We start from the raw sequence: 57,040 nt of genomic DNA, 5'->3' as shown, positions 1-57,040 counted from the left end.
GCTGCAGGCAGCCGGAGTGCCGACCTTCTGCCTGACCGAGTTTTCCCTGAGCGAATACTGAGTTGCTGGCTTGGGGCCGCTGTGCAGCCCCAGCCAATTACAGCGAGATCGGCTTGCGCCCGGCAAAGGCATGGGCCAGGGTGCCGCCATCGACCAGCTCCAGCTCGCCGCCCAGCGGCACGCCATGGGCAATCCGCGACGCCACCAGCCCTTTCTCGTTCAGCAACTGGGCGATGTAATGCGCCGTCGCCTCACCTTCCACAGTCGGGTTGGTCGCCAGGATCACCTCGGTGAAGCTGCCCTGCTCCTCGATCCGTGCCATCAGCTGCGGCACACCGATCGCCTCAGGCCCCAGGCCATCGAGCGGCGACAAGTGCCCCTTGAGCACGAAGTAACGCCCGCGATAGCCGGTCTGCTCCACCGCATACACATCCATCGGCCCTTCCACCACGCACAGCTGCGTGTCGTCACGGCGCGGGTCGCTGCACTGCGGGCACAGTTCCTGTTCGGTCAGGGTCCGGCACTGGCGGCAATGCCCTACCCCTTCCATGGCCTGGCTCAACGCCTGGGCCAGGCGCAGGCCGCCGCTGCGGTCACGCTCGAGCAGCTGCAGCGCCATGCGCTGGGCGGTTTTCTGGCCGACGCCCGGGAGGGTGCGCAGGGCGTCGATCAGTTGGCGGATCAGGGGGCTGAAGCTCATGGGTAAGGCCTGACAAATCAATAAGAGCCGGTTTATACCCACCAGTGCCTGTTGCGTCAAATCAACGCGGGATTGCCAGGCTTTTCACCCTTGCCCGAACGCACGGCCAGCACCGCCACCAGTGAGATGGCCACCGTCGCCAGCAGGTACAACGCCACCGGTTGCCAGCTGCCGTTGTAGCGGCTGAGCAGGAAGGTGGCAATCAACGGCGCGGTACCGCCGGCCAGGGCAGCGCCCAGCTGATAGCCCAGGGTGATGCCGGTGTAGCGCACCCGGGTGGAGAAGATTTCCGAACTCATGGTGCCAAGCACCGCGGTAACCGGCGCCCACAGCACGCCGAAGGCGATCACCGTCGCCAGCATCAGGCCCCAGGTGGTACGAGTGTCGAGCAATTTGAAGTACGGCACGATGAACGCGGCGATCAGCAGGATGCCGGCAATGTACACCGCCTTGCGCCCGACCTTGTCCGACAGCCAGCCCATGGCCGGGATCATCAGCGAGGCAACCGCCGCGCCGACCATCACTGCGTTGAGGGTGCTGACCTTGTCGTAGCCCAGCGTGGTGACCGCGTAGCTGACCACGAAGGTCGAGAAAATATAGAACGGCGCCGTTTCCACCACTTTCAGGCCAGCGGCAATCAGCACTTCGCGCCAGTGGTCACGCAAGGTTTCGACCAGTGGCATTTTCGCCACGTTGCCGGAAGCCTTGGCTTCTTTGAACTCCGGCGTTTCGTCCAGACCATGGCGGATCCACAAGCCCAGGAACACCAGCCCGGCGCTGAGCACGAACGGCACGCGCCAGCCCCAGCTCATGAACTGCTCGTCCGGCAGCATGGCCATCAGGCTCACGGCCATGGTCGCCAGCAGCATGCCGACGGTCACGCCGACCTGCGGCACGCTACCGAACAGGCCTTTACGATTGGCCGGCGCATATTCATAGGCCAGCAGCAGCGCACCACCCCATTCACCCCCGATACCCAGGCCCTGGATCACGCGCAGGGTGATCAGCAGCACCGGCGCCCACACACCGATGTGTTCATAGGTGGGCAGGCAGCCGATCAGCACGGTTGCGCCCCCCATCAGCGACAAGGTGATGACCAGGGTCTTCTTGCGCCCGATGCGGTCGCCGATGTGGGCAAACAGCACACCACCGATGGGCCGCACAAAGAAGGTCAGGGAAAACGACAGGTAAGCCAGCAGCAGCCCGACTACCGGGTCGAAGCTGGGGAAGAACAGCTTGTTGAATACCAGGGCGGCGGCGGTGCCGTAGAGGAAATAGTCGAACCATTCGATGGAGCTGCCGGTAAGGCTGGCGACCAAGGCTCGGCCACGCCCCTGGGTTGCAGAGGGGGTTGCACTGGAAGGCGTCATTCGAGTCTCCGTTTTTTTGATGTTATGTCGGCGAGCACCGTGTGAATTGGCGCAAAAGAGCAACCGGGTTGCACCGTTGCGAGCGAATCTTATTCAAACTTTCAAAAAAGGTGCAACCGTGATTAAACGATTAATCTTTAAAGATTTAGAAATTAATACGAAAATGCCCTGTTTTGATTCAATAAAACCACAGAAATACCCTAAATCACCAAAAGGGTGCATTGATGACTCATTAGTCACAGAGTCGCTTGTCGGCACACGCCACTTCGTGGTGTTTTTCAAGTTGCACCCGGTTGCACCTTTATCGAAAAAGCCCTTACTCTAAAAAACGAGAAAACAACAAACACAACGCGAGGCATTCAATGAACGTGCTTTTCATCGGTTATGGGCGCATGGGCGGCGCGCTGGGCGATGCCTGGCTCAAGGGCGGGCTGGTCGAACGGGTAAGCATCGTCGACCCTGGGCTGAGCGCCGACGCCGCAGCAGGCCGCTACGCCCGACTGCAGGATGTACCCACCGACCAGGCATTCGAACTGATCGTGCTCGCGGTCAAGCCCGCTTACGCCAGCAGCGCGCTGGCCGGACTAAGTGATCGACAGTGCAGCCAGGCGACCGTGGTTTCGGTGGCTGCGGGCGTCACCCAGGCCAGCCTGAGCGACGCCGTCGGCCAGCGCTGCCCGGTGGTGCGGGCCATGCCTAATACTCCGGTACTGCTGGGAGCCGGTTGCACCGGGCTGTATGCAGGTGCGCAGCTCGATGCCGCACGCAAGGCGGTGATTGGCCGCCTGTTCGAGGCAGTTGGCGCGGCATACTGGGTGGATGAGGAACAGCAACTGGATGCGGTCACAGCCATCAGCGGCAGCGGCCCGGCGTATTACCACCTGTTCAGCGAGGCACTTGCCGAGGCAGGTGTGAAGTTGGGGCTGAACCCTGAACTGGCACGCAACCTGGCGGCGCAAACTGCGTTCGGCGCAGCAACTTTGCAACATCAGGCACATGCCGATTTCATCGAACTGCGCGTCGCGGTAACTTCACCCAATGGCACTACCGCTGCGGCCATTGAAGTATTTGAAAGCCAGCGCAAGCTGCGGGAATTGCTGGAGCAGGCAACTTCTGCCGCGCATCGACGCTCGGTGGAACTGTCAAAAGGCGCTTGAGAGAGCAACTTTTAATTATTCAATCATTCAAATAAAAAAGCCGCCGCTGGATACCCAGCGGCGGCCTCTTGAAGGTGCCGATACCTTAGAACGGCATCTTGAAGCCCGGTGGCAATTGCATGCCAGCGGTCATGTTGCCCATCTTGTCCTGGCTATTCTGCTCGATCTTGCGTACGGCATCGTTCAGCGCAGCGGCGATCAGGTCTTCCAGCACTTCCTTGTCGTCTTCGTCGGTCGACATCAGGCTCTGGTCGATGCTGACACGCTTGACGTCGTGACGACCGGTCATCACCACGCTCACCAGGCCGCCACCAGACTGGCCGGTGACTTCGGCGTTGGCCAGCTCTTCCTGCATCTTCTGCATCTTTTCCTGCATTTGCTGGGCCTGCTTCATCAGGCCAGCCATGCCACCTTTCATCATGGGGTATACCTCGATTGGGTCATGTGATGCGGCCCGGCGAGGGGCCGGCCGCATGGTTATCGATTACTGGCCCTGGCTGACCAGGGCGTCTACAGGCTCAATAGTATCCTGTCGCACCGTGGCACCGAACTGCTTGATCATCTGCTGGATCAACGGATCCTGCTCGATCGACAGTACGGCGCCCTGCTGGCGCTCGGCACGCTTGCGCGACGCTGCCTGGGCCGGGGTTTCCTGCTCGGGGCGAATCAGCTCGATCCGCAGGTTCAAGGTGCGCCCCAGGTGCTGGTTGAGCGCCTCGTTCAGCCGGCGCTGCTGGGTGGAGTTGAACAGCGCGCCCTGGCCTGGGTCCAGGTGCAGCAGCCAGTCATCACCATCAGCGGCCATCAACGTACAGTTTGCAGCGATGTTGCCCGTCATGCCGGACACAGGCAACTGTGGGAATAATTCCAGCCATTGCAGGGCAAGGCCGGTCGCCGGCTGGGCAGCTGGCAGCGGCTCGGGCGCGGCGACAGGGGTTTCTTCCTGAACGTGTTCGGCCAGCTCGTCAAGATAACTGAAGCCTACCGGGTCGCTTTCGCCACCATAATAGTCCTCATCCATTGGCGGCTCGTCATCGCGATCCATACCAGCCGAAGCGTAGGCGGACGGGTCGAAGGGTGGCTCGTCGTAGACGGGCTGGGCGCTTTGCGCGGCAGCTACCGGGGCTGGTGCCGGCGCAGTTACAGGCTCGGGCGCGCGCGGCGCGGCTGGCTCCTCCCAGGGCAGGTCGATGACCTCCTCCACCGCCACCGGCTCAGGCGCGACAACTTCGGGCTCTGGCTCTGGCTCTGGTTCAGGCTCTGGCTCAGGAGCCGGTGCCATAACCGGCGCGACCTCGGCCTGCGGGGCCGGTGCCACGGGTGCAGGTTGCGCCGGCGCAGCGGCAGGCGCAGCGGCAGCAACGGCTGGTGCTGCCACCGGGGTTGCCGGATCAGCTGTGGCCTGGCTGATCCCCACTGGCTTTAGCACCGGCTTCGGCGCATCGTCGGTATCTGCCGGGCGGAACGCCAACATGCGCAGCAGGACCATTTCGAAACCGCCCCGCGGGTCCGGCGCCAACGGCAGGTCGCGGCGGCCGATCAAGCCCATCTGGTAGTAGAACTGCACATCTTCGGCCGGCAACGCCGAGGCCAGCGCCAGCACCCGGTCGCGATCGCCCTGGCCGTTGTCCACCGCCTCGGGCAGTGCCTGGGCGATGGCCACGCGGTGCAGGACGTTGAGCATTTCGGCCAGCACACCGCTCCAGTCCGGCCCCTGTTCGGCAAGGTTGCGCACCGCTTCGAGCAGCGCCCGCGCGTCCCCTTCGAGCAGCGCCTGCAGCACGCCATAGACCTGGCCATGATCGAGGCTGCCGAGCATGGCGCGCACATCGGCCGCCAATACCTTGCCCTCGCCGAAGGCGATGGCCTGGTCAGTCAGGCTCATGGCATCACGCATCGAACCGTCGGCAGCACGGCCGAGCAGCCACAGGGCATCCGGCTCGAACGGCACATTTTCGGCCTGCAGCACGTGGCTCAGGTGCTCGACCACCCGCTCCGGGCTCATGTTCTTCAGCGAGAACTGCAGGCAGCGCGACAGGATGGTGGCCGGCAGCTTCTGCGGGTCGGTGGTGGCAAGGATGAACTTGACGTAGGGCGGCGGCTCTTCCAGCGTCTTGAGCAAGGCGTTGAACGAGTGAGTAGAGAGCATGTGCACTTCGTCGATCAGGTAGACCTTGAAGCGCCCACGGCTCGGTGCGTACTGCACGTTATCGAGCAGCTCACGGGTATCTTCGACCTTGGTGCGGCTCGCGGCGTCGATCTCGATCAGGTCGACGAAGCGGCCCTCATCGATCTCCCGGCATACCGAGCAAGTGCCACAAGGCGTGGACGTAATGCCGGTCTCGCAGTTGAGGCATTTGGCGATGATTCGCGCAATGGTAGTCTTACCCACACCCCGGGTACCGGTGAACAGGTAGGCGTGGTGCAGGCGCTGGTTGTCCAAGGCATTGATCAAGGCCTTGAGCACATGGGCCTGGCCGACCATTTCGCGGAACGAGCGCGGACGCCATTTACGTGCAAGAACCTGATAACTCATCGAAAAACCATCGCAGCCTGATCGAGCGGAAGATCGCTAATGCTAGCGGAGCGGGGGCAAAATTGCACCCTGCGCGGTTCGTCTAAGCTAAGCAACTGGCGCGCTGTTCAAGGAGGATGTGCATTGCGACGACTGCTGGCCCTGCTCTTGCTCTGGAGCACTCACAGCTTGGCGGACCTGCCGGTGCTGCGCTTTTCCGTGGCCGAGAGCTGGAGCATGCCGCTGGTGCGGATCGAAGGCGGCCAGCCGGTGGAGGGCCTGGTGTTCGACCTTATCCAGGCATTGGCCCGGGAGGCCGGCGTGCGCCCCGAGTACCACGTGATGGCACGGCTGCGTCTACAACAGGCGATGGACGCTGGGGATATCGATGTGCGCTGCTATGTGAGTAGCCAGTGGTTCAATGATCGGCCGGGGAATTTCGTCTGGAGTGTTCCGCTGATTCATCAACGCGATGTCTTGGTCGGGCGCCCGGGCGACGCCGCCCTTGTCCGCCCCGAACAGCTGCCACCCCAGGCGATCGGCACGGTGCTGGGCTATGCCTACGGCACACTGGAGCCATTGTTCGCCCAAGGGCGCCTGCAGCGAGAGGACAGCCGCAGCCAGCAACTGGCGCTGCAGAAGCTACAGGTTGGCCGGTATCAACATGCGGTGAGCAATGAGCTGTCGGTGGCATGGTTCAACCAGGGCTTACCGGCCGGGCAGCGGCTGCAGGTGCAGACGGTGCTAGAGGAACAGGCGCTAGGGTGCATGGTGAGGAATGATCCGGCGATACCGACCCAGGGGATTTTGCGGGCGTTGGTGCGGATGAGACAGTCCGGGGAAATTGAGCGGATTGTGCAGCGGTACGGGGCGGTGGGGTATTCAGGGGAGGTTTTGGGGGTTCGGCCTTGAGTTTAGTCCGGACCGCTGGGCGCCTGCCTGAATACAGCATGTGGGCCTCTAGGTGCCTGCCACAACAGTTTCATCGCCTGTGAGATCGAGCGCCGCCCGCGCGGCGCATCGCGAGCAAGCTCGCTCCTACATTTGTTGCAACGTGACCATGCCTGTCAGGCCATGGTTGTCAGCCTTGTTGGCATGACGGGATTTTGAGGTGGGCATTGATGCCGCCACACATGTCTTGAGGCATGCACCAAGGCGGGCAACCATGGCCTGTCAGGTTCGGCACGTTGCAACAAATGTAGGAGCGAGCTTGCTCGCGATGCGCCGTGCGGGCGGCGCTCGATCTCACAGGCGCTGAAGCTGTTGCGGCAGGCACATGGCGGCCCTGACGCGAAAGCCCGCCAAGCACCTGCCAGCCCTCACACAATCACTTCTGCTCCATAGCCGCCACCAACGCATCCGCCTGGCCACAGGCAATCTGCATCGCCCGCAAGCCATGCTGAAGCAATTGCCTCGCCTCTTCATCCTCGATGCGCTCCAGCGCCCGCCGACTGTCGCTGTAGGCGAACATCAGATAATGGGAGACGTTCATCAGCACGTATTCCATTGGGACAATGCCCTCGCTGATGGCGCGAGACAGGACCTTGCCTGGCTGAGGATCGAGGTTGTGGGGTGGATCTGGAACAATCTTTTTCATAGGTCACCGTACCGAGTTGGTGCCCCCCTTTTCGCTTCCACGCGATAGGGTGACAGTTGTACGCGAGGTGGAAGACCAGGGTACGGCGAGCCCGGCAGGCTTGAGAGCCTCCCGCGCACAACTGTCATAACGACATACGCCACACCGCTGGGCTTCCACACCCGATCGCTGAACCGACAGCGACCACAAAATGCTAAAGGGCAGGCTTCCAAGGGACAATCAGACGGGTGGCGACAGGTTGCGTAGGATAATTCTTCAGCAAATGAATGCGTGTAGGAGATTTCTCTTTTTAACCAAGGAGAATTCCAGGCACACGCTGCAGCCCTTGAAATATCGGAAAATCAAAGCCCCCGAGACTACAACCACATCCGAAGCGAACGATTTCCCCAAGAAAGGAAACAGAACAAAATAGCTGCACAGGCGCGCTCGCTATCGAACAAGGAAGCCTCATGCGTCAGGACGACCGTGACAATCTTGAACTCGACAGGCTTCTGATCGAGAACCACAAACTCAGAGCCGAAGCCAGTAAATTTCTGGCTGAAGCGAGCAAACTCAAACGGGAGACATTCTGGTATCCGTACGTAGTCGGCTCCGCCGCACTGGGGGCGATAGGCACAATCATCAGCCTCCTGACCAGATAACTACCCGCTAACCAGCTACAAGAGGAAGCTCATGCATCGGTCGATCCAGGAAATTCGCGAGCAATTCCACCATGATCTCGAGGCAATGGAAGAGGACATGCGCAGAGCCAGGAACGTATCCATATGGCAAGAGGTGCTGCCTTTCTGCCTGGGCGCAGGATTCACTTTGACCTTGATAGTTGTCGGCACATTGATCATGCGACACCTGTAGCCAAGTGATACAGAGGGGAATGAAACTGAAAGCAGGGCCGAATGAAGTTTTCCGACCCCGGAAATGGAGGCGGCCCCACCAGCCACACCCCGGCACTCGATGTTCCCGCTATGGCTGCTCCCTTCCGGGCCTGACCAGGTTAACGGGTAATCAATGCGGGGGGACCGATGGGGCCACCACTACGCGGCTCGCCAAGCAGCGAGCCGCGCCATTGTACCGGTCTGGGGCGAAGATACAACCTCTACGCACGAAAAAGTCATCATTTCTCAATGACTTGTCCGGGTTGCACGGCGACCTTCACCTTTAGACAGTGATGCCATGCCCCGCCAGGAAGGCAACGAAGGCCTCCTCGTCCAGCACCTTCACGCCCAACTCACTGGCTTTGGCCAGTTTGGAGCCAGCACCAGGGCCGGCGACCACGCAGTGGGTCTTGCCAGACACCGAGCCGGCCACCTTGGCGCCCAATCCCTCCAGCTTCTCTTTGGCGATGTCGCGACTGAAACGCTCCAGGGACCCCGTCAGCACCCAGGTCTGGCCGGCGAGCGGCAGGCCTTCAGCCACCTTCTTCTCGCTGCTCCAGTGCATGCCGAAAGCCAACAACTGGGCCTCGATATCACGGGCCAGCTTCTGGTTGGCCTCATCCTTGAAGAATTCGCGCACCGCGTCGGCCTGCTTCGCCGCCAGCGCCTGACGCAGGTCGATGCCGTCAGCGGCGATGATCTTGTCCAGGCTATCGAGCTTGGCTGCCAGCTTCTCGGCGCCGGTCGGGCCGACCGAAGCGATGTCCAGCTTGGCGATCATGCCGGCAAGGGTCGTGCTGGCGGCGAACTCGGCGGCCAGCTCACCTTCGTCCTGCAACTGCATGCCGCTGGCCAGCAACTGCTCGATGACCTTACGGTTGTGCTCATCCTCGAAGAAGTTGTGGATCTCGTAGGCGACCTCCAGGCCGATGTCCGGCAAGTAGGTCAGCACCTGTGGCAGCGCCTGCTGCACGCGGGCCAGGCTGCCCAGCGAACGGGCCAGGACCTTGGCGGTCTCCTCGCCGACATCGGGAATGCCCAAGGCATAGATGAAACGCGCCAGGCTCGGGCGCTTGCTGGCTTCGATGGCGTCCAGCAGCTTCTTGCTGGAAACCTCGGCAAAGCCCTCCAGGCCGACGATCTGCTCGAACTCCAGCTTGTACAAGTCGGCGGGCGAGCTGATCAGCCCTTCATCCACCAGCTGCTCGACGCTTTTCTCGCCCAGGCCATCGATGTCCATGGCGCGGCGAGACACATAGTGAATGATTGCCTGCTTGAGCTGGGCAGCGCAGGCCAGGCGGCCGACGCAGCGGTACACCGCACCTTCACTGGTAGTTTCCTTGCCCTTGCTGCGCTTGACCAGCTGGGTACGTTCGACCTGGGAGCCACAGACCGGGCATTCGCTCGGCACGTGTACCGGACGGGCACCTTCGGGGCGGCGCTCGAGCACCACTTGCATGACCTGCGGGATCACGTCACCGGCACGGCGGATGATCACCGTATCACCGATGCGCAGCCCCAGCCGGGCGATTTCGTCCATGTTGTGCAGGGTAGCGTTGGACACCGTCACGCCCGCCACCTTGACCGGTTTCAGGCGCGCCACCGGCGTGACCGCGCCGGTACGGCCGACCTGGAATTCCACGTCCAGCACCTCGGTGAGCTCTTCCATGGCCGGGAACTTATGGGCAATGGCCCACCGCGGTTCACGGGCGCGGAAGCCCAGCTCGCGCTGGGCCGCCAGGCTATTGACCTTGAATACCACGCCGTCGATCTCGTACGGCAGGCTGTTGCGCCGTTCGCCGATGTCGCGGTAATAGGCCAGGCACTCTTCGATACCGGCCGCATGCCTGAGCTCGCGACTGATCGGCAGGCCCCACTGCTTGAGCTGCTCAAGGATGCCAATGTGGCTTTCGCCGATGCTCGCGGAGACCTGCCCGACGCCGTAGCAGCAGAATTCCAGCGGGCGGCTGGCGGTGATCTTCGAATCCAGCTGGCGCAGGCTGCCGGCAGCGGCGTTGCGCGGGTTGGCAAAAGTCTTGCCACCGGCTTCAGCCTGGGCGGCATTGAGGCGGTCGAAGCCGGCCTTGCTCATGTACACCTCACCACGCACTTCGAGCACGGCGGGCCAACCTTCACCGTGCAGCTTCAGCGGGATGTTGCGCACGGTACGCACGTTGGCGCTGATGTCCTCGCCGGTGGTGCCGTCGCCCCGAGTGGCGCCCTGCACCAGCTGGCCGTTACGATAGAGCAGGCTCACCGCCAGGCCATCGAGCTTCGGCTCGCAACTGAAGTCCACCGTGCCGGGCTGGTCGAGCCCATCGACCACGCGGCGGCCGAACTCACGCAGGTCGGCCTCCTCGAAGGCGTTGCCCAGGCTGAGCATCGGCACTTCGTGGCGAACCTGGCTGAAGGCCGCCAGGGCAGCACCACCGACACGCTGGGTAGGCGAGTCAGGGGTCACCAGGTGCGGGTGCTCGGCTTCGAGCGCCTTGAGCTCATTGAACAGGCGGTCGTACTCGGCATCGGGCACGCTCGGCTCGTCGAGCACGTAGTAGCGGTAGTTGTGCTGATCAAGCTCGGCGCGCAGTTCGTGGATTCGGGTTTCGGCGGTCATTCTTCAGGTTCTCTTGCAAAGCAAAAGAGCAGCCCAGGGCTGCTCTTGCGCTTGAAACAGGGTGGGCGAGACCGAGGCCAGGTCCGCCCACTTGGGCAAATCAGCGCTTCTGGGTCAGCGCACGGCGCTCGAATTCGACGATGCGCTGGCGGTAGTGCTCGATGGTCTGGGCGGTCAGCACGCTGCGCTGGTCGTCCTTCAGTTCGCCATTGAGCTCGTGGGCCAGCTTGCGCGCTGCCGCCACCATCACGTCGAAGGCCTGCTTCGGATGACGCGGGCCTGGCAGGCCAAGGAAGAAGCTCACCGCACGGGTGCTGAAGTGGTCGATGTCGTCCAGGTCGAAGATGCCAGGCTTGACCGCGTTGGCCATGGAGAACAGCACTTCACCGTGACCGGCCATGCTTTCGTGGCGGTGGAAGATATCCATCTCGCCAAAACGCAGGCCGCTTTCGAGAATGTTCTGCAGCAGGGCCGGGCCCTTGAAGCCACCTTCGTCGCGGGAAATCACGCTGATCACCAGCACTTCCTCGACCGGTGGCAACTCCTTGGCTGCATTGCCAGTGGCCGCAAAGCCGCTGCTGCGGGTGTTGTCGGCAGTGAAATCTTCGTCGCCATCGGCGAACAGGTCGGGCTCGCGCGGCTCGGCGGCCAGGTTCAGGTCGCCCTGCTGCTGCGCTTCGGCCACACGCTTGCCGCGCTTGCTGGCCTTGGCCGGCTTCGGCTCGCGCTCACGTTCGCGCTCACGCGCTGGTGCACTGACCGAGGGCAGGTCGGTCTCGTCCAGTTCAGGCTCCTTCTGGGCATCCAGCACCCGCGACGGGCCAAGCACTTCAGCACTCCCCTCCTCGTCCGGCAGGTTGGAATAACTGCGATCCAGACGGAATTTCAGCTTGCCTTTCCCGCCGCGCATGCGGCGCCAGCCGTCGAAAAGAATACCGGCGATGACTATGACGCCGATGACGATCAGCCACTCGCGCAGACCGATTTCCATGTAATCCCGTGCCTCTATAAAAATATGCTTGAAAACAAAGGGTTCAAAGCCCTTTAACACGTGGCGCCAACTCTATGTTCTGACAGGCGTTTTACCCACGCAAAAAACGAGTGACATTAAGCTAGCACGACCAAAGACAACTTTACACCGTCTGTCGCACATGACAGGGGCATTTGCCTACGCTTTTCGCCCTATCTTCGCTCATCAGGCGTCCACCATGGCCAGGGCCTCCTCCACATCAACTGCAACAAGACGTGAACAACCGGGCTCATGCATGGTCACCCCCATCAATTGATCCGCCATCTCCATGGCAATCTTGTTATGGGTGATGTAGATGAACTGCACGCTTTCACTCATTTCCTTGACCAGCCGGGCGTACCGCCCGACGTTGGCATCGTCCAGCGGCGCATCGACTTCGTCGAGCATGCAGAACGGTGCGGGGTTCAACTTGAAGATGGCAAACACCAGCGCCAATGCAGTCAGTGCCTTCTCGCCGCCGGACAGCAGATGGATGGTGCTGTTCTTCTTGCCCGGCGGACGCGCCATGATCGTCACCCCTGTATCGAGTAGATCTTCGCCCGTCAGTTCCAGATAAGCGCTGCCACCACCGAAAACTTTTGGAAAAAGTGCCTGTAATCCGGCATTTATCTGATCAAAGGTATCCTTGAAGCGGTTGCGGGTTTCCTTGTCGATCTTGCGGATGACGTTTTCCAGGGTGTCCAGGGCCTCGACCAGGTCGGCGTCCTGGGCGTCCAGGTAACGCTTGCGCTCGGACTGCTGCTCGTACTCCTCGATGGCCGCCAGGTTGATCGCACCCAGGCGCTGGATGCGGCCTTCGATCTGCTCCAGCTCCTGCTCGGTGCCCTGCTCGCTGGCATCGGCCTCGACGGTGGCGAGCACGCCCTGCAAATCGTAGCCGTCGGCCAGCAATTGTTCCTGTAGGGTTTTTCGACGGATATCCAGGCCCTGGTTTTCCAGGCGCATCTGCTCCAGCTGGCCACGCAGCAGCTGGGCTTGCTGCTCGGCCTGGGTGCGGCGCTTTTCGGCATCGCGCAGTGCGCGGTCGGCTTCATCCATGTGCAGGCGCGCCAGGCGCATTTCTTCGTCGACGCTCATGCGCCGCTCCAGCAACTCTTCGAGCTTCAGGCGCAGTTCTTCGAGCGGAGCCTCACCTTCTTCCAGGTTCAGGCTCAACTGCTCCTGGCGCTCGCTCAGGCGCACGGCCTGCTGCTCCAGGCGCTCCAGAGCCTGACGGGTGGAGTCGTGCTGCGCACGCAGCGAGCCCAGACGCACGGCCAGTTGGTGGGCATGATCCTTGTGCTGGCGGGCTTCCTGGCGAATGCGATCAAGGCCTTCGCGCAGGGTGTCGCGGCGCGCCATCAACTGTTCGCGCTGCTCGGTGTCCTGGGCCATCAGGTCCAGAGCTTCTTGCAGCACCAGGCGCGCCTCGCCCAACCGCTCCTGCTCCAGGGCACGCTGCTCCTGAAGCTCGGTCAGCTCTTCCTGCAGGCGGCGGCGGCGTAGCTCTACCTGTTCGGCACGGGCACGGCCGGCGGACAGGCTGGCCTTGAGTTCACCGTGCTGGCGGCTTTCTTCCTGGGTGCGGCGGCGCAGTTGCTCACGCTGTTCTTCCAGGTCCAGCTGCTGCTCGCGGGCCGCCTGAAGCTGCTGCTCCAGCTGCCCCAGCGCGTCTTCAAACTCCAACTGCTCCTGCCCCAGGCGTTCGATTTCCTGGCCACGGGCCAGCACGCCGCCCTGGGCCTCGCCACCCCGGCTGACGCGCAGGAAATGGCGACCGACCCAGTAGCCATCGCGGCTCACCAGGCTCTGCCCTTCGCCCAGGGCTGCACGCCGTGCCAGGGCCTCGGCAAGGTCTTCGACCGGCTGCACCCGGCCCAGCCACGGGGCCAGATCGATGCGCCCTTCAACCTTGTCGAGCAGGCTGCCGGGCTGACGCTCGCCGCTCCCAGCTGCCAGCAACAGGCGTAGCTCGCCCTGCTCCAGGCCGTGGAAATCCAGCCCGGCAAAATCGTCCAGCAGCACGGCCTGCAAGTCGGCACCGAGCACAGTTTCCACCGCCAGCTCCCAACCCGGCTCTACGCGCAGCCCCTCAGCCAGCCGCGGGCGCTGCTCCAGGCCTTGCTCGCGCAGCCAGTCGGCGGCGCCGACGCCAGGCTCCAGCGCGGCCTGCTGCAGCGCCTCCAACGAGGCCAGGCGGCCGCCGAGGCGCTGCAGGTCGCCCTGCTGCTGTTGCTGGGCACTGGTCGCTTGCTGCAGTTGCTCGCGCACGCTTTCTAGGCGCTCGACCACCTGCTCCTCCGACAACTGCAACTCCTCCAGCAGCATCTCGCTGCTGGCCAGTTGCTCGGCGAGTTCAAGCAATGAGCCATCCTGTGGTTCAGCACCCAGCTGCTCGCCCTCCTCGACCAGCTTGCGCTGGCGCTCGGCAATGCGTTCCAGGCTGGCCTCCAGCTGCTGCAGGCGCGCCTGCTGCACTTCGGCCTGGCGCCGCGGCTCGGCAGAGCGGGTATTGAAACCGTCCCATTGCTCCTGCCAGGCGTGCATGCCCAGCTCGGCCTCTTCAAGGGTGGCGGCAGCCTCTTCGGCGGCGGCCAGGGTCAGTTCCTGCTCCGGCTCAAGCATGGCCAGCTCTTCACCCAGGGTGGCCAGCAGGGTGCGGTCATGGCCCAGGTGCGATTCGGTTTCCTGGCGCGTGCGCTCGGCCTCCTTGAAGTCGTCCTGCAACTGGCGCAGGCGCTGCTGGCCGTGCTGGATGCTCTGTTCTACCCGGGCGATGTCACCGGCCACCGAATAGAAGCGGCCCTGCACCTGGTTGAAGCGCTCCGACAATTCATGGTGACCATCGCGCAGGCGCTCGATGCTGGCATCGGCATTGCGCTGCTCGGCAACCAGTGCCTCGTGGGCGATGTCCTGCTCGCCGATCGCGCTCTCGCGCTGGCGCACACGCTCGTCCAGGTCGCGCCAGCGCAGGGCCGACAGGCGCGCCTTGAGCTGGCGCTCAAGGGCCTTGTATTCGCGGTACTTCTCGGCGGCCTGAGCCTGGCGGTGCAGGCGTTCGAGCTGGCGCTCCAGCTCTTCGCGCAGGTCGGTCAGGCGCGCCAGGTTCTCCTGGGTGCGACGGATGCGGCTTTCGGTCTCGCGGCGGCGCTCCTTGTACTTGGAGATGCCGGCCGCTTCTTCGATGAAGTTGCGCAGTTCCTCGGGCTTGGCCTCGATCAGCTTGGAGATCATGCCCTGCTCGATGATCGAGTAACTGCGCGGGCCCAGGCCGGTGCCGAGGAAGATGTCGGTGATGTCCCGACGGCGGCATTTGGTGCCGTTCAGGTAATAGCTGTTCTGCCCGTCGCGGGTGACCTTGCGGCGGATGGAAATCTCGGCATAGGCGGCATATTCACCCAGCAAGGTGGTTTCGCTGTTGTCGAACACCAGCTCGATGCTGGCCTGGCTCACCGGCTTGCGACTGGTGGAGCCGTTGAAGATGACGTCGGTCATCGACTCGCCGCGCAGGTTTTTCGCCGAACTCTCGCCCATCACCCAGCGCACCGCGTCGATGATGTTGGACTTGCCGCAGCCGTTGGGGCCGACCACCGCCGCCATGTTGCTGGGGAAGTTGACCGTGGTCGGGTCGACGAACGACTTGAACCCGGCCAGGCGAATGCACTTCAGGCGCATCGGTCAGCCCCGGGCCAGCGCCGCCAGCACCAGTTCGCAGCTGCGCTGGCCATAGGCGGTGAGCACCTCGCGGATGCGCGACAGGTCACGGGCAACCACGGCTTCAAGCAGGCGGGCGAACAGGTCGAGGTAGTCGTCCATGTTGGCCTGGCGCTGATCCAGGGCCAGGTAGTAGGCGCGGCTCATGGCCGGCTGCAGGTTTTCCACGGTTTCCTGCAGATAGGGGTTGTCAGCGAAGGGGTAGGCAGCGCGCATCACCGCGAAGCTCTCGGCGACGAACTCCTTGATGCCCTGGCGATCGCGAGCCTGCTGCAGGCGCTGCTGGATGTCCAGAAACGGGCGCAGGTCGGCTTCCAGGCGCCATTTCTGGGCAACGGCGTTGCCCAGCAGGATGTAGAACTCGCCCATCAGGGTGCACAGGCTGCGCACGCTGCGCTCGTCCAGTTCGGTGACATGGGCGCCACGTCGCGGCAGGATCGCGACCAGATGGCGACGTTCGAGGATCAACAACGCTTCGCGCACCGAACCGCGGCTGACACTGAGGGCCTGGGTCACCTTCTGTTCCTGGATACGCTCACCCGGCGCAAGCTCGCCGCGGATAATGCGTTCGGCCAGGTAGTCGGCAATCTGCTCGGAGAGGCTGTCCGGCGCCTTGAACGTCATGGTTTTCCTTCAAAATCATTGAACTGGGCACAAGGGAGCGATTGTAGCGCACTTGCCCAGCGCGCGCGCAGAGGGGCGCGGCGCTTTATTTGACCTGCCGGGCTGCCAGCGACACGGCGCGATCTATGCTTGTGATATGGGCACTGCGTTCGGCTGGGCGTCGGCATGCGCATTTTCCTGACCTTTGAGTCAGAAAAATATTGACCACTGCAACAGGTCTGCTTATTGTCCGCCCAACAACAATAAAACCATTGCGAGGCCATCCCCGTGATCCAGTTTCTCGTCAACCAGGAGCTGCGTAGTGAGCATGCCCTGGACCCGAACATGACGGTGCTGCAGTACCTGCGCGAGCACCTGGGCAAACCCGGCACCAAAGAAGGCTGTGCCAGTGGCGACTGTGGTGCCTGCACCGTGGTGGTCGGCGAACTTGTACAGGACGACCAGGGCGAGGACAGCCTGCGCTACCGCAGCCTGAACGCCTGCCTGACCTTCGTCTCCTCCTTGCACGGCAAGCAGCTGATCAGCGTCGAAGGCCTCAAGCACAACGGCCAACTGCACAGCGTGCAGCAGGCCATGGCCGATTGCCATGGCTCGCAATGCGGCTTCTGCACCCCGGGTTTCGTCATGTCGCTGTTCGCCTTGCAGAAGAACAGCCAGGGCGCCGACCTGCATCAGGCCCAGGAAGCCCTGGCCGGCAACCTGTGCCGCTGCACTGGCTATCGCCCGATCCTCGACGCCGCCGAGCAGAGCTGCCGCCAGCCCTGCCGCGACCAGTTCGACGCCCAGCAGGGGCAGACCATCGCCCGCCTCAAGGCCATCGCCCCAACCCAGACCGGCGAACTCAACAGTGGCGACAAGCGCTGCCTGGTGCCGCTGACCGTCGCCGACCTGGCCGACCTGTACAGCTCGCACCCTGAAGCCCGGCTGCTGGCCGGTGGTACCGACCTGGCGCTGGAAGTCACCCAGTTCCACAAGACCCTGCCGGTGATGATCTACGTTGGCCACGTCGCCGAACTCAAGCGCATCGACAAGACCGCCAGCCACCTGGAAATCGGCGCCGCCACCTCGCTCACCGATTGCTACGGCGCCCTCAACGAGGAATACCCGGACTTCGGCGACCTGCTGCATCGCTTCGCCTCGCTGCAGATCCGCAACCAGGGCACCCTCGGCGGCAACATCGGCAACGCCTCGCCAATCGGCGACTCGCCACCCCTGCTGATCGCCCTGGATGCGCAGGTGGTCCTGCGCCAGGGCGAGCGCCAGCGGGTGATGCCGCTGGAAGACTACTTCATCGACTACCGCATCACTGCCCGCCAGGACAGCGAGTTCATCGAGAAGATCGTCGTGCCACGCGCCAGCAACGACTGGGCCTTCCGCGCCTATAAAGTGTCCAAACGCCTGGACGACGACATTTCCGCCGTATGCGGTGCCTTCAACCTGAGCATCGAAGACGGCGTGGTCAGCGGCGTGCGCATCGCCTTCGGCGGCATGGCAGCCATCCCCAAGCGCGCCCGCGCCTGCGAAGCCGCCTTGCGCGGCAAGCCGTGGAACCAGGCCAGCATCGAGCGTGCCTGCCAGGCCCTGGCCGAAGACTTCACCCCGCTCAGCGACTTCCGCGCCAGCAAGGAATACCGCCTGCTGACCGCGCAGAACCTGCTGCGCAAGTACTTCATCGAACAGCAAACGCCCTACATCGAGACCCGGGTGACCGACTATGTCTAACCATCACGTAGCCAAGAGCCAGGCCGAGATGGCCGAACTGTTCAGCCAAGACCTGACCACCGGGGTCGGCCGCAGCGTCAAGCACGACAGTGCCGACAAGCATGTGTCGGGCGAAGCGCTGTACATCGACGACCGCCTGGAATTCCCCAACCAGCTGCACGTCTATGCGCGCACCGCAGACCGCGCCCATGCGCGCATCCTGCGCATCGACACCACGCCCTGCTACGCCTTCGAAGGCGTGCGCATCGCCATCACCCACGAAGACATCCCGGGCCTGAAGGACATCGGCCCGGTGGCCGCCGGCGACCCGCTGCTGGCCATCGACAAGGTCGAGTTCTTCGGCCAGCCGGTGCTCGCCGTGGCGGCCCGCGACCTCGACACTGCCCGCCGTGCGGCGATGGCCGCCATCGTCGAATACGAAGACCTGGAGCCGGTGCTGGACGTGGTCGAGGCGCTGCGCAAGAAACATTTCGTGCTCGACAGCCACACCCACCAGCGCGGCGATTCGGCCGCCGCCCTGGCCAGCGCCCCGCACCGCCTGCAAGGCACCCTGCACATCGGTGGCCAGGAGCACTTCTACCTGGAAACCCAGATCTCCTCGGTGATGCCCACCGAGGATGGCGGCATGATCGTCTATTGCTCCACGCAGAACCCTACTGAAGTGCAGAAGCTGGTCGCCGAAGTGCTCGACGTGCCGATGAACAAGGTGGTGCTGGACATGCGCCGCATGGGCGGCGGCTTCGGCGGCAAGGAAACCCAGGCAGCCAGCCCGGCCTGCCTGTGCGCGGTGATCGCACGCCTGACCGGCCAACCGACCAAGATGCGCCTGCCGCGGGTCGAAGACATGACCATGACCGGCAAGCGCCACCCGTTCTATGTGGAGTACGACGTCGGCTTCGACGATGACGGCCGCCTGCACGGCATCAACCTCGAGCTGGCCGGCAACTGCGGCTACTCGCCCGACCTGTCCGGTTCGATCGTCGACCGCGCGATGTTCCACTCCGACAACGCCTACTACCTGGGCGATGCCACCGTACACGGCCACCGCTGCAAGACCAACACCGCCTCCAATACCGCCTACCGCGGCTTCGGCGGCCCGCAGGGGATGGTCGCCATCGAGCAGGTGATGGACCACATCGCCCGTCACCTGGGCCGCGACCCACTGGCCGTGCGCAAGGCCAACTATTACGGCAAGACCGAACGCAACGTCACCCACTACTACCAGACCGTCGAGCACAACATGCTCGAGGAGATGACCGCGGAACTGGAAGCCAGCAGCGACTACGCCGAGCGCCGCGAATCGATCCGCCGCTTCAACGCCAACAGCCCGGTCCTGAAGAAGGGCCTGGCGCTGACCCCGGTCAAGTTCGGTATCTCGTTCACCGCCACTTTCCTCAACCAGGCCGGTGCGCTGATCCACATCTACACCGACGGCAGCATTCACCTGAACCACGGCGGCACCGAGATGGGCCAGGGCCTGAACACCAAGGTGGCACAGGTGGTGGCGCAGGTCTTCCAGGTCGATTTCAGCCGCATCCAGATCACCGCCACCAACACCGACAAGGTGCCCAACACCTCGCCGACCGCGGCTTCGAGTGGCGCCGACCTGAACGGCAAGGCCGCGCAGAACGCCGCCGAAATCCTCAAGAAGCGCCTCACCGAGTTTGCCGCGCGGCACTACCAGGTGACCGAGGAAGACGTCGAGTTCCGCAATGGCCATGTGCGCGTGCGCGACCAGATCGTCAGCTTCGAGCAGCTGGTACAGCAGGCGTACTTCGCCCAGGTATCGCTGTCGACCACCGGCTTCTACCGCACGCCGAAGATCTACTACGACCGCAGCCAGGCACGTGGCCGGCCGTTCTACTACTTCGCCTTCGGCGCTGCCTGCGTGGAAGTGATCGTCGACACCCTGACCGGCGAGTACAAGATGCTGCGCGCCGACATCCTGCATGACGTGGGTGATTCGTTGAACCCGGCCATCGACATCGGCCAGGTCGAAGGCGGCTTCATCCAGGGCATGGGCTGGCTGACCACCGAAGAGCTGGTGTGGAACGCCAAGGGCAAGCTGATGACCAACGGCCCGGCCAGCTACAAGATCCCGGCGGTGGCCGACATGCCGCTGGACCTGCGGGTGAAGCTGGTGGAGAACCGCAAGAACCCGGAAGACACCGTGTTCCACTCCAAGGCCGTGGGCGAACCGCCGTTCATGCTCGGCATCGCCGCCTGGTGCGCGCTCAAGGACGCCGTGGCCAGCATCGCCGACTACCGCGTGCAGCCACAGGTGGATGCGCCGGCGACGCCGGAGCGGGTGTTGTGGGGTTGCGAGCAGATGCGCAAGGCGGTGGCCCAGCAGCAACCGACTGAACAGGAACTGGAAATCGTCACCCACTGACAACGCAGGCCCCTGTGGGAGCGGGTTTACCCACTCCCTCAGGGGCCAAGAGAGGCTGAATCATGCACCAATGGATCAACGCCCTCGCCGACCACCAGTCCCGCGGCGAAGCCTGCGTGCTGGTGACCATCATCGAGGAGCGCGGTTCGACCCCACGCAACGCCGGCTCGAAAATGGTCGTCAGCAGCACCGGCCTGTTCGACACCATCGGCGGCGGCCACCTGGAATACAAGGCCCTGCACATCGCCCGGCAGATGCTTGAAGAGCACCGCAACACCCCGCACCTGGAGCGCTTCAGCCTCGGCGCCAGCCTGGGCCAGTGCTGCGGCGGCGCCACTGTGCTGCTGTTCGAGCCAATGGCCGCGGTGCAGGCAGAGATCGCCGTGTTCGGCGCGGGCCATGTCGGCCGCGCTCTGGTACCCTTGCTCGCCGCGCTGCCCTGCCGGGTGCGCTGGATCGACTCGCGTGAACAGGAATTCCCCCAGTTCATCCCCAACGGGGTGACCAAGGTCGTCAGTGAAGAACCGGTCGACGAAGTTGCCGACCTGCCGCCAGGCAGCTACTGCATCGTCATGACCCACAACCACCAGCTCGACCTGGAGCTGACCGCCGCCATTCTCAAGCGCAACGATTTCACCTGGTTCGGCCTGATCGGCTCGAAGACCAAACGGGTCAAGTTCGAGCACCGCCTGCGCGAACGCGGCTACGACGATGCCGTGCTGGCGCGCATGCGCTGCCCGATGGGCCTGCCCGAAGTCAAGGGCAAGCTGCCGATCGAGATTGCCGTGTCCATCGCCGGCGAAATCATTGCCACCTACAACGCCTGCTTCGGCCAGCACGATGCTGCCGCCAATGCTGGCCCCATTGCCCAGTTGCTGCCGCCCTCCCGGCGCAGCCAAGCCATTTGACGAGTGTGTTATGACCGTTACCCGCAAAGCCTACCGTGCCGCCATCCTGCACAGCATCGCCGACCCGGCCGAGGTAGGCCTGGACGCTTCCCATGAGTATTTCGAGGACGGCCTGCTGGTGATCGACGATGGCCGCATCAGTGCCGTCGGCCCTGCCAGCGAGCTGCTGCCGAGCCTGGCGGCCGACATCGAAGTGGTGCATTACCAGGACGCACTGATCACCCCGGGTTTCATCGACACGCATATCCACTTCCCGCAGACCGGCATGATCGGCTCCTACGGCGAGCAACTGCTGGACTGGCTCAATACCTACACCTTCCCTTGCGAAAAACAGTTCGCCGACAAGGATCACGCCGACAAGGTGGCGAAGATCTTCCTCCAGGAACTGCTGCGCAACGGCACCACCACTGCCCTGGTGTTCGGCAGCGTGCACCCGCAGTCGGTCAATGCCCTGTTCGAAGAAGCCGAGCGCCTGGACCTGCGGATGATTGCCGGCAAGGTGATGATGGACCGCAACGCCCCGGACTACCTGACCGACACCGCCGAGTCCGGCTACACCGAGAGCAAACAGCTGATCGAGCGCTGGCACGGCAAGGGCCGCCTGCACTACGCCGTGACCCCACGCTTCGCCCCGACCAGCACGCCGGAACAGCTGACCCTGGCCGGTCAGCTGCTGAAGGAATACCCAGGCCTGTACATGCACACCCACCTGTCCGAGAACCTCAAGGAAATCGACTGGGTCAAGGAGTTGTTCCCCGAGCAGAAAGGCTACCTGGACGTCTACGACCACTTCGAGCTGCTCAGCGAACGCTCGGTGTTCGCCCACGGCGTGCACCTGTGCGACAGCGAATGCCAGCGCCTGGCCGAAACCGGTTCGGCCGTGGCGTTCTGCCCGACCTCCAACCTGTTCCTCGGCAGCGGCCTGTTCAACCTGCCCCAGGCTGAGCGCTTCAAGGTCAACGTGGGCCTGGGTACCGATGTCGGCGCTGGCACCAGCTTCTCGCTGCTCAACACCCTGAACGAGGCGTACAAGGTGATGCAGTTGCAAGGCGCACGCCTGCACCCGTACAAGTCGCTGTACCTGGCCACCCTCGGTGGCGCTCGCGCCTTGCGCCTGGACGACCGTATCGGCAGCCTGCGCCCAGGCAACGATGCCGACTTCGTGGTACTCGACTACAAGGCCACGCCACTGCTGGACTACCGCATTCAGCAGTCCAGCAGCATTGAAGAAACCTTGTTCGTGCTAACCACCCTGGGCGACGACCGCACCGTGCGTGAAACCTACGCCGCCGGGCGTTGCGTGCATCAGCGCTAAGGTTCTTTCGCCAGGCCCCGGTATAGCGCGCCGCCGATCGCAGCCCCGATCAGCGGCGCCACCCAGAACAGCCACAGCTGCTGCAGTGCCCAGCCGCCGACGAACAATGCCGGCCCCGTGCTGCGCGCGGGGTTGACCGAGGTATTGGTCACCGGGATCGAGATCAGGTGGATCAGGGTCAGGGCCAGGCCAATGGCAATCGGCGCAAAGCCTGCCGGGGCACGGGCGTCGGTGGCGCCCATGATCACCACCAGGAACATGGCGGTCATCACCACTTCACTGATGAAACCCGCGCCCAGCGTGTAGCCGCCGGGCGAATGCTCGGCGTAGCCGTTGGACGCCAGGCCCGAGGACAGTTCGAAACCGGCCTTGCCACTGGCGATGAGGTAGATCACGCCAGCCGCCAGAATGGCACCGATCACCTGGGCGATCACATAGGGCAGCAGCTCTTTGGCCGGGAAGCGCCCACCGACCACCAGCCCGAACGACACGGCGGGGTTGAGATGACAACCGGAGATATGGCCGATGGCGAAGGCCATGGTCAGCACGGTAAGGCCGAAGGCGAAAGCGACACCGAGCACACCGATGCCGACGGGAGAACTGGCTGCGAGTACGGCACTGCCACAACCACCAAGAACCAACCAGAAGGTGCCGACCAGCTCGGCCCCCATCCGTGTACCCAGAGACATGGTCATCGACCTATCCTCAAGAAGTGGAACGCAATGGATGCGCAAGCCCAACTGCTTGATGAAGGTTTGCTCACAAGAATTTAGCAGACGTTTGGCTATTGGCCAGTAACGACGAAGGGCTGCAAAAGCAGCCCTTCGGTCACATCAGGCAAACGATCAGCCCTTGGCCGACACCTTGGGCTTTTTCAGCAGGTGCGAGAACACGGCGTGCAGGTCGTCCGAGGCGCTCTCCTCGTCCAGGTTCAGTTTGCTGTCGATATGGTCCATGTGGTGCATCATCAGGCTCACCGCCTGCTCGGCATCACGCGCCTCGATGGCATCGATCAATTGCATGTGCTCGTCATACGAGCAGTGCGAGCGCGTGCCGGTCTCGTACTGGGCGATGATCAGCGAAGTCTGCGACACCAGGCTGCGCTGGAAGCTGACCAGCGGGGCATTGCCGGCGGCTTCAGCCAACTTGAGGTGAAACTCGCCGGAAAGGCGGATACCCGCACCACGGTCACCACGGGAGAAGCTGTCGCGTTCCTCACGCACCATCTGGCGCAGTTCGTTGAGCTGCTCAAGCGTCGCGTGCTGGACTGCCAGTTCGGTGATGGCACGTTCGACCATGCGCCGCGAGAAGAACACCTGGCGCGCCTCTTCAACCGTCGGGCTGGCCACTACCGCACCGCGATTGGGCCGCAGCAGCACCACGCTTTCGTGGGCCAGGCGCGACAGGGCGCGGCGGATAATGGTACGGCTGACGCCAAAGATCTCGCCCAGCGCTTCCTCGCTCAACTTGGTGCCCGGCGCCAATCGCTGCTCGAGGATCGCCTCGAAGATATGCGCGTAGACGATGTCGTCCTGGGTACCACTGCGGCCGGCCTTGCCAGTACGCGCAGGTTTTTTCAGAGGTTGCAGCTGTTCGTTCATGGGCTCTCGAGGCACGAAGAGAAAGTATGGCGCCATTGTACACAGGCTGAGGCGATTCCGCAGGGGGCGTTTTACCTATATAGCCGTTGTACGACGCATTGCGCACACAAAACATAAAACATTATTTGCATTCTTTGTACACAAAAGCATAATCCACCGAGCAACATCTTGACCCGTAAGTCAACAAAACGCGTCAGACGTCTGCCTTCCCCTCGCGGAGCCACCAAGTGCATAGCTCAGGACCCTGGCTCCCACAACAACAAGAAAGACTTGAGGAGTACATGCTGTGGAAAGCCGCAAATCGGAAGCCCCTACGCTGGATCTCGCGCCGCCGCTCGAAACGAGTTGGCTGGAGCGGATTTTCAAACTCAAGCAACACGGCAGCACTGTCAGAACCGAACTGATCGCCGGGGTGACCACCTTCATCACCATGGCCTACATCATCTTCGTCAACCCCAACATCATGGCCGACGCCGGCATCGACCATGGTGCCGCCTTCGTCGCCACCTGCATCGCTGCCGCGCTGGGCTGCCTGCTGATGGGCCTGTACGCCAACTGGCCGGTGGGCCTGGCGCCGGGCATGGGGCTCAATGCCTTCTTTACCTACACCGTGGTCGGCACCATGGGCTACAACTGGGAAACGGCGCTGGGGGCGGTATTCGTCTCGGGTGTGCTGTTCATGTTCCTGACCCTGTCACGCGTGCGCGAGTGGCTGCTCAACAGCATCCCGGTGAGCCTGCGCCATGCCATGGGGGCCGGCGTCGGATTGTTTCTCGGGCTGATCGGCCTGAAGACTGCCGGCATCATCGTTGCCAGCCCGGCCACCCTGATCAAGCTGGGTTCGCTGCATGAACCAGGGCCGCTGCTGGCGGCGCTGTGCTTCCTGCTGATTGCCATCCTCAGCTACAAGCGTGTGTTTGGTGCGATCCTGATCAGCATCATCGGCGTCACCCTGGCCGGCTGGGGCCTGGGGCTGGTCAAGTTCGGCGGGGTGATGTCGATGCCGCCGAGCCTGGCACCGACCTGGATGGCCATGGACGTGGCCGGCGTGTTCAACGTCAGCATGATCAGCGTGGTGCTGGCGTTCCTGTTCGTGCACATGTTCGACACCGCCGGCACCCTGATGGGCGTGGCCCAGCGGGCCAACCTGGTGGCACCGGACGGGCGCATCGAAAACCTGTCGCGGGCATTGAAGGCCGACAGTGCGTCGAGCGTGTTCGGTGCGGTGGTCGGCGTACCACCGGTGACCAGCTATGTGGAAAGTGCTGCCGGTGTAGCCGCAGGGGGTCGTACTGGCCTGACGGCGGTGGTAGTCGGCCTGTTGTTCATCGCAGCAATGTTCTTCGCCCCGCTGGCCGGGATGATTCCCGCCTATGCCACTGCCGGCGCGCTGATCTACGTGGCGATGCTGATGATGGGCAGCATGGCGCATATCCACTGGGACGAAGCCACCGACAGCATTCCGGCGATCGTCACGGTGATCATGATGCCGCTGACCTTCTCGGTCGCCGATGGTATTGCCTTGGGCTTCATCAGCTATGTGGCGTTGAAGGCGGGTACCGGTAAATACAAGGAAATCTCCGCCAGCCTGTGGGTACTGTGCGTGATCTTCATTGCCAAGTTCGTGTTCCTCTGAGCCTCACCGCACCAACCAAGGGCGCTTCGGCGCCCTTTCTTTATTCATTCAACCGTACCGGCCACACAAAAACAGCAGACGAAAAAAAGCCCGCCAGTGTGAGAGCGGGCCAAAGGACCTACGAAGATTCTTCTAGCGACCAACTAGCTTCCGCGGTAGGTCGAATAGCTGTACGGCGAGATCAGCAGCGGCACGTGGTAGTGCTCCTGCTTTTCATCGATGCCGAAACGCAGCACGACAACATCCAAAAACGCCGTGTCCGGCAGCTGCACGCCGCGGGCACGGTAGTAGGCGCCAGCACTGAACTGCAGCTGGTAGACGCCGGTACGGTAATCGTCACCCTGCAGCAGCGGGGCGTCGACGCGGCCATCGCTGTTGGTCAGGGCAGTGTTCACCAGCTCCAGTTGCTGGCCTTCGACGCGGTACAGCTCGACCTTGATCGAGCTGCCTGGGCAGCCATGCGCGGCATCCAGTACGTGTGTGGTCAAACGTCCCATCTGCTTGTCGCCTCTTGTTCAATCTATGGGCAAAAAATACACAGCCAATGCCCCAGCATGGGGCCTGCGATGTGCGGGAATGAGGCCATTAAGACATTTCAGCGCTAGATTGTACACAATTTTTTAAGCCCTTGCGTCACGAGCCCCGCCAACCAGCCATCAGTCACAAATACAGGCGCGGTGCAGAGCCTAACGCCATTAACTGACCAAACAGGCAGGTTTCTTGCAACGGATTCTCATGCGACAAAAGGGAAGAAATGCGGAAAAACAGGCTTACAAAAGATTTCAGAAGTTGTATACAATCAGCCCATCCGGTGGTGCGACATCCCGACGCGGCCCGCCCACCCCGCACTAACACACAAGAAGGAAGACTGCAGTGAGCGCTGACTACCCTCGCGACCTGATCGGTTACGGCAACAACCCTCCTCACCCGCAATGGCCGGGCAACGCTCGCATCGCGCTGTCTTTCGTCCTCAACTACGAAGAAGGCGGCGAACGCAACATCCTGCACGGTGACAAAGAGTCCGAAGCCTTCCTCTCCGAGATGGTCGCTGCCCAGCCGCTGCAGGGCCAGCGCAACATGAGCATGGAATCGCTGTACGAGTACGGCAGCCGCGCCGGCGTCTGGCGCCTGCTCAAGCTGTTCAAGGACAGCGGGGTACCCCTGACCGTCTTCGCCGTGGCCATGGCCGCCCAGCGCCACCCCGATGTGATCCGCGCCATGGCCGAAGCCGGCCACGAGATCTGCAGCCACGGCTACCGCTGGATCGACTACCAGAACATGGACGAGGCCCAGGAGCGCGAGCACATGCTCGAAGCCATCCGCATCCTCACCGAACTCACCGGCGAACGCCCGGTGGGCTGGTACACCGGCCGCACCGGCCCGAACACCCGCCGCCTGGTGATGGAGGAAGGTGGCTTCCTCTATGACAGCGACACCTACGACGACGACCTGCCCTACTGGGAACCGAACAACCCGACCGGCAAGCCACACCTGGTGATCCCGTACACCCTCGACACCAACGACATGCGCTTCACCCAGGTGCAGGGCTTCAACTGTGGCGAGCAGTTCTTCCAGTACCTGAAAGACGCCTTCGACGTGCTGTACGCCGAAGGCAGCGACGCCCCGAAGATGCTGTCCATCGGCCTGCACTGCCGCCTGGTCGGCCGCCCGGCGCGCCTGGCCGCGCTCAAGCGTTTCGTCGACTACGCCAAGAGCCACGATCAGGTCTGGTTCGCCCGTCGCGTGGACATTGCCCGCCACTGGTACGCCACCCACCCGTACAAGAAAGAGAACGCCTGATGACCGCCTTCAAAACCCTCAAGCCCTCCACCCTGCCCCGTGACGCCTTCGTCGCGGCGTTCGCCGACATCTATGAGCACTCGCCATGGGTCGCCGAAAAAGCCTACGACCTGGGCCAGCTGGACGAACTGGACGAGATCGAGGCGCTGCACCAGCGCATGAGCGACATCCTGCTCAGCGCCAACCACGCCGACCAACTGGCGCTGATCAACGCTCACCCGGACCTGGCCGGCAAGGCCGCCATCCAGGGTGAGCTGACCGAATCGAGCACCAACGAGCAGGCCGGCGCCGGTATCCACCAGTGCACCGCCGAAGAGTTCGCCCGTTTCACCGAACTGAACGACGCCTACAAGGCCAAGTTCCAGTTCCCGTTCATCATGGCGGTAAAAGGTAGCAACCGGCACCAGATCCTCGCCTCCTTTGAAAAACGCATCCACAACGATGCCGATGCCGAATTCAAGGAAGCCCTGGCGCAGATCAACCTGATCGCCCTGTTCCGCCTGCTGCAGCTGTAAGCAACAGCCGAACCTTATTTGAAAAACGAACAATAGAAGAGAATCCGCATGCGCACCCTGACGATCGAGCCCCTGACCAAAGAAGCCTTCGCCGAATTCGGAGACGTGATCGAAACCGATGGCAGCGACCACTTCATGATCAACAACGGCTCGACCATGCGCTTTCACAAGCTCGCCACGGTCGAGACCGCCGAGCCTGAAGACAAGGCGATCATCAGCATCTTCCGCGCCGACGCGCAGGACATGCCGCTGACCGTGCGCATGCTGGAGCGCCATCCGCTGGGCAGCCAGGCTTTCATCCCGCTGCTCGGCAACCCCTTTCTGATCGTGGTCGCGCCCGTTGGCGATGCACCTGTATCAGGTTTGGTCCGTGCCTTCCGTAGTAACGGCAGGCAGGGCGTTAATTACCATCGCGGCGTCTGGCACCACCCGGTGCTGACGATCGAAAAGCGGGATGACTTCCTGGTGGTTGATCGCAGTGGTTCTGGCAACAACTGCGATGAGCATTACTTCACCGAGGAACAGATGCTGATCCTCAATCCCCACCAATAAGAAAAGGTCGGTCATCGTTCACGGTGATCGGCAGAGGTACATACTGTGGAAGCACACCTTCACGAATGGCTGAACCTGAGCATTCGCTGGGTTCACATGATCACCGGCGTGGCCTGGATCGGTGCATCGTTCTACTTCGTCTGGCTGGAGAACCACCTGAACCGAAGCAACCCGCGCGATGGGTTGTCGGGTGATCTCTGGGCGATTCACGGCGGTGGTATCTACCACCTGGAGAAATACAAGCTCGCACCCCCGAAAATGCCCGAGAACCTGCACTGGTTCAAATGGGAAGCCTATTTCACCTGGATGTCCGGTATCGCCCTGCTGTGCGTGGTGTTCTACTGGAACCCGAGCCTCTACCTGCTGGCCCCCGGCAGCACCCTGAGCGGTGCCGAAGGCGTGGCCATCGGTATCGGTTCGCTGGTTGCCGGCTGGTTCATCTACGACTTCCTGTGCGACTCGCCACTGGGCAAGCACCCTGCCCTGCTCGGCGCCGTGCTGTTCGTCCTGATCATTGCCGCCTGCTTCGGCTTCAGCCTGGTGTTCAGCGGCCGTGGTGCGTACCTGCACACCGGCGCGATCATCGGCACCATCATGGTCGGTAACGTGTTCCGCATCATCATGCCGGCCCAGCGCCAGCTGGTGGCGGCGATCGAGAACAACCAGACCCCCGACCCGGTACTGCCGGCCAAGGGCCTGCTGCGCTCGCGTCACAACAACTACTTCACCCTGCCGGTGCTGTTCATCATGATCAGCAACCACTTCCCGAGCACCTACGGTAGCCAGTACAACTGGCTGATCCTGGCCGGCATTGCAGTAGCCGCGGTTCTGATCCGCCACTACTTCAACACCCGCCACGACAGCAACAAGTACGCCTGGACCTTGCCGGTCGGTGCCCTGGCGATGATCTGCCTGGCCTATGTCACCGGCCCCAAGCCGATGGCAGTCAGCCCTGAGCAGGCCGCAGCGAAGGTCGAGTACCAGCCACTGCCCGCCACCGCCGTCGGTGGCAAGACTGCCGCCGAGCTGCGCGCCGAGGAAGCCGCCAAGGCCGCCGAAGCACCAGCCGCACCAGCCGAGGCCCCGGCCCAGGCAACTGCACAGGCCGCGGGTGGCGACTTCGACAAGATCCACAAAGTCATCCAGGAACGCTGCAGCGTGTGCCACTCGTCGAAACCGACCAGCCCACTGTTCAGCGCAGCACCTGCCGGCGTGATGTTCGACACCCCGCAGCAGATCCAGGCCCAGGCCGCGCGCATTCAGGCGCAAGCGGTTGCCAGCCAGATCATGCCGCTGGGCAACATCACCCAGATGACTGCCGAAGAGCGCAAGCTCGTCGGTGACTGGATCGCCAAAGGCGCTCAGGTCAACTGATCGAGCTCCAAGCGTCAAGCTGCAAGCCTCAAGCTGTACGTAGTAGGAAGCAAGCATCGAGTGTCAGGCTCCAACGCGGGAACCCCAAGCTTTTTCTTGAAGCTTGCCGCTTGGAGCTTGTCACTTGGATCCGAGAATAAAAACAAAACTCGAGGTGCTGCATGTCCGAGTCACGCAAGGCGTACATTCCAGTTGCGCCGCCGCGACAGCCTCTGCCCCTGTTCCAACTGTTCCTGGTTGGCCTGCAACATGTACTGCTGATGTACGGGGGGGCGATTGCCGTCCCTCTGATCATCGGCCAGGCCGCTGGTTTGTCCCGTGAAGAAGTCGCTTTCCTGATCAACGCCGACCTGCTGGTCGCCGGTGTCGCCACCATCATCCAGTCGTTCGGGATCGGCCCGGTCGGGATCCGCATGCCGGTGATGATGGGTGCCAGCTTCGCTGCCGTCGGCAGCATGGTGGCCATGGCCGGCATGCCAGGCGTGGGCCTGCAGGGGATCTTCGGCGCGACCATCGCTGCCGGGTTCTTCGGCATGCTGATCGCGCCGTTCATGTCCAAGGTCGTACGCTTCTTCCCACCACTAGTCACCGGCACGGTGATCACCTCGATTGGCCTGTCGCTGTTCCCGGTCGCCGTCAACTGGGCCGGTGGTGGCCAGGACGCCACGACCTTCGGCTCGCCGATCTACCTGCTGGTGGCTGGCCTGGTGCTGGCCGTCATCCTGTTGATCAACCGCTTCATGCGCGGCTTCTGGGTCAACGTGTCGGTGCTGGTGGGCATGGGCCTTGGCTACATCCTCGCCGGTTCCATCGGCATGGTCGACCTGTCGGGCCTGAGCGACACGCCGTGGCTGCAAGTGGTAACCCCACTGCACTTCGGCATGCCGACCTTCAGCCTGGCGCCGATCCTGTCGATGTGCCTGGTAGTGGTGATCATCTTCGTCGAGTCGACGGGCATGTTCCTCGCCCTGGGCAAGGTGACAGACCGTGAAGTGACACCAGGGATGCTGCGTCGCGGCCTGTTGTGCGATGCCGGCGCGTCGTTCATCGCCGGTTTCTTCAACACCTTCACCCACTCCTCGTTCGCCCAGAACATCGGCCTGGTGCAGATGACTGGCGTGCGTTGCCGCTACGTCACGATAACCGCAGGCGCACTGCTGATCATGCTCAGCCTGCTGCCCAAGGCAGCCTTCCTGATTGCCTCGATCCCGCCCGCGGTACTGGGCGGCGCGTCCATCGCCATGTTCGGCATGGTCACGGCCACCGGGATCAAGATCCTCCAGGAAGCCGACATCGGCGACCGTCGCAACCAGTTGCTGGTGGCGGTAAGCGTCGGCTTCGGCCTGATCCCTGTGGTCAAGCCGGAGTTCTTCGCGCAGATGCCGCAGTGGATGGAACCCATCACCCACAGCGGGATTGCCATGGCCACGGTCAGTGCCCTGGTGCTCAACGTGCTGTTCAACATCCTCGGTGGTGCCGAGCGCGCCGTGCATAACGACGCCTGCCACCAACATTGAGCCCTGAGCGGGGCGGCGCAGTGTGCCGCCCCTGTTCACTATCCGCCGTAACCGCTTCACCGTCGGCCCGCCGGAATGGGCCGCTCGGGGCGCCTGCGCGCCGAAAAAACCGCCAACAAAAACAATAAGTCCGGGAATCACAACATGAAGCGCATCACCTCGTCCCTGCTGCTGGGCAGCAGCCTGCTGGCCACCCTCCCCGCCCATGCAGGCGATTGGCTGCTGTGGCACGGCGAAAGCCTGACGTACCTGTACGGCAAGGATTTCAAGGTCAACCCGAGCATCCAGCAGACTGTCACCTTCGAGCACGCCAACAAATGGAAGTACGGCGACACGTTCATGTTCGTCGACAAGATCTTCTACAACGGCAAGCCCGACCCCGGCAAAGGCGTGACCACCTATTACGGTGAATTCAGCCCACGCCTGTCGTTCGGCAAGATCTTCGACCAGAAGCTCGCCTTCGGCCCGATCAAGGACCTGCTGCTGGCGATGACCTATGAACGTGGCGAAGGCGACAACGAGGCCTACCTGATCGGCCCCGGCTTCGACCTCGACATTCCCGGCTTCAACTATTTCACGCTGAACTTCTATGTGCGCAACACCGAAGGCAGCCGCCCTGGTGACAATGTCTGGCAAATCACCCCGGGCTGGTCGTACACCATTCCCGTGGGCAAGTCCGACATCCTGATCGACGGCTACATGGACTGGGTCACCGACAACGACCAGAACAAACGGGGCACCTACCACGCCAACCTGCACTTCAACCCGCAGGTCAAGTACGACCTGGGCAAGGCCCTGAACATCGGCGCCAAGCAGCTGTACGTCGGCTTCGAGTACAGCTACTGGAAAGACAAGTACGGCATCGACAGCCGCGGCAACCTGGACAGCAATCAGAGTGTCGCCAGTGCCCTGATCAAAGTGCACTTCTGAAAATCTGACCAAACGCACAGGTTTGAATCACCGTGCTCCAGGACGGAGCACTTGAGGCGCGGCGCGCAAGCCAGTAATCTGCGCGCCCCCTCGATCAGGGCAGGATGGATTCTGCCTGCGTTTACTGACCGCTCAGTCAATGAATTCGGGCGGTTGGCCAACGTGTTGCCAGCCTGAAACACCCATTTTCATCCGTTCAGAACGAGTCGAGCAGGAAGGTAGCAGCTAACCCCGAAAGTTGGCGCAGCTCTTGCCAAACAAGTGTGGCCAATCGAAAAAAGCTGACTCAAAAGACAAAAAAGCGCCGATAACGAGCGCTGACAACAGATCAATCAAGGGAGCGACACTCGCAATGCGTACCATCAACAGCCTGATTCTCGCGGGCGGCCTGCTGGCCTGCGGCACCACCTTCGCTGGCGACCTGCTGCAGTGGCAGAACAACAGCCTGACCTACCTGTGGGGCAAGAACTTCAAGGTCAACCCCGATACTCAGCAAACCTTCACCTTCGAGCACGCCGATGGCTGGAAGTACGGCGACAACTTCTTCTTCGTCGACAAGATCTTCTACCTGGGCAAGAAGGACGCCAATAACGGCCCCAACAGCTACTACGGCGAATTCAGCCCGCGCCTGTCGTTCGGCAAGATCTTCGACCAGAAGCTCGAGTTCGGCCCGGTCAAGGACGTGCTGCTGGCCGCGACCTACGAGTTTGGCGAGGGTGACGTCGAGTCGTACCTGATCGGCCCAGGCTTCGACCTGAACATTCCGGGCTTCGACTACTTCCAGCTGAACTTCTACAACCGCATGCCTGAAGGCAGCCGCGCGGGCAACAATGTCTGGCAGATCACCCCGGTCTGGTCCTACACCATTCCGGTCGGTGACTCGGATGTGCTGATCGATGGCTTCATGGACTGGGTCGTCGACAATGACGAGAATCGTCACGGCACCTACCACGCCAACCTGCACTTCAACCCGCAGATCAAGTACGACCTGGGCAAAGCCCTGCACCTGGGCGAGAAGCAGCTGTATGTGGGTGTCGAGTACGACTACTGGAAGGACAAGTACGGCATCAAGGACAGCGATGGCTTCACCACCGACCAGAACACCATGAGTCTCTTGGTGAAAGTACACTTCTGATCGGCTGAGTCGTGACAGCGCCGTTATTTGACGGCGCCGTCATTCAACCACCTTGTAAGTTTACGCTTAAAGCTTTTTAAGACTTATCTTACTTGCAAAAAATATTGCCTTGTAAGTCAAAAACATGACCGCTGGCAGTAACATGCCAAACACCAGCAATACCCACTCTACTTCGTAGTGCGGGAGCACCCGGAAGATATCCAGCACCAGCATGACCGAATTGATCGCCAATGCCAGGCCGAACATCGCACAGCACTTGTAAAGGGCCTGAGTGTCGGCGCCGCGCAGCAGGAAGCCAAAGCCCAAAGCCCCCCACGCCAGTGCCGTGAGCAGGTAGAGCGCCAAGTGATAGGCGTCGTAAGTCAGCACACCGAACATGTGGGTTTTTCCTCCCGATCAAGTCTGAAAAAGCTAGTTACGACTATAAAGCCATCGCCTTCGCCTGTACGGCGATTTTTTGACAATATTTTTGCAAATTTTCGACTAGACTCGTTGCCCTCGCACAACCAAGAAAGAAAACAGGCCAACTTGATGCGTACTTCCCTCGCCGCGCCATGGCGCTATCTGCTGCTGCTTTGCTCAACCTGGTTCGGCATATTCCTGCTGACACGAATCCTATTGCTGGTGACTCATCTGGATGAGGTCAGCGGCAATTATTTCTCGATCTTCTTCGACGGGGCCATCTACGACCTGAGCTTCCTCATCTACACGGCCCTGCCGCTGGGTGTGTACCTGGCGCTGTGCCCGAACAGGCTGTGGCGCTCGCCTGCCAACCGCTGGCTGCTCGGCGGTTTGCTGGTGGTCAGCCTGTTCGTGATGCTGTTCGTCGCCGTGGCCGAGTGGCTGTTCTGGGATGAATTCGGCGTACGCTTCAACTTTATCGCTGTCGACTACCTGGTGTATTCCAAGGAAGTGCTGGACAACATCCGCGAGTCCTACCCACTGCCGGCACTGCTCAGCGGCATCGCGGTGGCCGCAGCCCTGCTCGCTCTGCTGTTGCGCAAACCGCTGGCCCAGGCCCTCGCCGGCCCCGCCGCCACCTCACGCCAGCGCTTCTCCGGGCTGGGCGTGCTGGCCGTGCTGGTCGGCCTGAACATCGTGGTCATCGACCAGCAGTTCCCACGCGGCCAGGGCGGCAACGCCTACCAGCGCGAACTGGCCAGCAACGGCCCTTACCAGTTCTTCGCCGCCTTCCGTAACAACGAACTGGACTACACCCAGTTCTACGCCAGCCTCGGCGCCGGTGAAGTCGGCGCGCAGATGCACCAGGAACTGGCCGAACCCAATGCCAGCTTCCAGGGCCAGGAGCCTCAGGACATCCGCCGCCACATCAGTGCCAACGGCGAGCAGCGCACCCCGAACATCATCCTGGTGACCATCGAAAGCTTCAGCGCCAAGTACATGGGCAGCAACGGCGATGCGCGCAACCTCACGCCGAACCTCGACGCCCTGCGCCGCGAGAGCCTGTACTTCAACAACTTCTACGCCACCGGCACCCGTACCGACCGCGGCCTGGAAGCCATCACCCTGTCGATCCCGCCCACCCCGGGCCGCTCGATCGTCAAGCGCATCGGCCGCGAAAGCGGCTACGCCAGCCTTGGCCAGCAACTGACCGCCAAAGGCTACGACGCCGTCTTCGTCTACGGCGGGCGCGGCTACTTCGACAACATGAATGCCTTCTTCAGCGGCAACGGCTACCGCATTGTCGACCAGAGCAGCGTCGATGAAAGCGAAATCAGCTTCAAGAACGCCTGGGGCATGGCTGACGAGGACCTGTACCGGCAGACCCTCAAGCTGGCCGATGCCGATTTCGCCCAGCAAAAGCCGTTCTTCCTGCAACTGATGACCACCTCGAACCACCGTCCCTACACCTACCCGGACGGCCGCATCGACATCCCGTCAGGCGACGGCCGCGAAGGCGCGGTGAAGTACACCGACCATGCCATCGCCCAGTTCCTCAAGGAAGCCAAGGGCAAGCCGTGGTTCGACAACACCCTGTTCGTCTTTGTCGCCGACCACACGGCCGGTAGCGCCGGGGTCGAGGACCTGCCGGTGAACAACTACCAGATCCCGCTGTGGATCTACGCACCGAAAATGGTCGAGCCCCGCGAAGACAGCAAGCTGGCCAGCCAGATCGACCTGGCACCTACCCTGCTGGGCTTGCTCAACTTCGACTACACCTCGACCTTCTTCGGCCGCGACCTGCTCAAGGAAGACGACCTGCCGCCACGCGTGCTGATCGGCAACTACCAGCACCTGGGGCTGTTCGACGGCAACAACCTGGCCATTCTCAGCCCACGTGGCGGCATGCGTGTGCATGAAGACGCCTTGGGCAAAAGCCGGGAAACCACAGTCACCAGCGACAACCCGCTGATCCGCCGGGCAATCGCCTACTACCAGAGTGCCGCCCACGGCTTCAGCCAGGGCCTGCTGGCCTGGAAGCCCGAGGAGCAAGGCATCGCAACCGGCAAGTGAGCCCTCATGTGGCGGGCCGCAGCGCCCGCCACAGTTTCCCCGCAGCAGCCACCACCGCCAGCACCACGGCCCCGGCCAGCACACCGGCCAGGCCATTGAGCAGGCCGCTGGTCAGTGCCCCTCCGCGCCCCTCGCTGAACGCCTCGACCGCGTGATGCAGGGGCGCCACCCCGTGTACCAGAATCCCGCCACCGACCAGGAACATCGCCGCGGTGCCGATCACTGAGAGGCTCTTCATCATGTAGGGTGCGGCCCGCAGGATGCCGTTGCCGATCGAACGGGCCAGCTGCGACGACTTCTGGGTCATCCACAGCCCCAGGTCGTCAAGCTTGACGATACCGCCCACCAGCCCGTACACACCGATGGTCATGACCACCGCGATGCCCGACAGCACGATGATCTGCTGCGTCAGCGGCGAGTCGGCGACGATGCCCAAGGTAATGGCGATGATTTCGGCGGAGAGGATGAAGTCGGTACGCACTGCACCCTTGATCTTGGCTTTCTCGAACGCCACCAGGTCGACAGTGGCATCGGCCACGGCCTCCTTGCGCGCCTCGTGCTGCACTTCGTCCTCTTCCTTGCTGTGCAGAAACTTGTGCGCCAGCTTCTCGAAGCCTTCAAAGCACAGGTAGGCGCCACCCAGCATCAGCAGCGGCGTCACTGCCCAGGGGATGAACGCGCTGATCAACAGCGCCGCCGGCACCAGGATCGCCTTGTTCACCAGCGAGCCCTTGGCCACCGCCCACACCACCGGAATCTCGCGCTCAGCGCGCACGCCGGTGACCTGCTGGGCATTGAGCGCCAGGTCGTCACCCAACACGCCTGCGGTCTTCTTTGCCGCGACCTTGGTCATCACCGAAACATCGTCGAGCACCGTGGCGATGTCGTCGATCAGTACCAATAGACTGCTTCCTGCCATGTTTGCTTGTATCCAAATTAGACAATGTGCCGGATTCTAGCCCAAAGCCGCTGCCTTGAGCGTCCGTCGGGCGCGGTGCTACCATGCCCGATCCCTCTTAGAGGTGGCCATTATCGAGGAAGATCCCTGACCATGAGCACTATTCGCGAGCGCAACAAGGAGCTGATCCTGCGCGCAGCCAGTGAAGAGTTTGCCGACAAGGGCTTCGCCGCCACCAAGACCAGCGACATCGCTGCCAAGGCCGGCCTGCCCAAGCCGAACGTGTATTACTACTTCAAATCCAAGGACAACCTCTATCGCGAGGTCCTGGAGAGCATCATCGCGCCGATCATGCAGGCATCGACGCCGTTCAATGCCGACGGTGATCCGAAAGAAGTGTTGAGTGCGTACATCCGCTCGAAGATCCGCATCTCGCGTGACCTGCCCCATGCCTCGAAGGTGTTCGCCAGCGAAATCATGCATGGCGCACCGCACCTGTCGCCGAACCAGGTGGAGCAGTTGAATGAGCAGGCCCGGCACAACATCGAGTGCATCCAGCGTTGGATCGACCGCGGGCAGATCGCCCATGTCGATGCTCATCACCTGATGTTCAGCATCTGGGCCGCGACCCAGACCTATGCCGATTTCGACTGGCAGATTTCGGCGGTGACCGGCAAGGCCAAGCTGGCCGACAGCGATTACGATGCTGCGGCCGACACCATCATACGCATGGTGCTCAAGGGCTGTGAGCCTGAAGTGGCCTGACAATCGGCGCTGGATTCATCGCGGAAAAATCCGCTCCTACAGGCCTGTGGTAATCCTTGTAGGAGCGGATTTATCCGCGATCACGCCAGATCAGACAGCAAAGAATTAAGCCGCTACACCCGCATCCGCCTTCAACCCCGCCTCTTCGATCGCACTGATCGCGCATTGCTCGTCGATATCCGACGTATCGCCGCTGATCCCCACCGCTCCCAGCACCTTGCCGTCCTGATTACGAATCAGCACGCCGCCCGGCGCAGGCACCACCGGCTGCTCACCCAAACCGTTCAACGCCGCGAAAAACGCCGGCCGTTGCTGTGCATCCAGCGCCAGCAGACGCGAGCCCTTGCCCAGGGCAATCGCACCCCAGGCCTTGCCGGTGGCCACTTGCGGGCGAATCAGGCTGGCGCCGTCCTCGCGCTGCAAGGCCAGCAGGTGCCCGCCGGCATCAAGCACGGCCACGGTCAGCGGCGCTGCATTGATCTTGCGGCCCGCCGCCAGCGCGGCGTTCACCAGGCTGACAGCGACTTTCAGGTTCAAAGCGTTCATGGAAAGGTCCTCTTCTTGTTGTGAGAAGCCCTGAGGGCAGGTGAAAAACCGATAAGCCAATAGAACACAACTGAATCTATTTTTGTATACAATAAATTGAAACGATCGTATGCGAGACCGCAAACCGCCGTTTTCACGGGCGCTCGAACGAAAGCGGTCTTGTCCGACGAAAACCCGTTGACCTGAGCGGCCAGCCGTGAATACACTCTGGCACAAAGCAAGTTGTATACAATTACAAAATCAATGAGGCACAAACCATGAGCAAAATGAGAGCAATCGATGCAGCCGTTCTGGTCATGCGCCGTGAAGGTGTAGATACCGCGTTCGGCATCCCGGGGGCTGCCATCAACCCGCTGTACTCGGCCCTGAAGAAAGTCGGTGGCATCGATCACGTCCTCGCTCGTCACGTCGAAGGCGCCTCGCACATGGCCGAGGGCTACACCCGCGCCAACCCAGGCAACATCGGCGTGTGCATCGGTACCTCCGGCCCAGCCGGCACCGACATGGTCACCGGCCTGTACAGCGCCTCGGCCGACTCCATCCCGATCCTCTGCATCACCGGCCAGGCACCCCGTGCCCGCCTGCACAAGGAAGACTTCCAGGCTGTCGATATCACCAGCATCGTCAAGCCAGTCACCAAGTGGGCCACCACCGTTCTGGAACCAGGCCAGGTGCCTTACGCCTTCCAGAAGGCCTTCTATGAAATGCGCACCGGCCGCCCAGGCCCTGTGCTGATCGACCTGCCGTTCGACGTGCAGATGGCCGAAATCGAATTCGACATCGACGCCTACGAGCCACTGGCAATCAACAAGCCGTCCGCTACCCGCGTACAGGCCGAAAAAGCCCTGGCCCTGCTCAATGACGCCGAGCGCCCACTGCTGGTAGCCGGTGGCGGCATCATCAACGCCGACGCCAGCGACAAGCTGGTCGAGTTCGCCGAACTGACCGGCGTACCGGTAATCCCGACCCTGATGGGCTGGGGCACCATCCCGGACGACCACGCCCAGATGGTCGGTATGGTCGGCCTGCAGACTTCGCACCGCTACGGCAACGCCACCCTGCTGAAATCCGACCTGGTGTTCGGTATCGGTAACCGTTGGGCCAACCGCCACACCGGTTCCGTGGACGTCTACACCGAAGGCCGCAAGTTCGTGCACGTGGACATCGAACCGACCCAGATCGGCCGCGTGTTCACCCCGGATCTGGGTATCGTTTCCGATGCTGGCAAGGCACTGGACGTGTTCCTCGAAGTGGCCCGCGAGTGGAAAGCCGCCGGCAAGCTGAAGTGCCGCAAGGCCTGGCTGGAAGACTGCCAGCAGCGCAAGGCGAGCCTGCAGCGCAAGACCCACTTCGACAACGTGCCGGTCAAGCCGCAGCGCGTGTACGAAGAAATGAACCAGGTGTTCGGCAAGGACACCTGCTACGTCAGCACCATCGGCCTGTCGCAGATCGCTGGCGCGCAGTTCCTGCACGTGTACAAGCCACGCCACTGGATCAACTGCGGCCAGGCCGGCCCGCTGGGCTGGACCATTCCTGCCGCGCTGGGCGTGGTCAAAGCCGATCCGAAGCGCAAGGTCGTTGCGCTGTCGGGTGACTACGACTTCCAGTTCATGATCGAAGAGCTGGCGGTGGGCGCGCAGTTCAACCTGCCGTACGTCCACGTGCTGGTGAACAACGCTTACCTGGGCCTGATCCGTCAGGCACAGCGTGGCTTCGACATGGATTACTGTGTACAACTGGCGTTCGAGAACATCAACTCGACCGACGCTGCCACCTACGGTGTCGACCACGTCGCCGTGGTCGAAGGCCTGGGCTGCAAGGCCATCCGTGTATTCGAGCCGGCCGAGATCGCCCCTGCCCTGCTCAAGGCACAGAAGATGGCCGAAGAGTTCCGCGTGCCGGTCGTGGTCGAAGTGATCCTCGAGCGTGTGACCAACATTTCCATGGGCACCGAGATCAACGCGGTCAACGAGTTCGAAGACCTGGCTCTGGTCGGCAACGACGCGCCAACCGCCATCTCGCTGCTGGACTGATCGCCTGACGCCCCCAGGCTTTACTGGGGGCCTTCATCGCAAGGAGACAACCCATGCCTCGCTTCGCTGCCAACCTGTCCATGCTGTTCACCGAACAGGACTTCCTGGCCCGCTTCAAGGCTGCCGCCGACGCTGGTTTCAGCGGCGTCGAATACCTCTTCCCGTACGACTTCAGCGCAGCCGAAATCAAGCAGCAGCTGGATGCCAACGGCCTGACCCAGGTGCTGTTCAACCTGCCGGCGGGCGACTGGGCCAAAGGTGAGCGCGGTATCACCTGCCACCCCGACCGCGTCGAAGAGTTCCGCGCTGGCGTGGACAAGGCCATCGAATACGCCAAGGTGCTGGGCAACACCCAGGTCAACGCCCTGGCGGGTATTCGCCCACAAGGCCTGCAGTGCGCCGACGTGCGCAAGACCTTCGTCGACAACCTCAAGTATGCCGCCGACAAGCTGAAAGCCGCCGGGATCCGCCTGGTCATGGAAATGATCAACACTCGCGACATCCCAGGCTTCTACCTGAACACCACCCAACAGGCGTTGGAAATCCAGGCCGAAGTCGGCAGCGACAACCTGTTCCTGCAGTACGACATCTACCACATGCAGATCATGGAAGGTGACCTGGCTCGCACCATGGAAGCCAACCTGAACCTGATCAACCACATCCAGCTGGCCGACAACCCAGGCCGCCACGAACCAGGCACCGGCGAGATCAACTACCGCTTCCTGTTCGAGCACCTGGACCGCATCGGCTACCAGGGCTGGGTGGGCGCGGAATACAAGCCGCTGACCACCACCGAAGCGGGCCTGGGCTGGCTGAAAACGCACAACGCGATCTGAATCACTGCTCCCATCGGGACCGCGAACAACTATAAAAGAGGTAATTTCTCATGGCTAAAATCGGTTTCCTCGGCACTGGCATCATGGGCAAGCCCATGGCGCAGAACCTGCAAAAAGCAGGTCACAGCATCTTCGTTTCCACCCACCACGACGCTGCACCGGCCGACCTGATCGCCGCTGGCGCAGTGGCCCTGGCCAACCCGAAGGAAGTGGCCCAGGAAGCCGAGTTCATCATTGTCATGGTGCCGGACACCCCACAGGTCGAAAGCGTCCTGTTCGGTGAAAACGGCGTCGCCGAAGGCGTGGGCCCGAACAAGGTAGTGATCGACATGAGCTCGATCTCCCCTACCGCCACCAAAGCCTTCGCCGAGAAGATCAAGGCCACTGGCGCTGCCTACCTGGACGCCCCGGTGTCTGGCGGTGAAGTCGGTGCCAAGGCCGCGACCCTGAGCATCATGGTCGGTGGCTGCCCGAAAGCCTTCGAACGCACCCTGCCGCTGTTCGAAGCCATGGGCAAGAACATCACCCGCGTCGGTGGCAACGGTGATGGCCAGACCGCCAAGGTCGCCAACCAGATCATCGTCGCCCTGAACATCCAGGCCGTTGCCGAAGCCCTGCTGTTCGCCGCCAAGAACGGCGCCGACCCAGCCAAGGTACGTGAAGCGCTGATGGGCGGCTTCGCGTCGTCGAAGATCCTCGAAGTGCACGCCGAGCGCATGATCAAAGGCACCTTCGACCCAGGCTTCCGCATCAACCTGCACCAGAAGGACCTCAACCTGGCCCTGCAAGGCGCCAAGGAACTGGGCATCAACCTGCCCAACACTTCCAATGCCCAGCAAGTGTTCAACACCTGCCAGGCCCTGGGCGGCGGCAACTGGGACCACTCGGCGCTGATCAAAGGCCTGGAGCACATGGCCAACTTCTCGATCCGCGACGACAAGTAAGACGTCCACACCCTTGAGCCTGCGACCACAGGCTCGAGCGTGACCCCGAGCAACACCCGCCCCTGGTTCGGCCTGCACGGAGGCAGTTCCAGGGGCGTTTTTGATTCTGCAGAACAACAATAAATGGGAGCCTGCCATGTCGGTCGATCCGCAAAAACTTCTCCGCGACCTGTTCGACACAGCCATCGCCGCCGCCCACCCACGCCAAGTGCTCGAACCCTACCTGCCCGCCGACCGTAGCGGCCGGGTCATCGTCATCGGCGCCGGCAAAGCCGCAGCCGCCATGGCCGAAGTGGTTGAAAAAAGCTGGCAGGGCGAAGTCTCCGGGCTGGTCGTGACCCGTTACGGTCACGGCGCCAACTGCCAGAAGATCGAGGTGGTCGAAGCCGCTCACCCGGTCCCCGACGCCGCCGGCCTGGCCGTGGCCAAGCGTGTGCTGGAACTGGTCAGCAACCTCAATGAAGAAGACCGCGTCATCTTCCTGCTGTCGGGTGGTGGTTCCGCCCTGCTGGCACTGCCAGCAGAAGGCCTGACCCTGGCTGACAAGCAACAGATCAACAAGGCGCTGCTCAAATCCGGCGCCACCATCGGCGAGATGAACTGCGTACGTAAGCACCTCTCGGCGATCAAGGGCGGCCGCCTGGCCAAGGCCTGCTGGCCAGCCACCGTCTACACCTATGCCATTTCCGACGTGCCTGGCGACCTGGCCACCGTCATCGCTTCCGGCCCGACCGTGGCCGACCCGAGCACCTCGGCCGATGCCCTGGCAATCCTCAAGCGCTACAACATCGAAGCGCCGAAAGCCGTCATCGACTGGCTCAACAACCCTGCTTCGGAAACCGTCAAGGCCGATGACCCGGCCTTGGCCCGCAGCCACTTCCAACTGATCGCCAAACCGCAGCAGTCGCTCGAAGCCGCCGCGGTCAAAGCCCGCCAGGCCGGTTTCAGCCCGCTGATCCTCGGTGACCTGGAAGGTGAATCGCGCGAAGTGGCCAAGGTACACGCCGGCATTGCCCGGCAGATCGTGCTGCACGGCCAGCCACTGAAGGCGCCTTGCGTGATCCTCTCCGGCGGTGAAACCACCGTCACCGTGCGCGGCAATGGCCGTGGCGGGCGCAACGCCGAGTTCCTGCTCAGCCTCACCGAAAGCCTCAAAGGCCTGCCGGGCGTGTATGCCCTGGCCGGTGACACCGACGGCATCGACGGCTCGGAAGAGAACGCTGGCGCCTTCATGAACCCGAGCAGTTATGCCCGCGCCGAAGCCCTGGGCCTGTCGGCGAGCGATGAGCTGGACAACAACAACGGCTATGGCTACTTCGCCGCGCTCGATGCCCTGATCGTCACCGAGCCGACCCGCACCAATGTCAACGACTTCCGCGCCATCCTGATCCTTGAGACTGCCCAATCATGACGCCTGATAAAAAAGTAAAGATCCTCGCCACCCTCGGCCCTGCGATCAAAGGCATCGACGACATCCGCCAGTTGGTCGAAGCCGGGGTGAACATCTTCCGCCTCAACTTCAGCCACGGCGAGCACGCCGACCACGCCCTGCGCTACCAATGGATCCGCGAAGTCGAGCAGCAGCTGAACTACCCGCTGGGCATCCTCATGGACCTGCAAGGGCCGAAGCTGCGCGTCGGCCGCTTCGCTGAAGGCAAGGTCCAGCTGCAACGCGGCCAGGCCCTGCGCCTGGACCTGGACAAGACCCCGGGCGACAGCCGCCGGGTCAACCTGCCACACCCGGAAATCATCGCTGCGCTGGAGCCAGGCATGGACCTGCTGCTCGACGACGGCAAGCTGCGCCTGCGGGTGACTGCCAAGCACACTGACGCGATCGACACAGAAGTGCTGAACGGTGGCGAGCTGTCGGACCGCAAGGGCGTCAACGTGCCGCAAGCGGTGCTCGACCTCTCCCCGCTCACCGAGAAAGACCGCCGCGACCTGGCCTTCGGCCTGGAGCTGGGTGTGGATTGGGTGGCCTTGTCGTTCGTGCAGCGCCCAGAAGACATTGTCGAAGCGCGCCAGCTGATCGGCGACCGCGCCTACCTGATGGCCAAGATCGAAAAGCCTTCGGCAGTCGAACAACTGCAAGCCATCGCGGAACTGGCAGATGCGATCATGGTGGCCCGTGGCGACCTGGGCGTGGAAGTGCCGGCCGAAAGCGTGCCGCAGATCCAGAAGCGCATCATCGGCACCTGCCGCCAGCTGGGCAAACCGGTGGTGGTGGCGACCCAGATGCTCGAATCCATGCGTTTCTCGCCAGCGCCGACCCGAGCGGAAGTCACCGACGTGGCCAACGCCGTGGCCGAAGGCGCCGACGCGGTGATGCTGTCGGCTGAAACCGCCTCCGGCGACTACCCGCTGGAAGCCGTGCAGATGATGAGCAAGATCATCCGCCAGGTGGAGAACGGCCCGGACTACCAGGCCCAACTGGACGTTGGCCGGCCGAAGGCCGAGGCCACCGTGTCGGACGCCATCAGCTGCGCGATCCGCCGTATCAGCGGCATCCTGCCGGTGGCGGTGCTGGTCAACTACAGCGAGTCGGGGGCCTCGACCCTGCGTGCCGCGCGCGAACGGCCACGGGCGCCGATCCTCAACCTGACGCCGAACCTGGCCACCGCACGCCGCCTGAGCGTGGCCTGGGGGGTGCACTCGGTGGTCAACGACCGCCTGCGCCAGGTCGACGAGGTGGTATCCACCGCGCTGGAAATCGCCCAGGCGCAAGGCATGGCCAGCCGTGGCGACACGCTGCTGGTGACTGCTGGCGTGCCTTTCGGCAAGCCGGGTTCGACTAACACCTTGCGCATCGAGACCTTGGCCTGAGACGCCGGGGGCGCTTTGCGCCCCCGTTCCGACCGGCGGAAAACCGAGGCCCAAAGAGGCCCACCGCTCCCCCATCAACCTTGCTGACTGCCCATGTACACCAAGAATTTCGTCAACCCGTGCCCCGACTGGGCCACGGCGCTGCTCAACGGCTTCAGCCAGGTGCTGCTGCTGCGCAACCCCCTGTGCGGCCTGTGCTGCCTGCTGGCCATCCTGCTGACCGCGCCCAACCTGGTCGGCGGCGCCCTGCTCGGCGCCCTCGCCGGCCTGCTCACCGCCCAACGCCGCGGCTACGACCGCGCCGACCGCCAAGCCGGGCTGTACTGCTACAACGGCGTGCTGATCGGCATCCTGATCAGCGCCGTGCTGCCCTGGTCGGCCATTCTCCCGCCGCTGATCATCGCAGCCGGCGGCCTGTCGAGCATCATCACCCACCAATGGCGCAAGCGCGGCGGCAAGCTGCTGGTTGCCTATACCGCGCCGTTCGTGCTGCTTGGCTGGGTTGCCCTGCTGTTCGCAAGCCCGGCGCCCAGCGGTTTCGTCGAGGCAGAACCTGCGTATGCCCTGGCGCGTGGCGTAGGGCAGATCTTCCTGCTCGACCAGCCGCTGGCCGGGTTGCTGATCATCATCGGGATGTTCATTGCCAACCCCTATGCGGCGATGTGGGCCGTGCTCGGTTCGGCCATTGGCGGCGGTGTGGCACTGCTCGCCGACCAGGCGCAAGCAGCATGGCTGGGGCTGTACGGTTTCAATGCGGCACTGGCGGCATTGGCGTTCAGTCGCCAGGGTGAAAAACCTTGGGTGACGTTGCTGGCCATTGCCCTGGCTTTGCTGTTGCAACCGTTGTTCAAGCTATTGCCTGTCGCCGGGCTGACTGCGCCCTTCGTCGCCGCTTGCTGGCTGATGCATCTGGGCAGCCACCTCGCCCAGCCCCGGCAACGCGACGCCAGCCGCTTGCACAGCTGAAACGCAGCCCCTAGGCTCTGCCCATCGCAACTGTGGAACGAGCCAATGAACAACCTTGCGAGCCTGCGCGAGCGGCTCTACGTCATCGTCTTCCAGACCGACACCGTGGCTGGAAGACGCTTCGACAAGATCCTCCTGCTGATCATCCTGGCCAGCCTGGTCACGGTGATCCTCGACAGCATCGACGATGTGCACCAGGGCTACGCGGGCCTGCTGGCCGCCATCGAGTGGGGCTTCACCGCGATCTTTTTGGCCGAGTACCTCACCCGCCTGTACTGCTCGCCCAGGCCGTTGCGCTATGCCTTCAGCTTCTACGGCCTGGTCGACCTGCTGGCGATCGTGCCGGGGATCATCGCCCTGTACTACAGCGACGCCCAGTACCTGCTGATGATCCGGGTGATCCGGATGCTGCGGATCTTCCGCGTGCTCAAGCTCAGCCCCTACCTCAAGCAAGCGCATTACCTGCTGGACGCACTGCGCGGCAGCAAGCAGAAGATCATCGTGTTCCTGGTCAGCGTGTCGACCCTGGTCACCGTGTTCGGCACCCTGATGTATGTGATCGAAGGGCCGGAGCATGGCTTTACCAGCATCCCCAAAGGCATCTACTGGGCGATTGTCACGCTGACCACGGTAGGCTTCGGCGACATCGTGCCAAAGACGCCGCTGGGGCAGGTGCTGTCGTCGCTGGTGATGATCACGGGTTATTCGATCATCGCCGTGCCGACCGGGATCTTCACCGCCGAACTGGCCAATGCAATGCGCGGCGAGCAGCTGCAACATGACTGCCCGACCTGCCACAAGAAGACTCATGAGCATGGCGCCGCATTCTGCTCGCGCTGCGGCAATGCGCTGTTTGCCAAAACCGAATAAGCAAAGTGCCATTCGGTCTTTAATCGGCCAATAGCCAAACGTTATAGTCGCTGGCACATGGCCAAACATTTGAACCATAACAAGGACGCAACGTGAAAAAACTCTTCACCGCCTCGCTGCTCGCCGCCGGCCTGGCCCTGGGCAACCTGGCCCAGGCTGCCCCGACCCTGCTGAACGTTTCCTATGACGTGATGCGCGATTTCTACAAGGACTACAACCCGGCGTTCCAGAAGCACTGGGAAGCCGAGCACAACGAGAAAGTCAACGTGCAGATGTCCTTCGGCGGCTCGAGCAAGCAGGCGCGTGCGGTGATCGATGGCCTGCCGGCCGATGTCATCACCATGAACATGGCCACCGACATCAATGCCCTGGCCGACAACGGCAAGCTGGTGCCGGACAACTGGGTGACCCGCCTGCCGAACAACAGCGCGCCGTTCACCTCGGCCACCGTGTTCATCGTGCGCAAGGGCAACCCCAAGGCCCTGAAGGACTGGCCTGACCTGCTCAAGGACGGCGTGCAGGTGATCGTGCCCAACCCCAAGACCTCGGGTAACGGCCGCTACACCTACCTATCGGCGTGGGGCTATGTGCTCAAGCAAGGTGGCGATGAAACCAAGGCCCGCGAATTCGTCGGCAAGCTGTTCAAGCAGGCGCCGGTGCTCGACACCGGTGGCCGTGCCGCCACCACCACCTTCATGACCAACCAGATCGGCGACGTGCTGGTCACCTTCGAGAACGAAGCCGAGATGATCGCCCGCGAGTTCGGCCGCGATCAGTTTGAAGTGGTCTACCCGAGTGTGTCGGCCGAGGCCGAACCACCGGTGAGCGTGGTCGACAAGGTGGTGGCGAAGAAAGGCACCCAGGCCGTGGCCGAAGAATACCTGAAGTACCTGTGGTCGCCGGCGGCCCAGGAAATCGCCGCACAAAACTACCTGCGTCCGCGGGATGCGACGGTGCTGGCCAAGTACACCGACCGCTTCCCGAAAGTCGACTTCCTGTCGGTGGAGAAGACCTTCGGTGACTGGCGCACGGTGCAGAAGACCCACTTCAACGACGGTGGCGTGTTCGACCAGATCTACACCAATCAGTAATTGAGGTAGCCAGGGCTGGCCTCTCGCGGATGAATCCGCTCCTACAGCCGCGAGAGGCCGGCACAGGCAACATCACAGCTGGCGGAATACCAGGGCCTTCAGCCCTCCCGCCGGGTCCACATCAGGAAACTCCGGCGGATTCTCCAGCCGCTCGACAAACGCCAACGCAGGCGCCTGCTCGGCCATCCCTTCAATCAGAAACTCTGGCCCGATCCCTGGGTCGTTGACGCAGGCCAGCACCGTCCCACCTTCATTGAGCAATTCCGGCAAGCGCCGCAGGATCTTGGCGTAATCCTGGGTCAGCACAAAGCTGCCGCGCTGGAAGGTCGGCGGGTCGATGATGATCAGGTCATAAGGCCCGTACTTGCGCACCTTGCCCCACGACTTGAACAGTTCATGCCCCAGGTAGGCGACCCGCGACGCATCGTGCCCGTTCAGGCGATGATTATCGCGCCCGCGCGACAGCGCCGACTTGGCCATGTCCAGGTTCACCACCTGCTCGGCACCGCCAGCAATCGCCGCCACCGAGAAGCCGCAGGTGTAGGCGAACAGGTTCAATACCCGCTTGCCCGCAGACTGCTCGCGTACCCAGCGCCGGCCGTAGCGCATGTCGAGGAACAGGCCGTTGTTCTGCCGCACACCCAGGTCGAGCAGATAGGTCAGGCCATCCTCGACCACCTCGCGCTGCTGGCAGGGCTCGCCCAGCAGCCACTGGCCCGGGCTGTCGGGCAGGTAACGGTGCTGGATGAGGATCGCCTGGCCGGTCCATTGCGGGCGTTCGGCCAGCTTGCGCAGCATGGCTTCCAGCTCAGCCAGCTGGCCCTCGGGCGGTTCGCGGAACAGCGCCACCGACAGCACACCCTGCAGCCAGTCCACCGTGACCTGCTCCAGGCCCTCCCAGCAACGGCCGCGGCCATGGAACAGGCGACGGGTTTCGGCGGGAGCAGGGTCAAGGGCAGCGAGCAGGTGCTGTTCGAGGGTGTGGATCGGCGAAGTCATGGCGGGTCGCAAGCAAGTGAAAAGGCCGCCATTCTACCCCTTGGCCGGCACTTGTGCAGAACGGAACCACCAGCCCTGCTGCATGCCCGCTGCCGCCAGCAGAATCAACGCCACCCCCAGCCACTGCAACGGCGCCAGGCGGTGCCCAAAGGCCGCCCAGTCGACCAGGATCGCGGCAATCGGGTAGATGAACGACAGCGCCCCCGTCAACGCCGTGGGCAGGCGCTGGATGGCGCTGTACAGCAGCACATACATCAACCCGGTGTGGACCATGCCCAAGGTCACCAGGCTGGCCAGCGCCGACGGTTCGCCCGGCAGCCCGCCCAGCTTCACCCAGGGCGCCAGCAGCAGCACCCCGGTGGCGACCTGGATCAACGCGATCAGGTGCGGTGGCGTGCCTTTCAGGCGTTTGATGATCAACGCGGCGATCGCATAGAGAAACGCCGCGCCCAGCGCCAGGGCAATGCCCTGCAAGTAATCCTCACCACTGGCCTGCCCCGCGCCATGGGCGCTGACGATCGCCAGCATGCCCAGGAACGCCACGCTCAGCCAGGTGACCTTGGCAGCAGTGATCTTCTCGCCGAGGAACAGCGCCGCCAACCCCACTAGCATGAACGGCTGCACGTTGTACACCGCCGTGCCGATGGCGATCGACGCCCTCGAGTAGGAGGCGAACAACAACACCCAGTTGCCGACAATGGCCACGCCGCTGGCGATGGCCAGCAGGAACGCGGTACGGGTTATCACCCCCGGTTTGAGAAAACCCAATGCCGCGCAGATCACCAGCAAGGTGCCGGTACCGAACACGCAGCGCCAGAACACCACTTCCAGCACCGGCTGCCCCGACACCAGCACGAACCAGCCAATGGTCCCGGAAATCAGCATGGCGGCGACCATTTCCAGCGAGCCACGGCGTAATGAACTGTCCATCTCACACCTCCCTCGGATGATGGCCATAGTATGCGGAGGGTCGCAGTATGCCTTCCAGCGGATATCCAAGGCCTATCAGCCAGTTCACCTTTACTATCAAGGCAACTTTCCTGATTTGCCTGATGAGGTACGCATGACCGACGCCATCGACCAACAGTTGATCAATGCCCTGATGGAAGACTCACGCCGCTCGCTCAAGGCGCTGGCGCAGATCAGTGGGCTCTCCGCCCCCAGCGTCAGCGAGCGCCTGCGCCGCCTGGAGGAACGCGGCGTGTTGCGCGGCTACACCGTGGATATCGACCCGCGCAGCTTCGGCTACCAGCTGCAGGCGATCGTGCGCATCCGCCCGCTGCCGGGCCAGTTGCAGGAAGTGGAGCGGCAGATCATCGCCATCCCCGAGTTCACCGAGTGCGACAAGGTGACTGGCGAGGACTGTTTCATCGCGCGGCTGCATGTGCGCTCGATGGAGCAGCTCGACACCCTGCTCGACCGGATCAATGTGCTGGCCGAAACCAACACCGCGATCATCAAGAAGAGCCCGGTGAAGCGGCGGTTGCCGCCGATGGACTGAGTGTATCCACTCGACAGGCCAACTGCTATTTTTTGTACACAAGAATGTCACTTTATGTGCCATTTTTGTGTGCACTTTTCCAAGTAACGCCCCAATACGTTACACATCCCGCGCCACTAATTCTGACCAAATGATCAACTAATAAGCCAACTAAAAATTTAAACCTGTTCATTTGGTCAACTTATATTCCCTTCATTTCATCAACTTAATTTTCAATTGCTTAGATTCAAATTAGTGACCATCTGAAACTCGTTTGCCGCTGGCATGGAACTCGCTTTTGTGTGTTCGTGTTTTGTATACAAATCCTACGAAACATAAATACACAAGAACCCGCGACGCCGGCCCAATACCGGCCGCCGCGCCCAGAACCCAGTGATGCCAAGCTGCACCGACGAGATGGCGAGCCCGTGCGCATGCCCGCTCATCGCAGTCCACGTGCATCAGGAGCCTGCCGGAATGAGTACCAGCCTCGACCTTGCCCCTGAACTATCCGTCGCCAGCACCAGCCCCTCTTCCACCCTTGCCGGCGACATGCCGCCCCTGGGCCTGAGCCCACGCCTGCATAACCGCGACCTCGCGCCCACCCGTATCGAAGGCCGCCGCTGGGGCCGCTACAGCATCTTTGCGCTGTGGACCAACGATGTGCACAACATTGCCAACTACTCCTTCGCCATGGGCTTGTTCGCCCTTGGCCTGGGTGGCTGGCAGATCCTGCTGTCGCTGGCGATCGGCGCAGCCCTGGTGTACTTCTTCATGAACCTGTCCGGCTACATGGGGCAGAAGACCGGCGTGCCGTTCCCGGTAATCAGCCGTATCGCCTTTGGCATCCACGGTGCACAGATCCCGGCGCTGATCCGTGCGGTGATCGCCATCGCCTGGTTCGGCATCCAGACCTACCTGGCATCGGTGGTGCTGCGCGTGCTGCTCAGCGCCGTGTGGCCGCAAGTGGCCGCTTATGACCACGACAGCATCCTCGGCCTGTCGAGCCTGGGCTGGGTGTGCTTCGTGGCGATCTGGCTGGTGCAGCTGGTGATCCTCGCCTACGGCATGGAGATGGTGCGCCGCTACGAGGCCTTCGCCGGCCCGGTGATCCTGCTGACCGTGGCCAGCCTGGCAGTGTTCATGTACTTCAAGGCCGATGCGCGCATCGCCTGGTCGGTAGCCGAGCCGCTGAGCGGCTATGAGATGTGGCGCAACATCTTCGCCGGCGGCGCCCTGTGGCTGGCGATCTACGGCACCCTGGTGCTGAACTTCTGTGACTTCGCCCGCTCCTCGCCGTGCCGCAAGACCATCCGCGTCGGCAACTTCTGGGGCCTGCCGGTGAACATCCTGGTGTTCGCCATGATCACTGTGGTGCTGTGCGGCGCGCAGTTCCAGATCAACGGCCAGATCATCGACAGCCCGACCCAGATCGTCGCCAGCATCCCCAGCACACCGTTCCTGGTGCTCGGCTGCCTGGCCTTCCTGATCGTCACCGTGGCGGTGAACATCATGGCCAACTTCGTCGCTCCCGCCTTCGTCCTGAGCAACCTGGCGCCACGCCACCTCAATTTCCGCCGCGCCGGGCTGATCAGCGCAACCCTGGCGGTGCTGATCCTGCCGTGGAACCTCTACAACAGCCCGCTGGTGATCGTGTACTTCCTGTCCGGCCTGGGCGCCCTGCTTGGCCCGCTGTACGGGGTGATCATGGCCGACTACTGGTTGCTGCGCAAAGGCCGCATCAACGTGCCGGAGCTGTACACCGAGCACCCGACTGGCGCCTACCACTACAGCAAAGGCGTCAACCTGCGCGCCATGGCCGCCTTCGTACCGGCGGCACTGCTGGCCATCATCCTGGCGCTGGTGCCGAACTTCCACGGCATCGCGCCGTTTTCCTGGCTGATCGGCGCCGGCATCGCTGCCGCGGTGTACCTGCTGATCGCCCCGCGTAACCGCCAATACCACGATGTCAGCGGCGAGTGCATCGCCGTCGACCACAGCAGCCATTGATCAAGGAGGACTGCCCATGCGTATTCTGATCGCCAACGTCAACACCACCGAAGCCATCACCGAAGCCATCGCCGAGCAGGCGCGCAGCGTCGCCGCGCCCGGCACGCAAATCATCGGCCTGACCCCCTGGTTCGGCGCCGAGTCGGTGGAGGGCAATTTCGAGAGTTACCTGGCCGCCATCGCCGTGATGGACCGCGTACTGGCCTACGACGGCCCTTACGATGCGGTAATCCAGGCCGGCTACGGCGAGCATGGCCGCGAAGGCCTGCAGGAGCTGCTCAACGTGCCGGTGGTGGACATCACCGATGCCGCCGCCAGCACCGCCATGTACCTGGGCCACGCCTATTCGGTGGTGACCACCCTGGACCGCACCGTGCCGCTGATCGAAGACCGCCTGAAGCTGTCTGGCTTGTATGACCGTTGTGCCTCGGTACGGGCCAGTGGCCTGGCTGTGCTGGAGCTGGAAGAAGACCCGCAACGCGCCGTGGAGGCGATCGTCGAGCAGGCCGAGCGTGCCGTGCGCGATGACAAGGCCGAGGTGATCTGCCTGGGCTGTGGCGGCATGGCCGGGCTGGATGAGCAGATCCGCCAGCGCACCGGGGTGCCGGTGGTCGATGGGGTGAGCGCGGCGGTGACCATTGCCGAGTCGCTGGTGCGGATGGGGCTTAGCACCTCCAAGGTGCGCACCTATGCGACTCCGCGGGCGAAGAAAGTGCTGGGCTGGCCGATGAAGTTCGGGCGGTAACACGGCTTCGCCTGGCCCGCCATTGGTAACAGCGGATCAGGTCGGGCAGCTATGGGCACCGCCGTTGAGGCCTTGGCGGACGTTGCGGCTGAGCAGGCTGGCCTTGCCGTCGTGCCAGGTCAGGGTGAGGACGTAGAGGGTGTCGAAATCGTCGCCGCTCCAGTCTTCGGTAATCACCCGCTCATCGCCCAACGCCTTGCCGGCGACGGAGTTGATCAATTCGGGCAGATAGCCGTGGGACCAGGCGGTATAGACCGTGGCATTGCGGTACTTCTCGCTGACCAGTTCATCGGCGAGTTCGTCGGTGTCGTTGGCAGCAAAGTCGATGTTGACCGGCAAACCCAGGCGAATGGCGCTGGGGGTGATGGTCATCAGCGGACGGATGTAGCTGTAGCTCTGGTCCTGGCTGCCTTCCTCGACATGCCGCGAGGGGTTGGCCGCGAACACGTAATCCGCCTTGCCGAAGCGCTCCGGCAGCAAGGTGGCCAGGTCCAGAGCGCGATTGAGCCCCTGGCAATTCAGTTGCCCCAAGCCTTCACCGGGCTTTTCGGCATGGCGCAGGAATACCAGCGTCTGGGTGCCGTCGACCGGTTGAGCGCGGCTTTCGACCACTTCCAATGCCAGCGGCACAGCCGCGGCGACGAGGGCCAGGCTGAGCATCAGGTGGCGGCGACGTCGAATGAAAGATGGCAACTTCATGTGGGCAGGCTCTTGTGGCAAAAGGTATCTGGGTACCCGCCACATTGCCCCGCGGCCCATGCCGCAGGGCATCCGTGTTAGTGATTGCCATCCTTGGCAACGAGCAGGACTCAGAGTGTCCTCAACCCGTTTGGTTCCTCCCTGAGTGTGGATGCCGTTCCCTAGGCAAGGATTACGTTAGAGCAGGCGTGTTGCGGAATTATGTCGAGTGCGAATCGGTGATGACCACATCGAAGACCTGCTCGATCACCTGTTTCGGCCCCTGGTTCAGACTCCAGGTAAAGAACACAAGAAACCCGAGCAAGAAGACGAAGAGAACCGAGCCCACGAGACTCTGAGCAACGCCCAACCAAAATCCAGGCTTGGCATTTCTGATTTCGTTGCTGGCCTTTTCGGAGTAGTAGCGATCGAGTTCAGCAGCCTGGGTGGCAATCGATGCGTCCAGGAACCCCTGAACAAGCTGGCTCGCCTGATTGCGATAGCTTTCCAGCTGTGTGGGGCTGTTACTGACATCATGAAACGGAGCCAGATCAATGTCTTTTGGCTCTCTGTCATGCTTGACTTTGAAGGACTGGATGAACTCAATTTTCTGTCGTTTGTATAACGAGTAAGCAATGATCCCGAGGGTATCCTGGTCACTCTCAACTAGGACCGAGTAAATGTGGTTGTAACAGCCATCGGCCATGGGGCTGTTACTCCTTGCGTAAGCGACCATGTGCGCTTTCAAATGCAGCATTCAGCTCCGAACGGGTTTTTCTGGTGCTGGTTATGATGCCTGTAAGCTCCCGTGGCAAAGGGATTTCCATTCGGCCGCCCGAGGCCACCAGCAGAGCGTTCGCTTCGCGGATAACCTTCGAGGAAAAATGCGATTTCATGGGCATGCCACCCTCTTGACTCGTTAAGAGCTGCAAGGGTAGCCGTCTGCCGAAAGCACCACAATCAGATGTAAGCCTACAGAACGTGTAGTCCTTTTCTGCCCCCTGTAGGACGCGAACCAGTCAATCATCCCGCGTCAGCACTTCCAGCAATTCAATCTCGAACGTAAGGTCCGAATTCGGCGGAATCGCCCCCACGCTGCGCTCGCCATACCCCAGGTGCGCCGGAACCTGCAGCTTGCGCTTGCCTCCCACGCGCATGCCCATCAGCCCCTGGTCCCAGCCTTTGATGACACGCCCGGTGCCAATCACACACTGGAAGGGTTTGCCGCGCGACCACGACGAGTCGAACTCGCTGCCGTCGGCCAGCCAGCCGGTGTACTGGGTGGTGATCAGGGCGCCTTTGACGGCGGCCTTACCGTCGCCTTCGACGAGGTCGGTGATCTGTAGTTCGCTGCTCATGGGCATGCTCCAACGCTGAAATTCAAGGGCGCCCTTTTCTCAGGAATGCACCGGTTTGGCAAGTTCGCGTGGTGTGCCGTGCTGATGCATCGACCACAGCACGCCGCCGATCACCAGAATGATTGCCGCCGCTTCCAGCAGGCTCGGCCCAGCCTGCATTCCCGTCGAAAGTGGCTCAGCCGAACTGTTCGAACGCCTGCTCGCCGGTCAGCTCCTTGGTCTGATTGGCGAAGCAGTACCAGGCAGGTTTCTGCTCGACGAAGATCTGCAGGTCGAAATCCCAGGCCTCGTCGCCGTCCAGCAGGCCTACCGGGACCGCATAGTGGTCCTTGTCCTTGAGCCGGTAATACAGGTGCGTGCCGCAACGGCTGCAAAATCCACGCTGGGCCCACTCGGACGAGTCGTAGACTGCCGGCGCCCGCCCCTCGAAGACCGGTGCCTGGCTGCAATCCACGACCAGCAGCGGGCCGCCGGTCCATTTACGGCACATGCTGCAATGGCAGGCGCTGATGTGGGTATTGTCGACTGTGGCGCGCAGGCGGGTTTCACCGCAGAGGCAGCTGCCGCTTTTTTCCAGGGTCATGGTGGGGCTCCTTGCAGGTTGGGCCAGCAAGTATAGATCGGGCTCCATGCCACTGAGCCCGCAGCCCCACCCGCGCGATCAGATGAACACGCTGCCGCGCAGGTACAGCGCCGCACGCCCACTGATGATCACCCGGCCATTGCCAGGCACTTCACAGTGCAGTTGCCCCTTGCGCGCCCCGCCCTGCTCGCAGCTCAGCGACGACTTGCCCAGCCGCTCGGCCCACAACGGCGCCAGAGAGGTATGCGCAGAGCCGGTAACCGGGTCTTCATTGACGCCAACCCGAGGGCCGAACCAGCGGGTGACGAAGTCGAAGCCACGGCCAGCAGCGGTAACCGCGATGCCACGCACGTCGAATGCCGACAAGGCGACAAAATCGGGCTTCAGCGGGGCCAGCAGTGCTACATCATCGACCATCACCACATAGTCGTCGGAGCGGTAGACCGCCCTGGCAGCGTTAAGGCCCAGCGCTTCCAGCAACCCGGCCGGCACGTCCACGGCTCGCGGTTGCTTGGCCGGGAAATCCATGGCCAGCAGGCCGTCCGTGCCACGGCTGACCCGCAGTTCGCCACTGCGGGTGTTGAAGCGCAGCACTTCGGCTTGCTCGCCCAGCTGTTCGAACAGCACGTAGGCCGAGGCCAGCGTGGCGTGGCCGCACAGGTCGACTTCGACGGTGGGGGTGAACCAGCGCAGGTCGAAGGTTTCGCCATTGCGTACGCAGTAGGCTGTTTCCGACAGGTTGTTCTCTTCGGCGATGCGTTGCAGCACATCGTCCGGCAGCCAGCTTTGCAGGGGGATCACCGCTGCCGGGTTGCCACCAAAGGGTTCGGCGGAAAAGGCATCGACCTGGAAGATTTCGAGTTGCATCAAACGCTCCTTGTGATCCGGGCAATGCCGGGGTATTGAAAGGGTTATGCGCGGACCGGGGTGAGCACCGGCTGGCCGGCGAAGAAGGCTTGCAGGTTACCCAGCACCAGGGTCACGGTGTCACGTGCGGCCTCGGGCGACTGGCCGGCCACATGAGGCGTGAGCACCGTGTTGCCGAGGGCCTTGAGGGCATCTGGCACGGCGGGTTCGTCGTCGAACACATCGAGCGCGGCGCCGGCAAGCCGGCCTTGTTCAAGGGCTGATACCAGCGCCTGGGTGTCGACCACGCTGGCCCGGGCGATATTCACCAGGTAACCCTCCGCGCCCAGCGCCTCAAGCACCTGGGCATCGACCAGATGGCGGGTATTGGCGCCACCAGGGGTGGCAACGACCAGGATGTCAACGGCAGCGGCCAGCTGCAACGGGCTGTCGTACCAGGTGTAAGGCACGTCCGTTCGCGGGGTGCGGCTGTGATAGCTGATGTTCATGTCGAAGCCCAGGCTG

General features: G+C 62.6%; 53 protein-coding genes and 1 other RNA gene (2 of these 54 running past the window's edge). 29 read left to right on the top strand and 25 right to left on the bottom strand.

Annotated elements, in window-relative coordinates; all coding sequences use genetic code 11:
• On the top strand, positions 1–61 hold the 3' end of the coding sequence (locus tag ABE528_RS04750; RefSeq protein ID WP_009683910.1) for an adenine phosphoribosyltransferase. Its footprint begins 488 nt before the window's first position; 61 of the gene's 549 nt are visible here — the last part of the coding sequence; the start codon falls outside the window, past its left edge; it ends in the stop codon at positions 59–61.
• 36 nt (positions 62–97) lie between these two features.
• Here ABE528_RS04750 and recR read toward each other — a convergent pair whose 3' ends face one another.
• Both recR and ABE528_RS04740 read right to left on the bottom strand, forming a co-directional pair.
• Positions 98–700, bottom strand: a complete 603-nt coding sequence (gene recR, locus ABE528_RS04745) for a recombination mediator RecR (RefSeq protein WP_054884114.1) — start codon at positions 698–700, stop codon at positions 98–100.
• A 56-nt stretch (positions 701–756) separates the two neighbouring features.
• Complete coding sequence (locus ABE528_RS04740; RefSeq protein ID WP_346652341.1) at positions 757–2,070, bottom strand: MFS transporter; 1,314 nt, start codon at positions 2,068–2,070, stop codon at positions 757–759.
• A 362-nt stretch (positions 2,071–2,432) separates the two neighbouring features.
• Between ABE528_RS04740 and proC the strand changes: the two genes are divergently transcribed.
• Positions 2,433–3,227, top strand: coding sequence for a pyrroline-5-carboxylate reductase (gene proC, locus ABE528_RS04735; protein ID WP_346652340.1), 795 nt, complete (start codon positions 2,433–2,435; stop codon positions 3,225–3,227).
• Positions 3,228–3,312: 85 nt separating this feature from the next.
• On the opposite strand, the gene ABE528_RS04730 is transcribed toward proC, so the two are convergent.
• Positions 3,313–3,648: a YbaB/EbfC family nucleoid-associated protein gene (locus ABE528_RS04730; protein ID WP_027921266.1), complete on the bottom strand. Its 336-nt coding sequence runs from the start codon at positions 3,646–3,648 to the stop codon at positions 3,313–3,315.
• A 63-nt stretch (positions 3,649–3,711) separates the two neighbouring features.
• Positions 3,712–5,763, bottom strand: a complete 2,052-nt coding sequence (dnaX, locus tag ABE528_RS04725) for a DNA polymerase III subunit gamma/tau (RefSeq protein ID WP_346652339.1) — start codon at positions 5,761–5,763, stop codon at positions 3,712–3,714.
• Between the two features lie 123 nt (positions 5,764–5,886).
• Between dnaX and ABE528_RS04720 the strand changes: the two genes are divergently transcribed.
• A complete protein-coding gene (locus tag ABE528_RS04720; RefSeq protein ID WP_346652338.1) occupies positions 5,887–6,654 on the top strand; it encodes a transporter substrate-binding domain-containing protein in 768 nt (255 codons plus the stop codon).
• A gap of 415 nt (positions 6,655–7,069) precedes the next feature.
• Here the strand turns inward: ABE528_RS04720 and ABE528_RS04715 are convergent, their stop codons facing one another.
• Positions 7,070–7,339, bottom strand: a complete 270-nt coding sequence (locus ABE528_RS04715; protein WP_346652337.1) for a hypothetical protein — start codon at positions 7,337–7,339, stop codon at positions 7,070–7,072.
• 449 nt (positions 7,340–7,788) lie between these two features.
• On the opposite strand from ABE528_RS04715, the gene ABE528_RS04710 reads away from it, so the two are divergent.
• A complete protein-coding gene (locus tag ABE528_RS04710) occupies positions 7,789–7,980 on the top strand; it encodes a hypothetical protein (protein WP_152958908.1) in 192 nt (63 codons plus the stop codon).
• A gap of 284 nt (positions 7,981–8,264) precedes the next feature.
• On the opposite strand, the gene ffs is transcribed toward ABE528_RS04710, so the two are convergent.
• The 5 genes from ffs to ABE528_RS04685 all read right to left on the bottom strand — a co-directional run bounded on the left by ffs (position 8,265) and on the right by ABE528_RS04685 (position 16,172).
• Positions 8,265–8,361: signal recognition particle sRNA small type (gene ffs, locus ABE528_RS04705), an RNA gene on the bottom strand.
• Positions 8,362–8,494: 133 nt separating this feature from the next.
• A complete protein-coding gene (gene ligA, locus ABE528_RS04700; RefSeq protein WP_346652336.1) occupies positions 8,495–10,825 on the bottom strand; it encodes an NAD-dependent DNA ligase LigA in 2,331 nt (776 codons plus the stop codon).
• A 100-nt stretch (positions 10,826–10,925) separates the two neighbouring features.
• Positions 10,926–11,816 (bottom strand): cell division protein ZipA, encoded by an 891-nt coding sequence (gene zipA, locus ABE528_RS04695; protein WP_346652335.1) that lies wholly within the window; start codon positions 11,814–11,816, stop codon positions 10,926–10,928.
• 204 nt (positions 11,817–12,020) lie between these two features.
• A complete protein-coding gene (gene smc / locus ABE528_RS04690; protein WP_346652334.1) occupies positions 12,021–15,509 on the bottom strand; it encodes a chromosome segregation protein SMC in 3,489 nt (1,162 codons plus the stop codon).
• 3 nt (positions 15,510–15,512) lie between these two features.
• On the bottom strand, positions 15,513–16,172 hold the full coding sequence (locus tag ABE528_RS04685) for a GntR family transcriptional regulator (RefSeq protein ID WP_346652333.1): 660 nt from the start codon (positions 16,170–16,172) through the stop codon (positions 15,513–15,515).
• 267 nt (positions 16,173–16,439) lie between these two features.
• Here ABE528_RS04685 and xdhA point away from each other — a divergent pair, with 267 nt between their 5' ends.
• From xdhA to guaD, 4 genes are all read left to right on the top strand, one after another.
• Positions 16,440–17,894, top strand: coding sequence for a xanthine dehydrogenase small subunit (gene xdhA, locus ABE528_RS04680; RefSeq protein WP_346652332.1), 1,455 nt, complete (start codon positions 16,440–16,442; stop codon positions 17,892–17,894).
• A complete protein-coding gene (xdhB, locus tag ABE528_RS04675; RefSeq protein ID WP_152958903.1) occupies positions 17,887–20,286 on the top strand; it encodes a xanthine dehydrogenase molybdopterin binding subunit in 2,400 nt (799 codons plus the stop codon). Before xdhA ends, xdhB begins: the two co-directional genes overlap by 8 nt.
• 62 nt (positions 20,287–20,348) lie before the next feature.
• Complete coding sequence (gene xdhC, locus ABE528_RS04670) at positions 20,349–21,194, top strand: xanthine dehydrogenase accessory protein XdhC (RefSeq protein ID WP_346652331.1); 846 nt, start codon at positions 20,349–20,351, stop codon at positions 21,192–21,194.
• Between the two features lie 10 nt (positions 21,195–21,204).
• Positions 21,205–22,509 (top strand): guanine deaminase, encoded by a 1,305-nt coding sequence (gene guaD, locus ABE528_RS04665; RefSeq protein ID WP_346652330.1) that lies wholly within the window; start codon positions 21,205–21,207, stop codon positions 22,507–22,509.
• On the opposite strand, the gene aqpZ is transcribed toward guaD, so the two are convergent.
• Positions 22,506–23,204: an aquaporin Z gene (gene aqpZ, locus ABE528_RS04660; RefSeq protein ID WP_152958900.1), complete on the bottom strand. Its 699-nt coding sequence runs from the start codon at positions 23,202–23,204 to the stop codon at positions 22,506–22,508. The genes guaD and aqpZ overlap by 4 nt on opposite strands.
• Before the next feature lie 150 nt (positions 23,205–23,354).
• On the bottom strand, positions 23,355–24,110 hold the full coding sequence (locus tag ABE528_RS04655) for a GntR family transcriptional regulator (RefSeq protein ID WP_110636686.1): 756 nt from the start codon (positions 24,108–24,110) through the stop codon (positions 23,355–23,357).
• Positions 24,111–24,426: 316 nt separating this feature from the next.
• On the opposite strand from ABE528_RS04655, the gene ABE528_RS04650 reads away from it, so the two are divergent.
• On the top strand, positions 24,427–25,746 hold the full coding sequence (locus ABE528_RS04650; RefSeq protein WP_152958957.1) for an NCS2 family permease: 1,320 nt from the start codon (positions 24,427–24,429) through the stop codon (positions 25,744–25,746).
• A gap of 143 nt (positions 25,747–25,889) precedes the next feature.
• Here the strand turns inward: ABE528_RS04650 and uraH are convergent, their stop codons facing one another.
• Complete coding sequence (gene uraH / locus ABE528_RS04645; protein ID WP_054884130.1) at positions 25,890–26,243, bottom strand: hydroxyisourate hydrolase; 354 nt, start codon at positions 26,241–26,243, stop codon at positions 25,890–25,892.
• Positions 26,244–26,619: 376 nt separating this feature from the next.
• Here uraH and puuE point away from each other — a divergent pair, with 376 nt between their 5' ends.
• The 7 genes from puuE to ABE528_RS04610 all read left to right on the top strand — a co-directional run bounded on the left by puuE (position 26,620) and on the right by ABE528_RS04610 (position 33,569).
• Entirely contained in the window at positions 26,620–27,546 is a 927-nt protein-coding gene (gene puuE, locus ABE528_RS04640) for an allantoinase PuuE (RefSeq protein ID WP_346652329.1), read from the top strand.
• Entirely contained in the window at positions 27,546–28,061 is a 516-nt protein-coding gene (uraD, locus tag ABE528_RS04635; RefSeq protein WP_346652328.1) for a 2-oxo-4-hydroxy-4-carboxy-5-ureidoimidazoline decarboxylase, read from the top strand. The genes puuE and uraD overlap by 1 nt, the downstream gene beginning before the upstream one ends.
• A gap of 48 nt (positions 28,062–28,109) precedes the next feature.
• Positions 28,110–28,613 carry an ureidoglycolate lyase gene (locus ABE528_RS04630; protein ID WP_152958898.1) on the top strand — a complete coding sequence of 168 codons (504 nt, stop codon included), beginning with the start codon at positions 28,110–28,112 and terminating at the stop codon, positions 28,611–28,613.
• 45 nt (positions 28,614–28,658) lie between these two features.
• Positions 28,659–29,987, top strand: a complete 1,329-nt coding sequence (locus ABE528_RS04625; protein ID WP_027921247.1) for a urate hydroxylase PuuD — start codon at positions 28,659–28,661, stop codon at positions 29,985–29,987.
• Positions 29,988–30,148: 161 nt separating this feature from the next.
• The gene (locus ABE528_RS04620) at positions 30,149–31,504 is read left to right on the top strand and encodes a nucleobase:cation symporter-2 family protein (protein WP_152958897.1); all 1,356 of its coding nucleotides are present in this window, start codon (positions 30,149–30,151) and stop codon (positions 31,502–31,504) included.
• Between the two features lie 144 nt (positions 31,505–31,648).
• Positions 31,649–32,434, top strand: a complete 786-nt coding sequence (locus ABE528_RS04615) for an outer membrane protein OmpK (RefSeq protein WP_346652327.1) — start codon at positions 31,649–31,651, stop codon at positions 32,432–32,434.
• Between the two features lie 352 nt (positions 32,435–32,786).
• Entirely contained in the window at positions 32,787–33,569 is a 783-nt protein-coding gene (locus ABE528_RS04610) for an outer membrane protein OmpK (RefSeq protein WP_346652326.1), read from the top strand.
• Between the two features lie 66 nt (positions 33,570–33,635).
• Here the strand turns inward: ABE528_RS04610 and ABE528_RS04605 are convergent, their stop codons facing one another.
• Positions 33,636–33,947: a hypothetical protein gene (locus ABE528_RS04605; RefSeq protein ID WP_346652325.1), complete on the bottom strand. Its 312-nt coding sequence runs from the start codon at positions 33,945–33,947 to the stop codon at positions 33,636–33,638.
• Between the two features lie 153 nt (positions 33,948–34,100).
• Here ABE528_RS04605 and ABE528_RS04600 point away from each other — a divergent pair, with 153 nt between their 5' ends.
• A complete protein-coding gene (locus ABE528_RS04600) occupies positions 34,101–36,044 on the top strand; it encodes an LTA synthase family protein (protein WP_152958894.1) in 1,944 nt (647 codons plus the stop codon).
• 4 nt (positions 36,045–36,048) lie between these two features.
• Here the strand turns inward: ABE528_RS04600 and ABE528_RS04595 are convergent, their stop codons facing one another.
• Positions 36,049–36,963 (bottom strand): DUF808 domain-containing protein, encoded by a 915-nt coding sequence (locus ABE528_RS04595; protein ID WP_152958893.1) that lies wholly within the window; start codon positions 36,961–36,963, stop codon positions 36,049–36,051.
• Positions 36,964–37,095: 132 nt separating this feature from the next.
• On the opposite strand from ABE528_RS04595, the gene ABE528_RS04590 reads away from it, so the two are divergent.
• Positions 37,096–37,707 (top strand): TetR/AcrR family transcriptional regulator, encoded by a 612-nt coding sequence (locus ABE528_RS04590; protein WP_103446543.1) that lies wholly within the window; start codon positions 37,096–37,098, stop codon positions 37,705–37,707.
• A gap of 105 nt (positions 37,708–37,812) precedes the next feature.
• On the opposite strand, the gene ABE528_RS04585 is transcribed toward ABE528_RS04590, so the two are convergent.
• Positions 37,813–38,253 (bottom strand): heme-binding protein, encoded by a 441-nt coding sequence (locus tag ABE528_RS04585; RefSeq protein WP_346652324.1) that lies wholly within the window; start codon positions 38,251–38,253, stop codon positions 37,813–37,815.
• Between the two features lie 257 nt (positions 38,254–38,510).
• Between ABE528_RS04585 and gcl the strand changes: the two genes are divergently transcribed.
• From gcl to ABE528_RS04545, 8 genes are all read left to right on the top strand, one after another.
• Positions 38,511–40,286 (top strand): glyoxylate carboligase, encoded by a 1,776-nt coding sequence (gene gcl, locus ABE528_RS04580; protein ID WP_152958891.1) that lies wholly within the window; start codon positions 38,511–38,513, stop codon positions 40,284–40,286.
• A 53-nt stretch (positions 40,287–40,339) separates the two neighbouring features.
• Positions 40,340–41,122 (top strand): hydroxypyruvate isomerase, encoded by a 783-nt coding sequence (gene hyi, locus ABE528_RS04575; protein WP_346652323.1) that lies wholly within the window; start codon positions 40,340–40,342, stop codon positions 41,120–41,122.
• Positions 41,123–41,172: 50 nt separating this feature from the next.
• Positions 41,173–42,066 (top strand): 2-hydroxy-3-oxopropionate reductase, encoded by an 894-nt coding sequence (locus ABE528_RS04570; RefSeq protein WP_008091658.1) that lies wholly within the window; start codon positions 41,173–41,175, stop codon positions 42,064–42,066.
• 136 nt (positions 42,067–42,202) lie between these two features.
• Positions 42,203–43,477: a glycerate kinase gene (locus ABE528_RS04565; RefSeq protein WP_152958889.1), complete on the top strand. Its 1,275-nt coding sequence runs from the start codon at positions 42,203–42,205 to the stop codon at positions 43,475–43,477.
• A complete protein-coding gene (gene pyk, locus ABE528_RS04560) occupies positions 43,474–44,889 on the top strand; it encodes a pyruvate kinase (RefSeq protein ID WP_346652322.1) in 1,416 nt (471 codons plus the stop codon). Before ABE528_RS04565 ends, pyk begins: the two co-directional genes overlap by 4 nt.
• A gap of 93 nt (positions 44,890–44,982) precedes the next feature.
• Complete coding sequence (locus ABE528_RS04555; protein WP_152958887.1) at positions 44,983–45,855, top strand: urea transporter; 873 nt, start codon at positions 44,983–44,985, stop codon at positions 45,853–45,855.
• Between the two features lie 45 nt (positions 45,856–45,900).
• Positions 45,901–46,725: an ion transporter gene (locus ABE528_RS04550; protein ID WP_152958886.1), complete on the top strand. Its 825-nt coding sequence runs from the start codon at positions 45,901–45,903 to the stop codon at positions 46,723–46,725.
• 92 nt (positions 46,726–46,817) lie between these two features.
• Complete coding sequence (locus ABE528_RS04545) at positions 46,818–47,816, top strand: sulfate ABC transporter substrate-binding protein (RefSeq protein ID WP_313202104.1); 999 nt, start codon at positions 46,818–46,820, stop codon at positions 47,814–47,816.
• A 72-nt stretch (positions 47,817–47,888) separates the two neighbouring features.
• On the opposite strand, the gene ABE528_RS04540 is transcribed toward ABE528_RS04545, so the two are convergent.
• Together ABE528_RS04540 and ABE528_RS04535 are read right to left on the bottom strand one after the other, a co-directional pair.
• Entirely contained in the window at positions 47,889–48,815 is a 927-nt protein-coding gene (locus tag ABE528_RS04540; protein ID WP_152958885.1) for a class I SAM-dependent methyltransferase, read from the bottom strand.
• Positions 48,816–48,848: 33 nt separating this feature from the next.
• Entirely contained in the window at positions 48,849–49,745 is an 897-nt protein-coding gene (locus tag ABE528_RS04535; protein ID WP_346652321.1) for a DMT family transporter, read from the bottom strand.
• A 133-nt stretch (positions 49,746–49,878) separates the two neighbouring features.
• On the opposite strand from ABE528_RS04535, the gene ABE528_RS04530 reads away from it, so the two are divergent.
• From ABE528_RS04530 to ABE528_RS04520, 3 genes are all read left to right on the top strand, one after another.
• Positions 49,879–50,316, top strand: coding sequence for an Lrp/AsnC family transcriptional regulator (locus tag ABE528_RS04530; RefSeq protein WP_152958883.1), 438 nt, complete (start codon positions 49,879–49,881; stop codon positions 50,314–50,316).
• A gap of 456 nt (positions 50,317–50,772) precedes the next feature.
• Positions 50,773–52,305 carry an NCS1 family nucleobase:cation symporter-1 gene (locus ABE528_RS04525; protein WP_152958882.1) on the top strand — a complete coding sequence of 511 codons (1,533 nt, stop codon included), beginning with the start codon at positions 50,773–50,775 and terminating at the stop codon, positions 52,303–52,305.
• 16 nt (positions 52,306–52,321) lie between these two features.
• The gene (locus ABE528_RS04520) at positions 52,322–53,050 is read left to right on the top strand and encodes an aspartate/glutamate racemase family protein (protein ID WP_346652320.1); all 729 of its coding nucleotides are present in this window, start codon (positions 52,322–52,324) and stop codon (positions 53,048–53,050) included.
• A 36-nt stretch (positions 53,051–53,086) separates the two neighbouring features.
• On the opposite strand, the gene ABE528_RS04515 is transcribed toward ABE528_RS04520, so the two are convergent.
• The 7 genes from ABE528_RS04515 to ABE528_RS04485 form a co-directional block, all read right to left on the bottom strand.
• Entirely contained in the window at positions 53,087–53,749 is a 663-nt protein-coding gene (locus ABE528_RS04515; RefSeq protein WP_346652319.1) for a histidine phosphatase family protein, read from the bottom strand.
• 199 nt (positions 53,750–53,948) lie between these two features.
• Positions 53,949–54,434 carry a hypothetical protein gene (locus ABE528_RS04510; protein ID WP_152958879.1) on the bottom strand — a complete coding sequence of 162 codons (486 nt, stop codon included), beginning with the start codon at positions 54,432–54,434 and terminating at the stop codon, positions 53,949–53,951.
• A gap of 7 nt (positions 54,435–54,441) precedes the next feature.
• Entirely contained in the window at positions 54,442–54,630 is a 189-nt protein-coding gene (locus tag ABE528_RS04505) for a hypothetical protein (RefSeq protein ID WP_152958878.1), read from the bottom strand.
• A 117-nt stretch (positions 54,631–54,747) separates the two neighbouring features.
• Positions 54,748–55,086, bottom strand: coding sequence for an FKBP-type peptidyl-prolyl cis-trans isomerase (locus ABE528_RS04500; protein WP_012315472.1), 339 nt, complete (start codon positions 55,084–55,086; stop codon positions 54,748–54,750).
• A 175-nt stretch (positions 55,087–55,261) separates the two neighbouring features.
• A complete protein-coding gene (locus tag ABE528_RS04495) occupies positions 55,262–55,669 on the bottom strand; it encodes a GFA family protein (protein ID WP_346652318.1) in 408 nt (135 codons plus the stop codon).
• Between the two features lie 78 nt (positions 55,670–55,747).
• Positions 55,748–56,536 (bottom strand): PhzF family phenazine biosynthesis protein, encoded by a 789-nt coding sequence (locus ABE528_RS04490; RefSeq protein WP_152958876.1) that lies wholly within the window; start codon positions 56,534–56,536, stop codon positions 55,748–55,750.
• 44 nt (positions 56,537–56,580) lie between these two features.
• On the bottom strand, positions 56,581–57,040 hold the end of the coding sequence (locus ABE528_RS04485) for a 2-hydroxyacid dehydrogenase (protein WP_152958875.1). It continues 479 nt past the right edge of the window; only the last 460 of its 939 coding nucleotides appear in the window; the start codon falls outside the window, past its right edge; the stop codon is at positions 56,581–56,583.

The organism is Pseudomonas sp. TWI628, assembly GCF_039673865.1.
Classification (GTDB): Bacteria; Pseudomonadota; Gammaproteobacteria; order Pseudomonadales; family Pseudomonadaceae; genus Aquipseudomonas.
This window is presented reverse-complemented; position numbering and strand designations above follow the sequence as displayed.

Coding starts and splice junctions, on each gene's coding strand:
- recR (WP_054884114.1), bottom strand. CDS start 700: ATGAGCTTCAGCCCCCTGATCCGCCAACTGATCGACGCCCTGCGCACC.
- ABE528_RS04740 (WP_346652341.1), bottom strand. CDS start 2,070: ATGACGCCTTCCAGTGCAACCCCCTCTGCAACCCAGGGGCGTGGCCGA.
- proC (WP_346652340.1), top strand. CDS start 2,433: ATGAACGTGCTTTTCATCGGTTATGGGCGCATGGGCGGCGCGCTGGGC.
- ABE528_RS04730 (WP_027921266.1), bottom strand. CDS start 3,648: ATGATGAAAGGTGGCATGGCTGGCCTGATGAAGCAGGCCCAGCAAATG.
- dnaX (WP_346652339.1), bottom strand. CDS start 5,763: ATGAGTTATCAGGTTCTTGCACGTAAATGGCGTCCGCGCTCGTTCCGC.
- ABE528_RS04715 (WP_346652337.1), bottom strand. CDS start 7,339: ATGAAAAAGATTGTTCCAGATCCACCCCACAACCTCGATCCTCAGCCA.
- ABE528_RS04710 (WP_152958908.1), top strand. CDS start 7,789: ATGCGTCAGGACGACCGTGACAATCTTGAACTCGACAGGCTTCTGATC.
- ligA (WP_346652336.1), bottom strand. CDS start 10,825: ATGACCGCCGAAACCCGAATCCACGAACTGCGCGCCGAGCTTGATCAG.
- zipA (WP_346652335.1), bottom strand. CDS start 11,816: ATGGAAATCGGTCTGCGCGAGTGGCTGATCGTCATCGGCGTCATAGTC.
- smc (WP_346652334.1), bottom strand. CDS start 15,509: ATGCGCCTGAAGTGCATTCGCCTGGCCGGGTTCAAGTCGTTCGTCGAC.
- ABE528_RS04685 (WP_346652333.1), bottom strand. CDS start 16,172: ATGACGTTCAAGGCGCCGGACAGCCTCTCCGAGCAGATTGCCGACTAC.
- xdhB (WP_152958903.1), top strand. CDS start 17,887: ATGTCTAACCATCACGTAGCCAAGAGCCAGGCCGAGATGGCCGAACTG.
- xdhC (WP_346652331.1), top strand. CDS start 20,349: ATGCACCAATGGATCAACGCCCTCGCCGACCACCAGTCCCGCGGCGAA.
- guaD (WP_346652330.1), top strand. CDS start 21,205: ATGACCGTTACCCGCAAAGCCTACCGTGCCGCCATCCTGCACAGCATC.
- aqpZ (WP_152958900.1), bottom strand. CDS start 23,204: ATGACCATGTCTCTGGGTACACGGATGGGGGCCGAGCTGGTCGGCACC.
- ABE528_RS04655 (WP_110636686.1), bottom strand. CDS start 24,110: ATGAACGAACAGCTGCAACCTCTGAAAAAACCTGCGCGTACTGGCAAG.
- uraH (WP_054884130.1), bottom strand. CDS start 26,243: ATGGGACGTTTGACCACACACGTACTGGATGCCGCGCATGGCTGCCCA.
- uraD (WP_346652328.1), top strand. CDS start 27,546: ATGACCGCCTTCAAAACCCTCAAGCCCTCCACCCTGCCCCGTGACGCC.
- ABE528_RS04630 (WP_152958898.1), top strand. CDS start 28,110: ATGCGCACCCTGACGATCGAGCCCCTGACCAAAGAAGCCTTCGCCGAA.
- ABE528_RS04620 (WP_152958897.1), top strand. CDS start 30,149: ATGTCCGAGTCACGCAAGGCGTACATTCCAGTTGCGCCGCCGCGACAG.
- ABE528_RS04615 (WP_346652327.1), top strand. CDS start 31,649: ATGAAGCGCATCACCTCGTCCCTGCTGCTGGGCAGCAGCCTGCTGGCC.
- ABE528_RS04610 (WP_346652326.1), top strand. CDS start 32,787: ATGCGTACCATCAACAGCCTGATTCTCGCGGGCGGCCTGCTGGCCTGC.
- ABE528_RS04605 (WP_346652325.1), bottom strand. CDS start 33,947: ATGTTCGGTGTGCTGACTTACGACGCCTATCACTTGGCGCTCTACCTG.
- ABE528_RS04600 (WP_152958894.1), top strand. CDS start 34,101: ATGCGTACTTCCCTCGCCGCGCCATGGCGCTATCTGCTGCTGCTTTGC.
- ABE528_RS04595 (WP_152958893.1), bottom strand. CDS start 36,963: ATGGCAGGAAGCAGTCTATTGGTACTGATCGACGACATCGCCACGGTG.
- ABE528_RS04590 (WP_103446543.1), top strand. CDS start 37,096: ATGAGCACTATTCGCGAGCGCAACAAGGAGCTGATCCTGCGCGCAGCC.
- ABE528_RS04585 (WP_346652324.1), bottom strand. CDS start 38,253: ATGAACGCTTTGAACCTGAAAGTCGCTGTCAGCCTGGTGAACGCCGCG.
- gcl (WP_152958891.1), top strand. CDS start 38,511: ATGAGCAAAATGAGAGCAATCGATGCAGCCGTTCTGGTCATGCGCCGT.
- hyi (WP_346652323.1), top strand. CDS start 40,340: ATGCCTCGCTTCGCTGCCAACCTGTCCATGCTGTTCACCGAACAGGAC.
- ABE528_RS04570 (WP_008091658.1), top strand. CDS start 41,173: ATGGCTAAAATCGGTTTCCTCGGCACTGGCATCATGGGCAAGCCCATG.
- ABE528_RS04565 (WP_152958889.1), top strand. CDS start 42,203: ATGTCGGTCGATCCGCAAAAACTTCTCCGCGACCTGTTCGACACAGCC.
- pyk (WP_346652322.1), top strand. CDS start 43,474: ATGACGCCTGATAAAAAAGTAAAGATCCTCGCCACCCTCGGCCCTGCG.
- ABE528_RS04555 (WP_152958887.1), top strand. CDS start 44,983: ATGTACACCAAGAATTTCGTCAACCCGTGCCCCGACTGGGCCACGGCG.
- ABE528_RS04550 (WP_152958886.1), top strand. CDS start 45,901: ATGAACAACCTTGCGAGCCTGCGCGAGCGGCTCTACGTCATCGTCTTC.
- ABE528_RS04540 (WP_152958885.1), bottom strand. CDS start 48,815: ATGACTTCGCCGATCCACACCCTCGAACAGCACCTGCTCGCTGCCCTT.
- ABE528_RS04535 (WP_346652321.1), bottom strand. CDS start 49,745: ATGGACAGTTCATTACGCCGTGGCTCGCTGGAAATGGTCGCCGCCATG.
- ABE528_RS04530 (WP_152958883.1), top strand. CDS start 49,879: ATGACCGACGCCATCGACCAACAGTTGATCAATGCCCTGATGGAAGAC.
- ABE528_RS04525 (WP_152958882.1), top strand. CDS start 50,773: ATGAGTACCAGCCTCGACCTTGCCCCTGAACTATCCGTCGCCAGCACC.
- ABE528_RS04520 (WP_346652320.1), top strand. CDS start 52,322: ATGCGTATTCTGATCGCCAACGTCAACACCACCGAAGCCATCACCGAA.
- ABE528_RS04515 (WP_346652319.1), bottom strand. CDS start 53,749: ATGAAGTTGCCATCTTTCATTCGACGTCGCCGCCACCTGATGCTCAGC.
- ABE528_RS04510 (WP_152958879.1), bottom strand. CDS start 54,434: ATGGCCGATGGCTGTTACAACCACATTTACTCGGTCCTAGTTGAGAGT.
- ABE528_RS04505 (WP_152958878.1), bottom strand. CDS start 54,630: ATGCCCATGAAATCGCATTTTTCCTCGAAGGTTATCCGCGAAGCGAAC.
- ABE528_RS04500 (WP_012315472.1), bottom strand. CDS start 55,086: ATGAGCAGCGAACTACAGATCACCGACCTCGTCGAAGGCGACGGTAAG.
- ABE528_RS04495 (WP_346652318.1), bottom strand. CDS start 55,669: ATGACCCTGGAAAAAAGCGGCAGCTGCCTCTGCGGTGAAACCCGCCTG.
- ABE528_RS04490 (WP_152958876.1), bottom strand. CDS start 56,536: ATGCAACTCGAAATCTTCCAGGTCGATGCCTTTTCCGCCGAACCCTTT.